46 protein-coding genes and 2 pseudogenes are annotated in these 57,671 nt (G+C 61.3%); 30 read left to right on the top strand and 18 right to left on the bottom strand.

All coding sequences use genetic code 11. The features are described from left to right. Positions 1-77 precede the first annotated feature (77 nt). The 6 genes from AB5Y93_RS14740 to AB5Y93_RS14715 all read right to left on the bottom strand — a co-directional run bounded on the left by AB5Y93_RS14740 (position 78) and on the right by AB5Y93_RS14715 (position 4,779). Positions 78-800, bottom strand: a complete 723-nt coding sequence (locus AB5Y93_RS14740; protein WP_214003785.1) for an ABC transporter substrate-binding protein — start codon at positions 798-800, stop codon at positions 78-80. A 191-nt stretch (positions 801-991) separates the two neighbouring features. Next, complete coding sequence (locus tag AB5Y93_RS14735) at positions 992-1,486, bottom strand: GDYXXLXY domain-containing protein (RefSeq protein ID WP_319873250.1); 495 nt, start codon at positions 1,484-1,486, stop codon at positions 992-994. After that, on the bottom strand, positions 1,483-2,490 hold the full coding sequence (locus tag AB5Y93_RS14730; protein ID WP_368229713.1) for a DUF4401 domain-containing protein: 1,008 nt from the start codon (positions 2,488-2,490) through the stop codon (positions 1,483-1,485). Before AB5Y93_RS14730 ends, AB5Y93_RS14735 begins: the two co-directional genes overlap by 4 nt. Next, a complete protein-coding gene (locus AB5Y93_RS14725; protein WP_039041207.1) occupies positions 2,483-3,421 on the bottom strand; it encodes a DUF2157 domain-containing protein in 939 nt (312 codons plus the stop codon). The genes AB5Y93_RS14730 and AB5Y93_RS14725 overlap by 8 nt, the downstream gene beginning before the upstream one ends. A gap of 217 nt (positions 3,422-3,638) precedes the next feature. Next, a complete protein-coding gene (locus AB5Y93_RS14720; protein WP_010675206.1) occupies positions 3,639-4,196 on the bottom strand; it encodes a TMEM165/GDT1 family protein in 558 nt (185 codons plus the stop codon). A 253-nt stretch (positions 4,197-4,449) separates the two neighbouring features. Continuing rightward, a complete protein-coding gene (locus tag AB5Y93_RS14715) occupies positions 4,450-4,779 on the bottom strand; it encodes a translation initiation factor (RefSeq protein WP_368229712.1) in 330 nt (109 codons plus the stop codon). A 119-nt stretch (positions 4,780-4,898) separates the two neighbouring features. Here AB5Y93_RS14715 and AB5Y93_RS14710 point away from each other — a divergent pair, with 119 nt between their 5' ends. From AB5Y93_RS14710 to AB5Y93_RS14700, 3 genes are read left to right on the top strand one after another with little or no spacing between them, the layout of a single operon-like run. Beyond that, positions 4,899-5,126: a FeoA family protein gene (locus tag AB5Y93_RS14710; RefSeq protein ID WP_010675204.1), complete on the top strand. Its 228-nt coding sequence runs from the start codon at positions 4,899-4,901 to the stop codon at positions 5,124-5,126. Beyond that, positions 5,123-7,393, top strand: a complete 2,271-nt coding sequence (gene feoB / locus AB5Y93_RS14705; protein WP_368229711.1) for a Fe(2+) transporter permease subunit FeoB — start codon at positions 5,123-5,125, stop codon at positions 7,391-7,393. The genes AB5Y93_RS14710 and feoB overlap by 4 nt, the downstream gene beginning before the upstream one ends. A 46-nt stretch (positions 7,394-7,439) precedes the next feature. Next, complete coding sequence (locus tag AB5Y93_RS14700) at positions 7,440-7,682, top strand: FeoC-like transcriptional regulator (RefSeq protein WP_010675202.1); 243 nt, start codon at positions 7,440-7,442, stop codon at positions 7,680-7,682. Between the two features lie 62 nt (positions 7,683-7,744). Here AB5Y93_RS14700 and tapW read toward each other — a convergent pair whose 3' ends face one another. Together tapW and AB5Y93_RS14690 are read right to left on the bottom strand one after the other, a co-directional pair. Next, positions 7,745-8,881 (bottom strand): type IVa pilus ATPase TapW, encoded by a 1,137-nt coding sequence (gene tapW / locus AB5Y93_RS14695; RefSeq protein ID WP_368229710.1) that lies wholly within the window; start codon positions 8,879-8,881, stop codon positions 7,745-7,747. A 56-nt stretch (positions 8,882-8,937) separates the two neighbouring features. Further along, positions 8,938-9,294, bottom strand: a complete 357-nt coding sequence (locus AB5Y93_RS14690; RefSeq protein ID WP_010675200.1) for a DMT family protein — start codon at positions 9,292-9,294, stop codon at positions 8,938-8,940. Between the two features lie 112 nt (positions 9,295-9,406). On the opposite strand from AB5Y93_RS14690, the gene AB5Y93_RS14685 reads away from it, so the two are divergent. From AB5Y93_RS14685 to AB5Y93_RS14675, 3 genes are all read left to right on the top strand, one after another. Next, entirely contained in the window at positions 9,407-10,138 is a 732-nt protein-coding gene (locus AB5Y93_RS14685; protein ID WP_039041212.1) for an ABC transporter substrate-binding protein, read from the top strand. A 75-nt stretch (positions 10,139-10,213) separates the two neighbouring features. After that, on the top strand, positions 10,214-11,221 hold the full coding sequence (gene btuC, locus AB5Y93_RS14680) for a vitamin B12 ABC transporter permease BtuC (protein WP_039041213.1): 1,008 nt from the start codon (positions 10,214-10,216) through the stop codon (positions 11,219-11,221). Continuing rightward, positions 11,208-11,981: an ATP-binding cassette domain-containing protein gene (locus AB5Y93_RS14675; protein WP_042014689.1), complete on the top strand. Its 774-nt coding sequence runs from the start codon at positions 11,208-11,210 to the stop codon at positions 11,979-11,981. Before btuC ends, AB5Y93_RS14675 begins: the two co-directional genes overlap by 14 nt. Positions 11,982-12,192: 211 nt before the next feature. Here AB5Y93_RS14675 and AB5Y93_RS14670 read toward each other — a convergent pair whose 3' ends face one another. Continuing rightward, on the bottom strand, positions 12,193-13,257 hold the full coding sequence (locus tag AB5Y93_RS14670; RefSeq protein WP_368229709.1) for a 3-deoxy-7-phosphoheptulonate synthase: 1,065 nt from the start codon (positions 13,255-13,257) through the stop codon (positions 12,193-12,195). Positions 13,258-13,398: 141 nt separating this feature from the next. Between AB5Y93_RS14670 and AB5Y93_RS14665 the strand changes: the two genes are divergently transcribed. Next, on the top strand, positions 13,399-13,779 hold the full coding sequence (locus AB5Y93_RS14665; protein WP_253585127.1) for a diacylglycerol kinase: 381 nt from the start codon (positions 13,399-13,401) through the stop codon (positions 13,777-13,779). Between the two features lie 78 nt (positions 13,780-13,857). Here the strand turns inward: AB5Y93_RS14665 and serA are convergent, their stop codons facing one another. The 4 genes from serA to AB5Y93_RS14645 form a co-directional block, all read right to left on the bottom strand. Next, positions 13,858-15,090, bottom strand: coding sequence for a phosphoglycerate dehydrogenase (gene serA, locus AB5Y93_RS14660; RefSeq protein ID WP_039040384.1), 1,233 nt, complete (start codon positions 15,088-15,090; stop codon positions 13,858-13,860). A gap of 264 nt (positions 15,091-15,354) precedes the next feature. After that, positions 15,355-16,008 (bottom strand): ribose-5-phosphate isomerase RpiA, encoded by a 654-nt coding sequence (rpiA, locus tag AB5Y93_RS14655; protein WP_039040383.1) that lies wholly within the window; start codon positions 16,006-16,008, stop codon positions 15,355-15,357. A 143-nt stretch (positions 16,009-16,151) separates the two neighbouring features. Then, entirely contained in the window at positions 16,152-16,748 is a 597-nt protein-coding gene (locus tag AB5Y93_RS14650; RefSeq protein ID WP_368229708.1) for a 5-formyltetrahydrofolate cyclo-ligase, read from the bottom strand. Positions 16,749-16,852: 104 nt separating this feature from the next. Continuing rightward, positions 16,853-18,199 carry a Na+/H+ antiporter NhaC family protein gene (locus AB5Y93_RS14645; protein WP_160837463.1) on the bottom strand — a complete coding sequence of 449 codons (1,347 nt, stop codon included), beginning with the start codon at positions 18,197-18,199 and terminating at the stop codon, positions 16,853-16,855. Between the two features lie 316 nt (positions 18,200-18,515). On the opposite strand from AB5Y93_RS14645, the gene dapB reads away from it, so the two are divergent. The 6 genes from dapB (at position 18,516) to AB5Y93_RS14615 (ending at position 28,990) form a co-directional block, all read left to right on the top strand. Further along, entirely contained in the window at positions 18,516-19,328 is an 813-nt protein-coding gene (gene dapB / locus AB5Y93_RS14640; RefSeq protein WP_010675190.1) for a 4-hydroxy-tetrahydrodipicolinate reductase, read from the top strand. A 661-nt stretch (positions 19,329-19,989) separates the two neighbouring features. Further along, complete coding sequence (carA, locus tag AB5Y93_RS14635) at positions 19,990-21,126, top strand: glutamine-hydrolyzing carbamoyl-phosphate synthase small subunit (RefSeq protein WP_045524279.1); 1,137 nt, start codon at positions 19,990-19,992, stop codon at positions 21,124-21,126. A gap of 16 nt (positions 21,127-21,142) precedes the next feature. Then, positions 21,143-24,367, top strand: coding sequence for a carbamoyl-phosphate synthase large subunit (gene carB, locus AB5Y93_RS14630; protein ID WP_368229707.1), 3,225 nt, complete (start codon positions 21,143-21,145; stop codon positions 24,365-24,367). Between the two features lie 506 nt (positions 24,368-24,873). After that, positions 24,874-26,532, top strand: a complete 1,659-nt coding sequence (gene leuA, locus AB5Y93_RS14625) for a 2-isopropylmalate synthase (protein ID WP_301481079.1) — start codon at positions 24,874-24,876, stop codon at positions 26,530-26,532. Between the two features lie 243 nt (positions 26,533-26,775). Next, positions 26,776-27,681 carry a GGDEF domain-containing protein gene (locus AB5Y93_RS14620; RefSeq protein WP_368229706.1) on the top strand — a complete coding sequence of 302 codons (906 nt, stop codon included), beginning with the start codon at positions 26,776-26,778 and terminating at the stop codon, positions 27,679-27,681. A 145-nt stretch (positions 27,682-27,826) separates the two neighbouring features. Next, positions 27,827-28,990, top strand: coding sequence for a DUF1615 domain-containing protein (locus AB5Y93_RS14615; protein ID WP_368229705.1), 1,164 nt, complete (start codon positions 27,827-27,829; stop codon positions 28,988-28,990). Between the two features lie 70 nt (positions 28,991-29,060). Here AB5Y93_RS14615 and AB5Y93_RS14610 read toward each other — a convergent pair whose 3' ends face one another. From AB5Y93_RS14610 to AB5Y93_RS14600, 3 genes are all read right to left on the bottom strand, one after another. Next, entirely contained in the window at positions 29,061-30,092 is a 1,032-nt protein-coding gene (locus AB5Y93_RS14610) for a DUF4917 family protein (protein ID WP_368229704.1), read from the bottom strand. Between the two features lie 316 nt (positions 30,093-30,408). Then, positions 30,409-31,029: a topoisomerase DNA-binding C4 zinc finger domain-containing protein gene (locus AB5Y93_RS14605; RefSeq protein ID WP_010675182.1), complete on the bottom strand. Its 621-nt coding sequence runs from the start codon at positions 31,027-31,029 to the stop codon at positions 30,409-30,411. A 217-nt stretch (positions 31,030-31,246) separates the two neighbouring features. Beyond that, complete coding sequence (locus AB5Y93_RS14600) at positions 31,247-32,215, bottom strand: autotransporter domain-containing protein (protein ID WP_368229703.1); 969 nt, start codon at positions 32,213-32,215, stop codon at positions 31,247-31,249. A gap of 333 nt (positions 32,216-32,548) precedes the next feature. Here AB5Y93_RS14600 and AB5Y93_RS14595 point away from each other — a divergent pair, with 333 nt between their 5' ends. From AB5Y93_RS14595 to AB5Y93_RS14550, 10 genes and pseudogenes are all read left to right on the top strand, one after another. Continuing rightward, positions 32,549-33,199, top strand: a complete 651-nt coding sequence (locus tag AB5Y93_RS14595) for a DedA family protein (protein ID WP_039040377.1) — start codon at positions 32,549-32,551, stop codon at positions 33,197-33,199. Positions 33,200-33,444: 245 nt separating this feature from the next. Continuing rightward, complete coding sequence (locus AB5Y93_RS14590; RefSeq protein WP_010675179.1) at positions 33,445-34,740, top strand: DEAD/DEAH box helicase; 1,296 nt, start codon at positions 33,445-33,447, stop codon at positions 34,738-34,740. Positions 34,741-34,854: 114 nt separating this feature from the next. Next, positions 34,855-35,490 (top strand): DUF2913 family protein, encoded by a 636-nt coding sequence (locus tag AB5Y93_RS14585; protein ID WP_128271676.1) that lies wholly within the window; start codon positions 34,855-34,857, stop codon positions 35,488-35,490. 254 nt (positions 35,491-35,744) lie between these two features. Beyond that, positions 35,745-36,785, top strand: a complete 1,041-nt coding sequence (locus tag AB5Y93_RS14580) for a M35 family metallo-endopeptidase (RefSeq protein WP_029314738.1) — start codon at positions 35,745-35,747, stop codon at positions 36,783-36,785. Between the two features lie 44 nt (positions 36,786-36,829). Next, positions 36,830-37,261, top strand: coding sequence for a hypothetical protein (locus AB5Y93_RS14575; protein WP_041213092.1), 432 nt, complete (start codon positions 36,830-36,832; stop codon positions 37,259-37,261). Positions 37,262-37,401: 140 nt separating this feature from the next. Next, positions 37,402-37,485, top strand: a pseudogene (locus AB5Y93_RS14570) (methyltransferase); the annotation flags it as partial. A gap of 9 nt (positions 37,486-37,494) precedes the next feature. Next, positions 37,495-37,846: pseudogene (locus tag AB5Y93_RS14565) on the top strand (nuclear transport factor 2 family protein). Between the two features lie 327 nt (positions 37,847-38,173). Beyond that, entirely contained in the window at positions 38,174-38,947 is a 774-nt protein-coding gene (locus AB5Y93_RS14560) for an amino acid ABC transporter substrate-binding protein (RefSeq protein ID WP_368229702.1), read from the top strand. A gap of 57 nt (positions 38,948-39,004) precedes the next feature. Continuing rightward, the gene (locus tag AB5Y93_RS14555) at positions 39,005-39,661 is read left to right on the top strand and encodes an amino acid ABC transporter permease (RefSeq protein WP_368229701.1); all 657 of its coding nucleotides are present in this window, start codon (positions 39,005-39,007) and stop codon (positions 39,659-39,661) included. After that, the gene (locus tag AB5Y93_RS14550; RefSeq protein WP_042864046.1) at positions 39,658-40,419 is read left to right on the top strand and encodes an amino acid ABC transporter ATP-binding protein; all 762 of its coding nucleotides are present in this window, start codon (positions 39,658-39,660) and stop codon (positions 40,417-40,419) included. Before AB5Y93_RS14555 ends, AB5Y93_RS14550 begins: the two co-directional genes overlap by 4 nt. 85 nt (positions 40,420-40,504) lie before the next feature. Here AB5Y93_RS14550 and AB5Y93_RS14545 read toward each other — a convergent pair whose 3' ends face one another. Next, complete coding sequence (locus AB5Y93_RS14545; protein ID WP_039040371.1) at positions 40,505-41,920, bottom strand: FAD-dependent oxidoreductase; 1,416 nt, start codon at positions 41,918-41,920, stop codon at positions 40,505-40,507. 12 nt (positions 41,921-41,932) lie between these two features. After that, on the bottom strand, positions 41,933-46,390 hold the full coding sequence (gene gltB / locus AB5Y93_RS14540) for a glutamate synthase large subunit (protein WP_010675168.1): 4,458 nt from the start codon (positions 46,388-46,390) through the stop codon (positions 41,933-41,935). Between the two features lie 613 nt (positions 46,391-47,003). Here gltB and AB5Y93_RS14535 point away from each other — a divergent pair. The 7 genes from AB5Y93_RS14535 to AB5Y93_RS14505 all read left to right on the top strand — a co-directional run. After that, positions 47,004-47,948 carry a TIGR01212 family radical SAM protein gene (locus AB5Y93_RS14535; RefSeq protein WP_109422169.1) on the top strand — a complete coding sequence of 315 codons (945 nt, stop codon included), beginning with the start codon at positions 47,004-47,006 and terminating at the stop codon, positions 47,946-47,948. Positions 47,949-48,318: 370 nt separating this feature from the next. Continuing rightward, positions 48,319-50,463, top strand: coding sequence for a type I secretion system permease/ATPase (locus tag AB5Y93_RS14530; RefSeq protein WP_039040368.1), 2,145 nt, complete (start codon positions 48,319-48,321; stop codon positions 50,461-50,463). After that, positions 50,456-51,871: an HlyD family type I secretion periplasmic adaptor subunit gene (locus AB5Y93_RS14525; protein ID WP_010675165.1), complete on the top strand. Its 1,416-nt coding sequence runs from the start codon at positions 50,456-50,458 to the stop codon at positions 51,869-51,871. The genes AB5Y93_RS14530 and AB5Y93_RS14525 overlap by 8 nt, the downstream gene beginning before the upstream one ends. Before the next feature lie 35 nt (positions 51,872-51,906). Further along, complete coding sequence (locus AB5Y93_RS14520; protein WP_010675164.1) at positions 51,907-53,238, top strand: TolC family outer membrane protein; 1,332 nt, start codon at positions 51,907-51,909, stop codon at positions 53,236-53,238. A 99-nt stretch (positions 53,239-53,337) separates the two neighbouring features. Beyond that, complete coding sequence (locus AB5Y93_RS14515) at positions 53,338-54,096, top strand: transglutaminase-like cysteine peptidase (protein ID WP_223917454.1); 759 nt, start codon at positions 53,338-53,340, stop codon at positions 54,094-54,096. Positions 54,097-54,099: 3 nt separating this feature from the next. Further along, complete coding sequence (locus AB5Y93_RS14510) at positions 54,100-56,025, top strand: EAL domain-containing protein (RefSeq protein ID WP_201888342.1); 1,926 nt, start codon at positions 54,100-54,102, stop codon at positions 56,023-56,025. A gap of 267 nt (positions 56,026-56,292) precedes the next feature. Further along, positions 56,293-57,671: retention module-containing protein (locus AB5Y93_RS14505; protein ID WP_368229700.1), on the top strand; the 1,379-nt coding region annotated here is incomplete at its 3' end.

Raw genomic sequence — 57,671 nt, 5'->3', positions numbered from 1 at the left:
GTGGCGAACATTAAACGGGTTTCGTGCGCTGGCTCAAAGGCGGGCCGGGGCCTTGGCGGCCCCGGCGGGGGAAGGGGTCAGGGGGAGGGGAAGTATTTGTGCTGGAGCTGCTGGAAGTCGCTGCTGGCCAGCACCTGGGTCAGGCCGAGCTGGAACTCCCTGACCAGGGCATCGTCCACCGGGTGGCTGAAGGCGAAACAGTACTGCTCGGAGCTCAACATCCAGCGCACCTCGAACTGGGCAGGATCCAGCTGCTGGGTCTTGATGAGATCCAGCAGGGTGGACTTGTTGCTGGAGACCAGATCGACCCGGCCCGAGGTGAGCATGCGCAGGGCCTGGGAGAGGCGGTTGGCGGTCATGATCTTCTGCTCGTCGAAGCCTGCGTTGAGCAGCAGTTGCTCCCCCACATCGGATCGCACGGCGCCTATGGTGTAGCGCTGGGCATCTTCCAGGCGGGTCAAGGTCAGGGGGCGACTGGCGAGCCCCATCAGCACTATCTCGGCATAGCCGATGGGGCAGGCCCACTTGAACAGGGGATTGCGCGCCTCGGTGCGGGCGGTGGAGAAGAGCACCACATTGGGTTTCTGGGTCAGCAGGTAGTAGCCCCTGGCCCAGGGGAGGATGCTGACGGGCTGGACAGGGGTGCCGGTCTTTTGCCACACCAGGTGCAGCAGGTCGATGGCAAAGCCGGTCGGGGCGCCATCCTCCCCGGTGAAGTTGTAGGGTTTGTACTCTTCGGTGAGGTAGTGCAGGCTGGCGAGCGCCGGGCTGGCCTGGGTCACGGGAGTGCCCCAGACCATGGCCGCGAGGGCGGCGCAGGCGACCAGTCTGCGAAGGGGGACTGCAATGTCTATGTTCATCCTGACCGTCCTGCTGCCGAGTGCCCAGTTTCAAGTGTTGCCAAGTCACGGCGTTTCGCCACCCGGCGCAGACGTTATCCGCCGGGGGCCGTCATCATCTTGCCACTCACAACCGGGTCGGCGCCCCCTTTTTACCAGGCCGGGCGGGTGTGACCCAGGGGGGTGAACGCCTCGTCCCTCAGCCCCACCAGCAGGGTGTTGCCATCCTCTTGCAGGCGAAACTCGCCGTAGCGGGCCGACTCATATTGATCTCCCGTGCCCTCTTCGAAGAAGAAGGCGTCAGGCCCGATAAACCACTGGCCGTCGCGCTGGCGCACCTTGAGCAGACGCTCCCCCGGGCCCGGGGCCTCGGGCTTGCCCCCTTCCACCCAGTGCACCACCTGATGTTCATCCAGGCGAACGACCAGGGTGTGGGGGCCGGCGGCGGCCTGGCGGCCCGCCAACTGGCGGGCGAGGGCGTAGTTCAGGCGCATGTAGTCCCCCTGCATCAGGGAGCGGGGGTCGACCGGTGCCAGCTCGATCAGCACCACCTCCCCCTGGCTCATGGCGTGCTCGAAGCGCCAGACGGTGGCGTTGATGCCGGCGAGCAGGGCAAGACCGGTCAGCAAAAAGGCGAGGCGTCTCATGAGGGGCTCCCGTTGTGAAGGTGCTTGAGCCACTGACGGGTACCGAGCAGCAGGGCCCCCGAGGCGAGCAGCAGCCAGGACTTGGTCATCAGGGTCAGCCCCAGATCGTAGTAATAGAGGGAGCCAAAGCCGAGCAGCAGGAGGCCTGCCAGGGTCATCAGGGCCAGGCTGCCGGCGTAGAAGCCGAGCACCAGCACCAGGGCGCCAGCCCCCATGCCGGGAATGATGGCGCTGATCACCACCAGCGGCAGCCCGTAGCGCAGCGGCAGCCTGAGGCGAACCATGACCGCGAGCAGCAGGGCGGCGCAGAGCAGGGGATTGAGCCAGAGGGGCAGGCGGGAGCTGCCGAGCTCATTGAGCACGCTGGTGCCTCCCTCCCACAGGGGGTGGTGCAGCCGTCCCAGCACCAGCAGGGAGAGTGCCAGCCCCAGGGTGAGGGATTCATAGAGCAGATGGCGGGCGGGATCGCGCTCCGCCTGCAGCCAGCACAGGGCGACGGCGCCCATCACCAGCGGCAGGGCCAGCAGGTGCAGGCCGAGGCAGGCGAGGGCGAGGGTGAGCAGGATGGCGGCGGTGAAGCTGTGGAACAGCCTGATCAGCCAGTGCTCGAACAGGGCGGCCACCCCGAGGGAGAAGGCGGTCAGACCGAACCAGAGCCACGCGACGTTCAGATCCAGCCTGTCCAGCAGGCCGTAGAGCAGCCAGGCATCTGCCGCCAGCGCCAGCGCCAGCACGAACTGATCCCAGAGATCGCTGCGGGTCGCCATGCGGTTGAGACCGAGGGCGGAGGCCATCAGCACCATCCCCATGGTGAGGGCGTTGTTGGGGTCGCGGGTCAGCTGCTCGAAGGCCATGAAGAGGAAGAAGAGCAGGAAGAGGGCGGCTATCCAGCCCACCATGCCGAGCAGAAAACGGCCCGACCAGTGGGGCTGTTCATCCCGGGGGGCATCCCCTTCCACAAGTTGGGCTGCACGCAGGCGCTCCCAGGGGGTGAGATCAGACATGCTGCCTCCGTTGTTGTTGCAGCCAGCGGCTGGCCATCACCGACAGGCCGATGGCGATGAGGGCCAGCAGCAAAAAGCCGTTCATGTCCGGCTCCATCCACTTGCCAAGGGCCGCGAGGATCACGGCGATGAGGCTCAGGCACCCCATGGCGAGCCCGGCGATGAACCTGTGGTGCCAGCGCAGGTAGGCGGCGCCGAGCCAGGCGAGCCAGGCAGGCCAGACCCAGGGAGAGGCGGCATCGAACAGGGCCAGCAGGGTGAGCAGGGTGATGCCGAGCCCCGCGGCCAGCCCCGCGAGCCAGGAGGGCATCAGGGCGTAGCGGGCGGGCACCAGGATGAGCAGACCCCAGAGGGCGGCGTTGAGCAGGGTCAGGCACCAGCCGAGGGCCTCCTCGTTGAAGGAGAAGAAGAGATCGAGAAGGCCGAGCCGCCAGTAGAGCACCAGGGCGAGCTGACCGAGCAGCCAGGCCAGGGTCCAGAGCAGCGGGCTTCTGCCAAGGGCCGCCAGCGGCAGCAGCATCAGGGCCCAGGTGGCGAAGAGCTGCCAGGGGTCGGCGCCGGTCTGGTAGGTCTGGCCCACCAGGGCGAGCAGGGCGCCGAGGTTGAGGGCCAGGGCCAGCAGCAGGGCCTGGCGCGGGGTATCACTCATGGGTTTGCGCCAGAGCACCAGGAGCATGGTGAGCAACGGCAGCTCCAGCAGGGCGAGACGTGAGAGGCGCCCCAGGGCCTGCCAGTTGAAGGCGACAAAGAAGACGAGGCCGGCGCCAAGGCAGAGGCAGCCGAGCCAGAGCAGCAGCCTGTCGAACAGCCACTGCCAGCGGGCAGGGCCGGGGGGCAGATCGCACAGGGCAAGGGCGGCAGGCAGCGAGGCCCGTGGCAGGCGGCCGCGCCTGACCCAGTCGAGCAGGGTCTGTCTTGAGGTGAGGTGCATGGGGGCTCCTGAAGCCGTGATGCCTGAAAGATAAGGCATTATGGCACGGCGACGCGTCTCGGGGCAGGGGCGCCGTCGGCGCTGCGACACAGGTCGCGGCACGGGGCCATGTCTTTGCACTAAAAAGGCCCCCGCCGTGAGGAGGGGGCCTGAAGGACGTCCGGGGCGGCGGTGGCGATCAGTGCTCACGCTGATCCCCCGCCGGCTTCTTTGGAGGTCAGGCGAAGATCAGGGTGGAGATGCCAAGCCCCGCAAAGAGGATGGCGCAGGCAATGCGGATCCCCTTGAGGGGGAGCTTGTCGGCCCCGAGCTTGCCGAGCAGCACCACGGGCACGTTGGCCAGCATCATGCCGAGGGTGGTACCGGTGATCACCTGGATCAGGGAGTCGTACTTGGCTGCCAGCAGCACGGTGGCTATCTGGGTCTTGTCACCGATCTCGGCGATGAAGAAGAGCACGAAGGTGGCCATGAAGGGGCCGTACTTGTCCAGGGAACTCTCTTCATCATCCATCTTGTCCGGCACCAGGATCCAGGCGGCCATGGCGATGAAGGCGCCAGCGACCAGCCAGGTCATCACCTTGGGATCCATCCAGCGACTGATGAATTCCCCTATCCAGGCGGCACCCGCGTGGTTGAGCAGGGTGGCAGCCAGCATGCCGGCGATGATGGGCCAGGGTTTGCGAAAACGACAGATGAGCAACAGGGCCAGCAGCTGTGTCTTGTCGCCGATCTCGGCGATGGCAACGCTGATGGTGGAGGTTAACAAGGCTTCCATAAAAATGACCGGGGGACGGAATTGTTATAAACCAAAGACAAGCCTGCGCCATCCGTCCCCGGTTTTGGCACTGGCCCGTCAAAGGTCTTGTCAAATCCGGCATTGCCCGGATCACCCTGACCATGGTGAGTTGGCACCAAGTATGTTGATCAGGATCGCGCACGAAACGGGTCCGTGGCGAGACTACTCCCCCTCGATGGGAGCGGGCATTCTAGGGAAAAACCCCCGGTGAGGCAAGGCGCGGGATGGGGAATTATCCCCCCACCAGCTTGACCTGAAAGCCGGCCTTCTCCAGTTCGGCCTTGATCAGGTCCCGTTTGTCCCCCTGGATCTCGATGATCCCCTCCTTGAGACCGCCGCCGGTACCGCACTTCTTCTTGAGCAGGGTGGTGAGGGCCTTCTGCTGTTCGGCGGGAACGCCGTGGATGCTGATGACCCCGGCCCCTTTGCGTCCCTTGGTCTCGCGGCGGATACGCACGACCCCGTCGGCGGGGAAGGGGGAAGCGTGCTGGGCAGGGGCGGATTCCTTGATCATGCCGCCGTCCGTGCTATAGACCAGGCGGCTGTTGTTGTCGTGACTCATGGCAATACTTTGTCGGTTAGCTAAGCGGAGTTTGATTTTACGCAAATAAATGTTGAGGGCACAGCTTATAATCCCCCCATTAAAAGCGAATTATTCTTGTTTAACTTCAGGAGCCCGTCATGGTACTCACAGAGCTGTCGCCGGGACAGAGCGCTCGCATCACGCACATGAACCACCTTGGCCGCGCCTTGCGGCGCAAGCTGATGGTGATGGGGCTGCTGCCCCAGACCGAGATCCTCTATCTGCGGGCCGCCCCCCTGGGGGACCCGCTCCAGATCCAGTGCCAGGGCATCTGCCTCTCCATGCAGCGGAGTCTGGCCCAGCAAATCGAGGTGGAGCCGGTATGAGCTACAACCTGGTCACAGTGGGCAATCCCAACAGCGGCAAGACCTCCCTGTTCAACGCCCTGACCGGCTCCCGCCAGCAGGTGGGGAACTGGAGCGGGGTCACCGTCGACAAGAAGATGGGGGCCTTTGCTGCCCGCGGGCAGGAATACACCCTGGTGGACCTGCCCGGCATCTATGCCCTGGCCAACCAGGAGGCGAGCCTGGACGAGCAGATCGCCAGCCGCTTCGTCCAGCGCCAGCAGCCGGATCTGCTGCTCAACGTCATCGATGCCGCCAACCTGGAGCGCTCCCTCTACCTCACCCTGCAACTGCGGGAGCTGGGGCTGCCCATGGTGGTGGTGCTCAACAAGATGGATCTGCTGCAAAAGCGACGCATCACCATCGACGAGGCCTTGCTCGCCAAGGCGCTGGGGTGCCCCGTGGTGTCGCTCTCGGCCCACAATCGCCAGCAGGTGGCGGCCTTCAAAGAGGGGATCCACCAGTTTATCGGCCAGTCCCAGCCCGCCCTGGTGCTCGACTACGGTCAGCCCCTCGAGGGGGACATCGCCGAGCTGGAGACCCTGCTCGCCCCCCATCATCTGCATCGCCGTGGCCGCGCCCTGCGCCTGCTGGAGGAAGACATCGCCATGCAGGAGACCCTGGCGGCGGGGCAGCAGGCGGCGGCCGACAACGTGGTGAGCCGCGCCCACCACGCCCAGGACATCGACCTGCAACTCGCTGATTTGCGCTACGGCCATATCCACCACTGGTGCCAGCAGGCGTGCCGTCATCAGGACAAGCTCACCGTCGCCCAAAGCGAACGGCTGGACAGGGTGCTGCTCAACCGCTGGGTGGGCATCCCCTTCTTCCTGCTGGTGATGTACCTGATGTTCATGTTCGCCATCAAGGTGGGCAGCGCCTTCATCGACTTCTTCGACATCCTCGGGGGGGCCCTGTTCGTGGACGGAGTGCACCATCTGCTAGGGCTGATGAGTGCCCCCGACTGGCTGGGGGCCGTGCTCGCGGACGGCGTGGGTGCCGGTTTGCAGACGGTGGCGACCTTCATCCCCGTGGTGGGCTGCCTCTTTCTCTTCCTCGCGGTGCTGGAGAGCTCCGGCTATCTGGCCCGCGCCGCCTTCGTGGTGGACGCCCTGATGCGTCGCCTCGGCTTGCCCGGCAAGGCCTTCGTCCCCATGCTGATGGGCTTTGGCTGCACCGTGCCCGCGGTGATGGCGACTCGCACCCTGGGGTCGGAGCGCGAGCGGCTGATGACCTCGGCCATGGCGCCCTTCATGTCCTGCGGTGCCCGTCTGCCGGTCTACGCCCTGTTCGCGGTGGCCTTCTTCCCCGAGTCGGGGCAGAACCTGGTGTTCGGTCTCTATCTGTTCGGCATCCTGGTGGCGGTGCTCACCGGCCTCTTCCTGCGCAGCACCCTGCTGCCGGGCAAGAGCGACTCCATGGTGATGGAGATGCCCGATTACGAGTGGCCCCGTCCGGTGGACGTGGGGCTGCGCACCTGGCAGAAACTCAAGGGCTTCATCTTCGGCGCGGGCAAGACCATCGTCCTGATGGTGGCGGTGCTGAGCGTGCTCAACTCCCTCGGCACCGACGGCAGCTTCGGCAACCAGGATCAGGAGAACTCGGTGTTGAGCAAGCTGAGCCAGTCCGTGACCCCGGTGCTGCATCCCATAGGTGTGCGGGACGACAACTGGCAGGCCACGGTGGGCATCCTCACCGGCATCTTTGCCAAGGAGGCGGTGGTCGCTACCCTCAACAGCCTCTACGCCGGCGGCGCCGGTGATGAGGAGGAGAGTGAATACTCCCTGCTGGGCAGCCTGAAAGCGGCGCTGACCACCATTCCCGCCAACCTGGCGGACATCGACCCCGCCGATCCCATGGGGCTCAAGGTGGGGGATCTGGAGGACAAGCAGGCGGCCGCCGAGGCCCAGGAGGTGGACACCTCCACCTACGGCAACATGCAGACCCACTTCGACGGCGTGGCCGGGGCCTTTGCCTACCTGCTGTTCGTGCTGCTCTACATGCCCTGCGCCGCCGCCATGGGGGCTCTGGTGCGAGAGACCGGTCGTCAGTGGGCCCTGTTCACCGCCGCCTGGTGCAACTACGTCGCCTTCCTGTGCGCCACCCTCTTCTATCAACTGGCGACCTTCGCCGCCCACCCGGCGCAGAGCCTGGTCTGGAGCCTGAGCTATCTGCTCTCCCTGGTGCTGCTCTGGTGGCTGGGGCGTCGTCACGGCGACATCGTCGCCCGCAAGGTGGTGACCCTGTGAAGGGGCTCATGGTCAGGGACGAGTGCGCCGAGAGGGAGGGTATTCTGTGATCCTGCGTGAACTGGGGGACTATCTGGCCCTGCACAAGAAGGTGAGCCGGCGGGCGCTGGCCCGCCACTTCCACACCTCCGAGGATGCGGTAGAGGCCATGCTCGGGGTCTGGATGCGCAAGGGGCGCGTCGCCAAGCGGGAGAGCCGCCTGTGTGGCGGCTCCTGCTGCGGCAAGCACGAAGAGGTGACGTTCGAGTGGTGCGAGCCCGGCCAGATAGGGCTGATCCAGAAGGGCTGACGCCTGCCCACATGCAAAAGGGAACCCGAGGGTTCCCTTTTTCGTGGCCGCCGTGCCCGGTCTCAGAAGAGGTCGCCCTCGTCCTTGGTGGGCTCCAGGCTCCAGCCGCTCGCCGCCGCACTGTTGCCTATCTGGCCCTTCTCCCGCCAGAGTTTGATCTTGAGGCGCAGGTTGTTCTGGGAGTCCGCGTTCTTCACCGCCTCCTCCTCGTCGATCACCCCCTCGACCACCAGATCGAACAGGGTACTGTCGAAGGTCACCATGCCAAGGGCCCTGGATTTTTCCATGATCTCCTTGAGGCCGCCAAACTCGCCGCGCTTGATGAGATCGCGCACCGTGTGGGTCCCGAGCATCACCTCCACCGCCGCCCGGCGCCCGCCGTCCGTGGTCTTCACCAGCCGCTGGGAGACAAAGGCCTTGAGGTTGTTGCCAAGGTCGTTGAGCAGCTGGGGTCTGCGCTCCTCCGGGAAGAAGTTGATGATGCGATCCAGCGCCTGGTTGGCGTTGTTGGCGTGCAGGGTGGAGATGGCCAGATGCCCGGTCTCCGAGAAGGCGAGGGCATGCTCCATGGTCTCCCGATCGCGGATTTCGCCGATGAGGATGACATCCGGCGCCTGGCGCAGGGTGTTCTTCAGGGCCGCGTGGAAGCTGCGGGTATCCACCCCCACCTCCCGCTGGTTGATGATGCTCTTCTGGTGGCGATGGACGAACTCCACCGGATCCTCGATGGTGATGATGTGGCCGCCGCTGTTGCGGTTGCGATGATCGATGAGGGCCGCGAGCGACGTGGACTTGCCGGACCCCGTGCCGCCGACGAAGAGCACCAGACCCCGCTTCTCCATGATGGTGTCGAGGAGTATCGGGGGGAGTTTGAGATCCTCGAAGCGGGGGATCTCGGTCTTGATGTTGCGCGCCACCAGGGAGACTTCATTGCGCTGCTTGAAGATGTTGACCCGAAAACGGCCTATCTGGGGCAGGGAGATGGCGAGGTTCATCTCCAGCTCTTTCTCGAACTGCTGTTTCTGCTCGAGATCCATGATGTCGTAGGCGATGCGGGCCACCTCGCCCGGCCCCAGGGGCTCCTGGGTGAGGGGGCGCAGGGCGCCGTTGAACTTGGCGCAGGGGGGGGCGCCGGTGGAGAGATAGAGATCGGAACCGTCCTGTTTGGCCAGGATCTGCAGCATGTCTCTCAATTCCATGAGGGGCCTCGTCGCTCAAAGGGCTGGGGGATGATGAATGGCTTGAGTGTACAGCCTCAGGCGCCGGTCAGTTTTTCGCGGAACACAAAAAAGACCGCGCCCAGGATGCACAGACCCGCCCAGAGGTAGTCCCACTTCAGGTCTTCTTTCAGATAGAAGATGGAGAAGGGAACGAACACGGTGAGGGTGATCACCTCCTGCAGGATCTTGAGCTGGCCGACGGAGAGCACGGTGTGGCCGATGCGGTTGGCGGGCACCTGCAACAGGTATTCGAACAGGGCTATCCCCCAGCTCACCAGGGCGGCGATGATCCAGGGTTTGTGATTCATGCTCTTGAGATGGGCGTACCAGGCAAACGTCATGAAGACGTTGCTGCAGATGAGCAGGCCGATACTGGTCATGATGGGGTTCATTAGGTTCTCCTTTTAAATCAATGCATTTTATCTCGACTCCATGGGTTTTCATAAGTGGTGCTTGAGGGTATTTTTAGCTCACAAGGATGTAACAAAAGAAGGCGAAAGCTGGATGGGCAAGACAAGCTGGGGTGCGCTTTGTCTGTTGTTTGCCTGCTGGGCGCAAGGTGCGCCGACCCTGACGGTGGCCACCGATGTCTGGCCGCCGTTTCGCATGCTGGCAGAGAACGACGACTTCCAGGGGCTGGATATCGACATTCTGCGCCAGTTGCAGGCACGCAGCGGCATTGTGCTCACCCTCAAACGGGTGCCCTGGGGACGGGCACTCAAACAGATGCAGACCGGTCAGGCGGATCTGATGATAGGGCTGGCTCACACCGAGGAGCGGGCCGCCTTCATCGACTACCTGCAGCCGTCCTATTACCAGTGCCGGCCTGCCTTCTATGGCAAGCCCGCCGCCGTGGCCGGCCTCAGGCGCTACGAGGATCTGCGAGGCCGCGAGATAGGCTATGTGCTCAACTCCGCCTACTTCCCCCCCTTCGATGGCGACACCCAGCTCGACAAGCACGGGGTCCCCACCGAAGACCAGTTGCAGCGCATGGTGGAGCGGGGTCACCTGCCCCTGATGATAGGGACCGACTGCCAGGTGGATTACGCCCTGAGCCAGCGCAACGACGCCGGCCTCGTCAAGGCACCCTTCCAGCCCCCCAACCCGGTGGTGCTCTACCTCGGGATGAGCAAGCACTCACCCCACCACGAGCTAGGCCCCAAGCTGGCGCAGGCGTTGCAAGCCATGGTGGAGAGCGGCGAGATAGCGGCGCTGGCCAAGCCCTACCAGCCTTGACCTTGGGTGGTAACGCGCTGTTATCATGCAGCTTTCCTGCCTGCCCCCCGGCGGGCCTCGCTTCTTGGGGATCCTGTGTATCTCGCTCTCATCCGTCGCCAGCAGCGCTGGCAGCGCCGCTGGCTGCTCCTGCTGTCGCTGCTGACCCTGGCCCTGTTCCTGCTTTCCCTCGCCCTCGGGGAGTTCGTGCTGCTGCCCTGGCAGCCGCTGGGGGATCTGGAGCTGCGTATCTTGCTGGAGCTGCGCCTGCCGCGCGCCCTGCTGGCTCTGCTGGCGGGGGCCTCCCTTGCCTGCGGCGGTGCCGTGCTCCAGGTGATGCTGCACAACCCGGTGGCGGAACCCGGCCTGCTTGGCGTCTCGAGCGGCGCTGGGCTGGCCGCCATGGTGGCGATGGCGGTGGCCAAGGGGCTCGGGCTCTATCTGCCGGGCTGGGGGCTGTCGCTGGCGGCCTTTGGCGGCGCCCTGGTGGTGACCATGCTGCTCATCCGTCTCGCACGCCGGGCACGGCTCGGCCATGGGCGGCTGCTGCTGTTCGGGGTCGCCATCGGCATCCTCACCAATGCGGCCATGACCTGGCTGATGTATTTCGCCGACGACGGCGCCTTGCGGGAATTCATGTTCTGGATGATGGGCAGCCTCGCCTACGGCAGCCAGCAGCTCGCCTGGTGGTGGCTGGTGCTGCCCCTCACCCTCGGCTGGCTCTGCTGGCAGGGGCGGGCACTGCAACAACTGCTGCTGGGAGAGACCCAGGCCCGCCTCATGGGGCTGAACGTGGACAGCATGCGGGTACGCCTGGTGCTGGCGGTCTGCCTGCTCACCGGGGTGGCGGTCTCCCTGTGCGGCGTCATCGGCTTCGTCGGCCTGGTGGTGCCTCACCTGCTGCGCCTGTGCGGCGGCAGCGATCAGCGCTTCCTGCTGCCCGCCTCGGCGCTGGGGGGCGGCGCCCTGCTGCTCGGGGCCGATCTGGTGGCCCGCTCGGCGCTGCACGCCGGTGAGTTGCCCATCGGGGTCATCACTGCCTCGGTGGGTGCCCCGCTCTTTATCTATCTGCTGCTGAGGCAAGATGCCGATGTGTCCCGCTGATCCCGCCCCCTGGCGGCTGGAGGCCCGCGCCCTGGCCATCCCCCATCGCCTCGCCCCCCTGGATCTCGCCTGGTCCGGTGGTCAGCTGGTGGCCCTGCTCGGCCCCAACGGCAGCGGCAAGTCCTCCCTGCTCGGGGCCCTGGCGGGCCTGCTGCCCGCCGATGGCGCCGTCTTGCTGGGAGGAGAGGTCATCACGACCCTGAGCTGGCCCGAGCTTGCAACGCGGCGCGCCATGCTGCCCCAGCGCCAGCCCCAGCTGTTCCACATCCCGGTGTTCCAGGTGCTGAGCCTGGGGCTGGAGGAGGGGGGCCCCGATGCCCAGGCGCAGGCGGTGGCGGATGTGTGCGACGCCCTGGAACTGGCGCCCCTGCTGGCACGGGACTTCAGCCGCTTGTCCGGGGGGGAGCAGCAGCGGGTGCTGATCGCCCGCACCCTGCTGCAACTGTGGCCAAGCCTCAACCCGACCGGGCGGGTGCTGCTGCTGGACGAACCCCTGGCGGGGCTGGATCTGCATCACCAGATGGCGCTGCTGCGGCTGCTCAAGCAGCTGGCCGCGCAGGGATTGCTGGTGGTGGTGGCCATCCACGACATCAATCTGGCCATCGACTGGGCGGATCGCGTGCTCTGCCTGCAACAGGGCCGCGTGGTGGGGGAAGGGGACGTCGGGATCATCGACGAGGCGCTGCTGGAGCGGGTGTTCCAGATCCGCACCGATCGCATCGAGGCGGCCGGCCGCACCTGGTTTATGCCGAGCCTGTGAGGCGGGCTTCCCCCTCATCCCCAGCCCGTCTCCCATTCTTTTGAAACAAGCGGGAGAAGGGAGCCGCTCCGTCGACTACGGATACAGCATTGAAAACCTGCAGAGGCTGAGTGAAGCCAAGGGGGCGAGTGAATCACTGTGGAAATGAAAAGAGCCAGGCATCCGTGATGCCTGGCTCTTTTCATTGGTAGATGGAGCGTTGAGCGGTTGCTCAGGCTTTCTGCTTGTCCAGCCGCACCTGGGCGGCTTCTGCCAGCATGGCCAGCAGGGTTTCGGTGTCACTCCACGACAGACAGGCATCGGTGATGCTCTGGCCGAAGGTGGCGGCACAGCCGTTCTCCACGTCCTGACGCCCTTCCACCAGGAAGCTCTCGGCCATGATGCCAGCGATGCCGGTGCGACCGCGGCGCAGCTGATCGCAGATATCCTGGGCCACCAGCAGTTGGCGGCGGTGATCCTTCATGCTGTTGCCGTGGCTGAAGTCCACCACCAGACGCTCCGGCAGTCCCACTTGGGCCAGAGCCTCGCACGCCTCGTCGATGCTGGCGGTGTCGTAGTTGGGACGGTGGCCGCCGCGCAGGATCACGTGGCCGTAGGGGTTGCCGGCGGTGCGGTAGATGGTCATCTTGCCGTCCTTGTCCGGGGAGTAGAAGATGTGGCTGTGACGGGCGGCGCGCACCGCATCGATGGCGATGCGGGTGTTGCCGTCGGTGCCGTTCTTGAACCCCACCGGGCAGGAGAGGGCGGAGGCCATCTCCCGGTGAACCTGGGACTCGGTGGTGCGCGCGCCGATGGCGCCCCAGGTGATGAGATCGCTGATGTACTGGCCGGTCACCATGTCGAGGAACTCGGTGGCGGTGGGCATGCCGGTCTCGTTGATGTCCACCAGCAGCTTGCGGGCCAGTTTCAGCCCTTCATTGACGTCGAAACTGCCATCCAGGCGCGGATCATTGATGAGCCCCTTCCAGCCGACGATGGTGCGCGGCTTTTCGAAGTAGGTGCGCATCACGATGCACAGGCTCTCTTTGTACTCTTTACGCAGGGTGTTCAGACGCAGGGCGTATTCGTGGGCGGCGGCGGGATCGTGGATGGAGCAGGGGCCGACGATGACCAGCAGGCGCTGATCCTCACCGGACAGAATGGCTTCCACTTGGCGGCGGGCATCCAGCAGGTTCTGGGCGATGGTGTCGGTTAACGGGAAGGCGTGCGCCAGCTCGCTGGGGGTGATCAGGGCCTCCAGGCGACGGGTGCGCAATTCATCGGTGTGAATGGACATACGACTCAATTCTCGAGTGGATAAGGTGGGCGGGATGCCAAAATGCAAGGGAATAAAATAAAGCAAAAGTCACCCGATGGAAACCTTGGGCGGCTCTGATAGGATGTGAACCCAAAAGCCATTTCAAATGAGGTAGTTATCGTGGCAAAGCCAGGCGCGACCGGGATCACCCGCATCATCAACGCAACCGGTTACAGCATGAAAGGTCTCAAATCGGCCTGGATCAACGAGGCCGCCTTCCGCCAGGAGCTGGTGCTCATCCTGCTGCTGATGCCGCTGGCATTCTGGATAGGTGACTCCCTCAACGAGATCCTGCTGCTCGTCTGCATCAGCTGGCTGGTGGTGATCGTCGAGGTACTCAACTCCGCCGTGGAGGCGGTGGTGGATCGCATCGGCTCCGAGCATCACGAACTCTCGGGCCGCGCCAAGGATCTGGGCTCCGCCGCCGTCTTCATCGCCCTGACCTTGAACGCCCTGGTGTGGGGCGCCCTGGTGGGCCGCAACCTGCTGGGCTGGTGGTAGGTTGCGAGAGCAACCTTTCTCCTGACATAAAAAAGCCCGTCATCACGACGGGCTTTTTACTGCGCAGATAAGGGCTTATCAGTGCAGGATCCGGGCACGGATGGTGCCATTGATCTCTTTGAGACGGGCCAGGGCCTTCTCGCTGTGCTCGGTTTCGACGTCGATGACCACGTAACCGATCTCGCTGCTGGTCTGCAGGTACTGACCGGCGATGTTGATCCCCTCGTCGGCGAAGATCTGGTTGATCTGGTTCATCACGCCGGGCTGGTTGCGGTGAATGTGCAGCAGGCGGCTGGAGCCCTTGTGACCGGGCAGGGAGACTTCCGGGAAGTTGACCGCGGAGAGGGTGGAGCCGTTGTCGGAGTATTTGACCAGCTTGTTGGCCACTTCCAGACCGATGTTCTCCTGGGCTTCCTGGGTGGAGCCGCCGATGTGGGGGGTCAGGATCACGTTGTCCAGGCCGCGCAGCGGGGTGAGGAACTCCTCGTCGTTGGACTTGGGCTCCACCGGGAAGACGTCGATGGCGGCGCCGGAGAGGTGGCCGCTCTTGATGACGTCGGCCAGGGCGTCGATGTCCACCACGGTGCCGCGGGAGGCGTTGATGAAGATGGCGCCCGGTTTCATCATGCGCAGTTGCTCTGCACCGATGAGATCCTTGGTGGAGGCGGTTTCCGGTACGTGCAGGCTGATGACGTCAGACATGTTGAGCAGCTCCACCAGGTTCGGCACCTGGATGGCGTTGCCAAGGGAGAGCTTGTTCTCGATGTCGTAGTAGTAGACCTTCATGCCGATCATCTCGGCGATGATGCCAAGCTGGGTGCCGATGTGGCCGTAGCCGATGATACCGAGCTTCTTGCCGCGGGCTTCGACGCTGCGGTTGGCCAGCTTCTCCCAGACGCCGCGATGGCACTTGGCATTCTTCTCGGGAATGCCGCGCAGCAGCAGCAGGATCTCCCCCAGTACCAGTTCGGCCACGGAGCGGGTGTTGGAGAAGGGGGCGTTGAAGACGGGAATGCCGCGCACGTGGGCGGCGTCGAGGGAGACCTGGTTGGTGCCGATGCAGAAGCAGCCGATGGCCACCAGCTTGGTGGCGGCATCCAGCACCTTCTCGGTGATCTGGGTGCGTGAACGCAGGCCCACGAAATGCACGTCACGAATGCGCTCGATCAACTCCTCTTCCGACAGGGACGTCTTCAGATATTCCACATTGGTGTAGCCGGCTGCCCGAAAGGTCTCCACCGTGTTGGGATGGACTCCCTCCAGCAGCAGTACCTTGATCTTATCCTTGTCCAGCGAAAACTTGGCTGTCATGACGTTCCCTCTATTGTTTTGAAAAATGCGTTCAGGCTTGCAGTGTGAAGAAAACCGTAAAGTAGCAAAAACGTTTGGGAGAGGGAATATTTGTGACGAAAGTCAAATTCTTTGAAGTTATCAACGATTGTTGCAGATGTGCTGCTACAACCCATTGAGGAATAACCAGAAACGGCGCCATGAGGCGCCGTTGTCCATTTGGGGCAGTCAGATTGACTGACCCGGGCGGTGCTTGCCCGGAGGGGGAGGTCCGGGGAGCAGGCCTTAGTTGGTGATCACACCCTCGGGGGTGCCGATCAGCACAACGTCGGCGCCACGGTGGGCGAACAGGCCGTTGGTGACCACGCCCACGATGCTGTTGAGGCGGGTTTCCAGAGCCTTGGCATCGGTGATGGCCATGCCTTTGACGTCCAGGATGATGTTGCCGTTGTCGGTCACCACCCCTTCACGCCACACCGGGTTGCCGCCAAGGGCGCGGATCTCGCGGGCCACGTATTCGCGGGCCATGGGGATCACTTCCACCGGCAGGGGGAAGGTGCCCAGCACGTCGACGGTCTTGGTGTTGTCGATGATGCAGATGAACTGGTCGGCCACGGCGGCGACGATCTTCTCGCGGGTCAGGGCGGCGCCGCCCCCCTTGATCATGTCGCGGCTGGCGTTGATCTCGTCGGCACCATCCACGTAGACGGAGAGGGCATCGATGTCGTTGAGGTCAAACACTGGGATGCCGAGACCCTTGAGGCGCTCGGTGGAGGCGATAGAGCTCGACACCGCGCCCTTGATCTGGTCTTTCATGGTCGCCAGTGCGTCGATGAAGTGATTGACGGTAGAGCCGGTGCCCACCCCGACGATGGTGCCGGGTACCACGTATTTGAGCGCAGCCCAACCGGCCGCCTTCTTCATTTCATCTTGAGTCATGATGGATCCTTATGGAAAAAGCGGGCGCATTATATCCAAGCATCCCCCCCAGAGCGACCATGGTGCTCACGTTCCGGCGCAAAAACCCCCAAGATGTAAATCGTTTGCCTGTTTATTGAACCGAAGGGGGCGCCCCCGCCTGATCAGGCAAAGTGCCAGCTGCGGCTGGGGGTGATGATCTGGGGGAGCGGCACGTCCCACTGCTCCCGGGGGACGGCATCCACCTGCTGGCAATCGTGGGCGAGCCCCAGGGGTCTTGGGCCGAGCTGGTGCTCGTGCCAGCAGGCGAGGGTGCGATCGTAGTAGCCGCCCCCCATGCCGAGGCGGTTGCCTGCCTCATCGAAGGCCACCAGCGGGGTGCAGATGATGTCCAGCATGCTGTGGGGCAGCACCTGCTGCACGTCGAGCTCGGGCTCGGCGATGCCGTAGCGGTTGCGGGTCATGGGGGTGGTGGCGGTGTAGCGCAAGAAGAGCAGGTGACCCGGGGTGAAGGGGTGCAGCACCGGCAGGTAGACCTCCTTTTGCCGGGCCCACAGCCAGTGGATGGCGGGCATGGGATCGAGCTCCCCGTCGTTGGCCAGATAGAGGGCGATGCGCCTGGCCGCGAGGATGCCGGGGTGTTCCTGGAAGCGCTCGACCAGCTGTTGGGCCGCCGTCTGCTGCTCGGCCTGGCTCAGGCTTTTTCTGCGCTGGCGAATGAGCTGGCGCAGGTTCTGGCGTTCGGGTTGGGTATCCGGCATGGGGACTCCTGGGCAAAGGTGGGCTGGCGCTACCTTAACAAGGGGCCGACGGGATGAAAAGCCGATGGCGGGGCCGCCAGCCGGGCGGCCCCTGAGGTCGGGTGTCAGGAACGGTGGGGGGCGGGAGCCACTGCGCCCATCTGGTGCTTGAGGAAGACGGCCACGATGGCGGCCAGTGCCAGCGCCATGGGGTAGAAGCTCATGCTCACGACCAGGATCGGCGAGAGGGCGAAGATGGAACCCAGCAGCAGCGCCTGGGCGCCCCAGGGAATCAGCCCCTGTACCACGCAGGAGAAGATGTCCAGCATGGAGGCGGCGCGGCGCGGGGTGACCCCGTGATGGTCCGCCAGATCCCTGGCCACCTTGCTCGCGACTATGATGGCCACGGTGTTGTTGGCGGTGCACAGGTTGGTGAGGCTCACCACGCCGGCGATGCCGAGCTCGGCCGCCTTTTCGTTCTGCTCGCCATCGTGGTGGCGGGTGAAGCGGGCAATCAGGGCGGCGATGCGCTCACTTATCCATGCGAGCCCACCCTGGCGTTCCATCAGGGCACCCAGACCGCCGATGAGCATGGAGAGCAGGAAGATCTCCTGCATGCTGGTAAAGCCCTGATAGATGTCCTTGCTGAACTGGCCGAGGGAGTAGCTGCCAAGCAGCCCCACGCCACCGGCCGCCAGGATGCCGAGCCCCAGTACCATGAAGACGTTCATGCCAGAGAGGGCCAGCACCAGGATCAGCAGATAGGGGGCGACCTTGAGCAAGTCCGCCTCGGCGGTGGGGGCCGGCGCTTCACCGGTGGAGCCCAGCACCAGATAGAGCAGGATCACCAGCACGGCGGCGGGGGCGGCAATCTTGATGTTCTCGCGAAACTTGTCCTTCATCTCGCAGCCCTGGCTGCGGGTGGCGGCGATGGTGGTGTCGGAGATGATGGAGAGGTTGTCCCCGAACATGGCGCCGGAGAGGATGGTCCCCGCCATCAGCATCGGATCGATGCCGGCGGCATGGGCGACGCCGAGCGCCACCGGTGCCACGGCGCCGATGGTGCCCATGGAAGTACCCATGGCGGTGGCAATGAAGGCAGAGATGAGGAAGAGCCCCGGCAGCAGGCACCAGCCCGGAATGAGGGAGAGGCCGAGGGCGACCGTGGCATCCACCCCGCCGGTGGCCTTGGCCACGGTGGCGAAGGCGCCCGCCAGCAAATAGATGAGGCACATGGCCATGATGTTGCTCTCGCCCACCCCCTTGAAGAAGGTCTCGAGGTTCTTGTTGAACCCCTCGCGTCCCATCAGCAGGGCCAGCATGACGGCGGGCAGGGCGGCAACGGGGGCGGGGAGCTGGTAGAAGGCGAACTCGACCCCCTGCAGGGTCAGCCAGGTACCGGTACCGATGAAGAGGGCAAGAAAGACCAGAAGGGGCAGCAGGGCTCTGGCACGGGGTTGGGTCTGGATCATGTGTTCCTCGAAACTTGAACAATGACCTCCTGTCGTTGCCTGTGGCGCCTCCAGGGCGGGCACAGGGCGGGCATCCTGCCACCATGGGGGGCCAACAGTAGTGAGTCGGCCCGCCCGGGTCAAGATAGCCGTCCAGATGGATAGGGCTTTTTGCTTCGTGATTCTGACTTGTCTGGTTATTCCGTTATTTATTCTGTTTTTAATGAATTTATCGTTTAAATGTCGGGGTGGTTTGGCGGGCCAGATCGGGCTTTTCAAAGGGGACGCGGGCTGGTAAAACGGTCTCTTTCCATAATAAAGAGATGAGAGGGTGGAGATGGACAATCCGATCCGTGTGGCCGTGATGGGCTGTAATGGTCGTATGGGCAAGGTGCTGCTGGAGGCTATCGCCAACGCCGAGGGCGTGGTGGTGGGAGCTGCGCTGGAACGACCGGGCTCTGCCGTGATCGGTCTGGATGCGGGTGAACTCAACGGCCTGGGGCGCCTTGGCGTCATCATCAGCGACAGTCTGGAGAAGGTGAAGGACGAATTCGATCTCATCATCGACTTCACCCGCCCCGAGGTGACCCTGGCGAACCTCGCCTTTGCACTGGCGCATGGCAAGCAGATGGTGATCGGCACCACCGGCTTTGACGAGGCGGGCAAGGCGGCCCTGCACGAGGCGGGCAAGCAGATCGGCATCGTCTTCGCCTCCAACTACTCGGTCGGGGTCAACCTGGTGTTCAAGCTGCTGGAGCAGGCGGCCAGGGTGATGGGGGAGTACACCGACATCGAGATCATCGAGGGGCACCACAGACACAAGGTGGATGCTCCGTCCGGCACTGCGCTCTCCATGGGGGAAGTGGTGGCGAAAACCCTGGGCCGGGATCTCAAAGAGTGCGCCGTCTATGGCCGTGAGGGGATCACCGGTGAACGGGATCGCAACACCATCGGCTTTGCCACCATCCGCGCCGGCGATCTGGTGGGGGAGCACACCGTCATGTTCGCCGACATCGGCGAGCGGGTCGAGATCAGCCACAAGGCTTCCAGCCGTCTGACCTTCGCCAACGGTGCAGTGCGGGCGGGCAAGTGGCTCGGCCAGCAAGGGGCCGGTCTCTATGACATGCAGGATGTGCTCGGTCTGAAATAAACCGTCTTCAGGGGGGGGGGGCAGACTCCCGTACTGGTTGCCAAACCCCGGTCCGCCGGGGTTTTTTGTCACTTTTTTGTAGAAATGAGCCTTAATCATCACTTTTTGAGTGAACCTCGCTAAATCCTGCCATTCTTACAAGCCTGCCACCCTCTTGCGACAAAAATGTCATCAAGGGGTAACGGGTTTGGGTCTCAATATTCCCCTGCGGGGGGCATTTCGCCTTGATGTGAAATAGACTAAAAATGCAATCCAAGAAAAACGTTTTCTATTCTTGGCGTTCACTTTTCTGGCTTCAAATGGTGTTTTTGCTGTTGTGTTGTTTATTTTTTAATTTTCTATCTTGCTGTTTATTAAGTGGTAAATTTGGTTTTTTGTACGTTGCATGGCATCGGGCGCCGCTTTGTTGTCTGTGTTTGGCTTTTCTTTTTGAAGAGGGGGTTGCAAAGCGAGTGAGTGCATAGATAATGGGTAATGTTGCTTGTTTATTGAATTTAGATGCATTTCAAACGAGAAAAGACGTTGAAATGAGATCGTTTTTAAGTAGAATGCGCCCAATTTGCCAGAAATCTGCCGGGTTCGAGTCCTGTCAAAGACCGGAACCGAGCCCGCAACACCCAGGTAAATTGCTGAATTTAAAGCTAAATAACTGGAGGTTGTCTTGAATCACACTGCATTGCTAGTGCTGGAAGATGGAACTGTGTTCAAAGGCGTGTCGATAGGCGCCGAGGGATGTTCCGTTGGTGAAGTGGTTTTCAACACGTCGATGACGGGTTATCAGGAAATCCTCACAGATCCCTCCTATTCCCGTCAGATCGTTACCCTCACTTACCCCCATATAGGCAACACCGGCACCAACAGCGAAGATGAAGAGTCCAGTCAGGTCCATGCTCAGGGCCTCATCATCCGGGACCTTCCGATACTGGCCTCCAACTTCCGCAATCAGCAATCCCTCTCCGATTACCTCAAGTCCCACAACATCGTTGGCATCGCCGACATCGACACCCGCAAGCTGACCCGCATCCTGCGTGAAAAAGGCGCCCAGGCTGGTTGCATCCTGGCCGGCAAGCAGCTCGATGAAGCCCATGCCCTCGAACAGGCCCGCGCCTTCCCCGGTTTGAAGGGGATGGACCTGGCCAAGGAAGTGACCGTGAGCGAATCCTACAGCTGGACTGAAGGCAGCTGGCAGCTCGGCAAGGGTCACGTCATCCCGGCGGCCGATGAGCTGAAATACCACGTGGTGGCCTACGACTTCGGCGTGAAGCGCAACATCCTGCGCATGCTGGTGGACCGTGGCTGCCGCCTGACCGTGGTGCCGGCCAAGACCCCGGCCGCCGAGGTACTGGCGATGAACCCGGATGGCATCTTCCTCTCCAACGGCCCCGGCGACCCCGAGCCGTGCGACTACGCCATCGAAGCTATCAAGGCTTTCCTTGATACCAGCACCCCGGTGTTCGGTATCTGCCTGGGCCACCAGTTGCTGGGCCTGGCCTCCGGCGCCAAGACCATCAAGATGAAGTTCGGCCACCACGGTGCCAACCACCCGGTGAAGAGTCTGGACGACAACACCGTGATGATCACCGCCCAGAACCACGGCTTTGCGGTGGACGAGCAGACCCTGCCCGAGTGCCTGCGTGCCACCCACGTCTCCTTGTTCGATGGGTCGCTCCAGGGCATCCATCGCACCGACCGTCCGGCCTTCAGCTTCCAGGGTCACCCCGAAGCGAGCCCGGGCCCGCACGATTGTGCCGGTCTGTTCGACCACTTTATTGAATTGATTAAGCAGTATCGCGCCTAAGAGGATAAAGAGAGCCATGCCAAAACGTAACGACCTACAGAGCATCCTGATCCTCGGCGCCGGCCCCATCGTCATCGGTCAGGCCTGCGAATTCGACTACTCCGGCGCCCAGGCGTGCAAGGCCCTGAAAGAAGAGGGCTACCGCGTCATCCTGGTGAACTCCAACCCGGCCACCATCATGACCGACCCGGAGATGGCCGACGCCACCTACATCGAGCCCATCACCTGGGAAGTGGTGCGCGAGATCATCAAGAAAGAGCGCCCGGACGCCATCCTGCCCACCATGGGTGGTCAGACTGCGCTGAACTGCGCCCTGGCGCTGGAGCAGCATGGCGTGCTCAAGGAGTTCGGTGTCGAGATGATCGGCGCCACCGCCGACGCCATCGACAAGGCCGAGGATCGCTCCCGCTTTGACAAGGCGATGCGCAGCATTGGCCTGGAGTGCCCCCGTGCCGGCATCGCCCACAACATGGAAGAGGCCTGGGGCGTGCAGCAGATGGTCGGCTTCCCCTGCATCATCCGTCCTTCCTTTACCATGGGTGGCTCGGGCGGCGGCATCGCCTACAACACCGAAGAGTTCGTGGAGATCTGCGAGCGCGGTCTGGATCTCTCCCCGACCAAGGAGCTGCTCATCGACGAGTCGCTCATCGGCTGGAAAGAGTACGAGATGGAAGTGGTGCGGGATCGCAACGACAACTGCATCATCGTCTGCGCCATCGAGAACTTCGACCCCATGGGCATCCACACCGGTGACTCCATCACGGTCGCGCCAGCCCAGACGCTGACCGACAAGGAGTACCAGATCATGCGCAACGCCTCCATGGCGGTGCTGCGCGAGATCGGTGTCGAGACCGGTGGCTCCAACGTCCAGTTCGGCATCAACCCCAAAGACGGCCGCATGGTCATCATCGAGATGAACCCGCGGGTGTCGCGCTCCTCTGCGCTGGCCTCCAAGGCGACCGGCTTCCCCATCGCCAAGATCGCCGCCAAGCTCGCCATCGGTTACACCCTGGACGAGCTGATGAACGACATCACCGGCGGTCGTACCCCGGCCTCCTTCGAGCCGGCCATCGACTACGTGGTGACCAAGGTGCCGCGCTTCAACTTCGAGAAGTTCGCCGGCGCCAACGACCGTCTGACCACCCAGATGAAATCCGTGGGTGAAGTGATGGCCATTGGCCGCAACTTCCAGGAGTCCCTGCACAAGGCCCTGCGTGGCCTCGAGACCGGCAAGACCGGCTTCGACCCCATGGTTGACCTGAACACCCCCGATTCCCTGACCCGCATCCGTCACGAGCTGCAGGATGCCGGTGCCGAGCGCATCTTCTACATCGCCGACGCCTTCCGCGCCGGTCTCTCCATGGACGGCGTGTTCAAGCTGACCAAGATTGACCCCTGGTTCCTGGTGCAGATTGAAGAGCTGGTGAAACTGGAAGAGCAGGTGAAAGAGCGCGGCATGGCCGGTCTTGACGCCGACTTCCTGCGCGCCCTCAAGCGAAAGGGCTTTGCCGACGCCCGTCTGGCCAAGATCCTCGGCGTGGCCGAAGGGGAAGTGCGTAAATTGCGTGCCCGTCACAACATCTTCCCGGTCTACAAGCGGGTCGATACCTGCGCGGCCGAGTTCGCCACCAACACCGCCTACATGTACTCCAGCTACGACGAAGAGTGCGAGGCCAACCCCACCAACCGCGACAAGATCATGGTCATCGGTGGCGGCCCGAACCGTATCGGTCAGGGCATCGAGTTCGACTACTGCTGCGTACACGCGGCGCTGGCCCTGCGCGAAGACGGTTACGAGACCATCATGGTCAACTGCAACCCGGAAACCGTCTCCACCGACTACGACACCTCCGACCGTCTCTACTTCGAGCCGGTCACCCTGGAAGACGTGCTGGAAATCGTGCGAGTCGAGCAGCCCAAGGGCGTCATCGTCCAGTACGGCGGCCAGACTCCGCTGAAACTGGCGCGGGCATTGGAAGCCAACGGCGTGCCGGTCATCGGGACCAGCCCGGATGCCATCGACCGCGCGGAAGATCGCGAGCGCTTCCAGTCCGCCGTCGAGCGCCTGGGGCTCAAGCAGCCGGAAAACGGCACCGTCACCGCCCTGGAGCAGGCCGTGCAACTGGCCACGCGCATCACCTACCCGCTGGTGGTTCGCCCCTCCTACGTGCTGGGTGGCCGCGCCATGGAAATCGTCTATGACGAGCAGGACCTGCGCCGCTACTTCGCCGAGGCAGTGAGCGTCTCCAACGAGTCGCCTGTGCTGCTGGACCGCTTCCTGGACGACGCCACCGAGGTGGACGTGGATGCCATCTGCGACGGCGTTGACGTGGTCATCGGCGGCATCATGGAGCACATCGAACAGGCCGGCATTCACTCCGGTGACTCCGCCTGCTCCCTGCCGCCCTACACCCTGTCCAAGGCGATTCAGGACGAGATGCGCGAGCAGGTGCGCAAACTGGCGCTGGAACTTGGCGTAGTCGGTCTGATGAACGTGCAGTTCGCGGTGAAAGACAACGAGATTTACCTCATCGAGGTGAACCCCCGTGCCGCCCGTACCGTGCCCTTCGTCTCCAAGGCCACGGGCGCACCGCTGGCGAAGATCGCCGCCCGCGTCATGGCCGGTCAGAGCCTGAAAGAACAGGGCTTCACCACCGAGATCATCCCGCCCTACTACTCGGTGAAGGAAGTGGTACTGCCGTTCGCCAAGTTCCCGGGTGTGGACCCGCTGCTGGGGCCGGAAATGCGCTCCACTGGCGAAGTCATGGGGGTGGGCAGCAGCTTCGCCGAGGCCTATGCCAAGGCGCAGCTGGGTGCCGGTCACCAGGTACCGAGCGAAGGTCGCGCCCTCTTGTCCGTGCGTCACGGCGACAAGGAGCGGGTGGTGAACCTGGCCGCCAAGCTGCTGGAGCTGGGCTATGACCTCGACGCCACCCACGGCACCGCCGTGACCTTGGGCGAGGCGAGCATCAACCCGCGTCTGGTCAACAAGGTGCACGAGGGGCGTCCGCACATTCTGGATCGCATCAAGAATGGCGAGTACACCTACATCGTCAACACCGCCGAGGGTCGTCAGGCCATCCAGGATTCCAAGCAGCTGCGCCGCGGCGCCCTGCAGCACAAGGTGGCCTACACCACCACGCTGCACGCGGCCTTCGCCACCTGCATGGCCATCAGCGTGGATGCCACCGCCAACGTCAACTCGGTGCAGGAGCTGCACGAGAGGGTGAACAACCGCTAAGAGCACCGGCAGCACGCTGCCCGCTCGATGCACGCAAACCCCGCCAGCGATGGCGGGGTTTTTTTTATTGTCCGCGCCCGGCCACTCCCGGTGGGGGCGCCAGCAAGGAAGATGGGTGAGATGGCGGATAATGCATCATGGGTGGTGATACTCACCCCTTTATTGGAGATTCACTGCATCAATATTGCTGAATTGGCATGATGGGGTGCAATCTTCGCAATCTCTCGCCCCCACGACCTCCCTATACTGGGTGCTCATACAAACAAGGTCGTCTGCGCCGACACACCGAAAGGTGGCGTGCGAGAGGATCAGCGCCCGCAGCCCGATCCGGCTGCCGTGGCCGGCCCCGGTGACCGACGGGGGCCGCAGGAAAACCGGTCGCGGGGTTACCGCCGCGCGACTCGTCAGGGTCGGTGTTACCGCATCAACCCGTTTCCCCTCCTTGCCCCATCCGCCTGTCGGTCCGGTCGTCCGGTGCCTCGCCCATCCGTCAAGGGAATCTGAATATGAGCTTCGATCATCGCAAATACCGCCGTGCCCCCGTGATCAACCTGGCGGATCGCCAGTGGCCCAACCGGGTACTGGAGCGGGCACCGCTGTGGTGCGCCGTGGACCTGCGCGACGGCAACCAGGCGCTGGTCGAGCCCATGACGGTGGCCCAGAAGCTGCAAATGTGGGCGCTGATGACCCACATCGGTTTCAAGCACATCGAGGTGGGCTTCCCGGCGGCCTCCCAGCCCGACTTCGATTTTGTGCGCGAACTCATCGAGCGCAACCTCATCCCCGATGACGTCACCATCCAGGTGCTGGTGCAGGCGCGCGAAGATCTGATCGCCCGCACCTTCGAGGCCCTCAAGGGGGCGAAGCGGGCCATCGTTCACGTCTACAACTCGGTCAACCCGACCCAGCGCAACTACGTGTTCAACTCGGGGCGTGAAGGGGTCAAGGCCATCGCCGTGCAGGGGGCGCGCTGGGTGAGGGAGTATGCGGCCCGCAATCCGGGCACCGAGTGGAGTTTCCAGTATTCCCCGGAGAGTTTCAGCAGTACCGAGGTGGAGTTCGCCGTCGAGGTGTGTGACGCCGTCATCGACGAGTGGCGTGCCGCTGCCCGTCCCATGATCCTGAACCTCCCCGCCACGGTGGAGGTGAGCACCCCCAACGTGTTTGCGGATCAGGTGGAGTGGTTCTGCCGACACCTCAAGGCGCGACCCGAGGTGAGCATCTCCATCCACACCCACAACGACAGAGGCTGCGGGGTGGCCGCCGCCGAGCTGGCGGTGCTGGCGGGGGCGGATCGCATCGAGGGCACCCTGCTCGGCAACGGGGAGCGCACCGGCAACATGGACATCGTCACCATGGCCATGAACCTCTACAGTCAGGGGATTGACCCCGAGCTGGACCTGTCCGACATGGATGCCATCGTCGCCACCGTGGGGGCCTGCACCCAGATTGCCCTGCACCCGCGCCACCCCTATGCCGGCGAGCTGGTCTACACGGCGTTTTCCGGCAGCCACCAGGACGCCATCCGCAAGTCTCTCGCGGCAGAAAAACCGGATCACTACTGGGACGTGGCTTACCTGCCCATCGATCCTGCCGATCTCGGTCGCAGCTACGAGGCGGTGATCCGCATCAACAGCCAGTCCGGCAAGGGAGGGGTGACCTATCTGCTGGAACGTGACCTCGGTCTGCAACTGCCGCGCTGGCTGCAAATCGACTTCAGCCGCCGGGTGCAGGCCGAGGCTGAGGCGAGCAGTAGCGAAATCAGCCCGGAGCAGATCCGCACCCTGTTCGAGCAGCACTATCTTGAGCCGGCCCACGGCTATCGCATCGGGCGCTTCCAGCTCGGTCATGACAGTCAGGAGAGCCTGCGCCTGGAGTTGCAGACCCCCCACGGCACCCTGCAACTGTGCGGTGAAGGGGAGGGAGCCATCACGGCCCTGGTCAACGGCTGGCAGCGTCAGACCGGCATGCACATCGATGTGCTGGATTACTCCGAGCATGCGCTCACCGCCGGCACCGAATCCCGCGCCGCCGCCTATGTGCTGCTGAGCGTCGAGGGCACCCGGATGTGTGGCGTTGCCGTCGGTCGCGACGTGGTCAACGCCTCCCTGCAGGCGGTGATCAACGGCGCCGCCCAGCATCAGGCCCTGCGCCAGAGCGCCTGAGGCGGCACTGCCCGCTTGCCGTGAGGGCGAGCAGGGAAGGGCCGCCCGCCCCGATTCACGGCAGATCGCGCCGTCCCCGTTGCAACAATCCCCTGACCCATATGGTGAGGGGATTGTTTTTTATGGAAAAATCGGCCCACAATATCAGTGATTTGCCACCAGGAATGCCGTCGGGGTTCGCTGGCGATGGCAGCCAACGGCTGCCATTCGGGATAGAAGACATGCGCGCTTGGAGCCCAAAACATGATGAAGACTCCCCTCAGGTTATCCGTTCACCCCGCCCGGTTCTTCTCGCTTCCTCCCTGCCGTCGTTTCGTGCTGGTGAGCCTGCCCTGTCTGCTGCTGCTGACGGGGATCCTGGCCGGGGTCAGCTTTGATCCCCTGGCAGAGCACAACCTCTATACCGTCGGGGCTCTGGCCGAAGCGCTCAACGTGCTGACCTTGCTGTTCATGTTCTGGGTGGTGCAGTGTGCCCAGATCACCTTGAGAACCTATCTCTCCCTCACCGGCGGGCTGACCCTCTGGCTCGTTTCCGGCGTCATCGATCTGATGGATGAGGTCTATTTCCAGCCCTGGTGGCTCTCCACGGTGGAAGACAGCCTGCGCACGATCGGCATGCTGGCCTCGGCCTGGGGTGTGCTGCTGATGGTGCAGCAGATGTATGGCACCCAGATGCGGCTCTCCTCTCTCGCCATGTCAGACGAGCTGACCGGGCTCTCCAATCGCCGGGCGTTTCGCGCCGTGCTGGAGGCGCACGGAGAGGAGGGGACGCCGCTCCTGCTGCTGGATCTCGATCACTTCAAGCTGATCAACGATCGCTATGGCCACGCCATCGGCGACAATGTGCTGCGTGAATTCAGCACCCTGCTGCGCCAGCTCTGCCCATTGGATGGGGTGGTGGCACGCCTTGGGGGAGAGGAGTTTGCCATCTGGCTGCCCGGCATGACGGGCGACAAGGCCCGTGCGCTGGCGGAGCAGATAAGGTGCGCGACCGAAGAGCTGGTCTCAGGTGACGGGGTAAGATTCACCGTGAGCCTTGCCCTGGGTATCAGCCAGAGCGGGGAGGGGGTGGATGCTCTGCTCCAGCGCATCGATCTCGCCCTCTATCAGGCCAAGTACCTGGGACGCAACCGGGTGGAGCTGGCGTGATGACGCCAGGGAATGCCGCAGCCAGCGGGCCAGCAGGTTCATCCGCCTTCATCTTGTCAGACTTGTTCCCTACAATGTCCGCCTCCATGCATTCGAGCCCTCTCATTCGCGATGAGGGGCAGGTCCCGCTCTTCAGGAAGCCTTCATGATCCCCTCTCACTCCTTGTTTGATGCCCATTGGCGCTGGCTGTCACTGCTTTCCCTTGCCCTGCTGTCGGGTTGTGCCAGCGAGCCTCCCGCCCCGACCAGCCCGGCGACGCCGGCGGGGCGCCCCATTCCCAAGGCGATGCAGCCGCAAAAACCGGCCGACATGAAGAGCCGCATCGTGCGCTTCCTGCCGCGCAACGTGGTGGACAAGCCGGGCTGGGCCAATGACGTGGTGACGGCGCTCACCACCCAGGGGCTGACGGTGAGCGATCACAACGTCTGCAGCGTGCTGGCGGTGGCGGAGCAGGAGGCGACCTATCAGGCGGACCCCGTGGTGCCCAACCTCAACAAGATTGCCTGGAAGGAGATCAATGCCCGGGCCGGCAAGCTGCTGATCCCCGAGTTCATGGTGCGCACGGCCCTCTCCATCCAATCCCCCACTGGCAAGAGCTATGCCGAGCGCATCGACAAGCTTCGCACCGAGCGGGAGATGAGCGAGATCTTCGAAGACATGATAGGCAGCGTCCCCATGGGCAAGCAGCTCTTTGGCAACCTCAACCCGGTGCGCACCGGCGGCCCCATGCAGGTGAGCGTCGCCTTTGCCGAAGCCAACGCCCGTGGCTACCCCTATCCCGTGAAGGAGTCCATTCGCCACGAGGTGTTCACTCGTCGGGGCGGCATCTGGTTTGGCACCAAACACATCTTCGGCTATCCCGCCGACTACCCGGATACCCTCTATCGCTTCGCCGACTTCAATGCGGGCTGGTACGCGAGCCGCAATGCGGCCTTCCAGGCGGCGGTAAGCCGGGTGAGTGGCAAGCCCCTGGCCCTGGACGGGGATCTCATCCGCTACGACTCGGATTTGCCCGGCAAGACCGAACTCGCGGTCCACAGCGTCGCCAGCCGCGTCAACATGAGCAAGCAGGCCATTCACCAGAGCCTGAAGCTGGGGGACAGCAGCGACTTTGCCAAAAGCGATCTCTACCACAGGGTCTTCGCCCTGGCCGACAAACAGGCCGGGACACGGCAACCTCGCGCCATCCTGCCCGGCATCCAGCTAAAGAGCCCCAAGATCACCCGCAACCTCACCACCGCCTGGTTTGCCAAGCGGGTGGATGACAGGGAGCAGGCCTGCGTCAGGAAGATGGCGAGCATTCGCTGACAGCCAGAGACAACCAGGGCGGCCAATGGGCCGCCATATATTTCATCATTTATCTAAAACACTAAGGATATTAACGCCAAACAGGGACAGTCTTTGCATCAAACAAGTTCACTTTACACTTAAACTTCCCTTTTATACGCTCAATATGTTTTCTATCGTCCTCAGAGTAGACGCCGATGTAAATACTTAATAATCTGTCAGGCATTTTTCTACCTGGCTTTGCTGCGATATTTATTGCATTTATGATATGTTCATCATATTCGCCAAAGTTAAATCCAAAGGTTATCAATGAACCTTCAATAGCACACAATGCATCATAGCAATAAGTTAGATATCGATTGTGAAGGATGTGACTTAACTTTTCGTCGCCATTTCCTGATGCAACAAAGATGGGGTATTGTGAATTGTGAATTCGTTCTTTTATATTTTCAAGAATGTATTTTTTAGGTGTATATTGTTCTTTGGTTATGTGAATCCCCTGGTCAAATATTAGAAGAGAACCATGAAGGTAATGGATATTTTGTTTATCTCTATGCAATCCCCATCGCAGTTCAGAAAACTCAGGCTCATCAGCTGAGCTATCTTCGATATCTCTACCGAAACCATCTATATGGTGAATCGTACCTTTTCGCAATAATACCCAATATAACAATATATCATAGTTCGTGCTGAATATATTGCCATTGCTAGATATGAATGGAGATAGAAATCTAGCACACTTATTGATTTCATCGTCAGAAAGTTTAAATACATGCTCAGGATGTAATGCTTCAACAGCATCAATTAGGCTCTCTTTTAGTTGTTGACTGGTCTGTAATATGTCACTTTCTAAGTTTTTGTCACAACCAAAAACACGGGCTAGATCAATGAAATTATCTAGTTGTTGCATGACAAGTTCGAAGTTCTTGGTTTTGACTATGTCAAACAGAGACTTGATCTTTAAGTTATCTTGAGAACTTATAAAATTATGTAGTGCATTATATGAAAAAATATCCGGGTTGTAGGCCATACTAAATCCATTACCCAGAAGTAAGTGGATTTGCCGTTGCTTGGCTTTCAGCTCGCTTGTTATTTGCTGATACGTTTTTAGGTTCTGGCTCATACAATTCTCCACCTGTGCTCTATAGTATTTAAAAATTATTTGGTATCAGGGTTGAATTTTTTGATACAACGCAATTAGGGTGTGTAATACGCATAAAATAATTTTCCCCATTTGACAATTACATGTGTTCGACTTGAGTGTTGGGGGCTGTGAGAGCTGCTTGTTGCCCCATGCATTCTTAACTTAATCAGGTTACTACTACGGCGTTTTGAACAGGATTGTGAGCAACAATAGTGGCAGTAGAAATCAACGCTGAGCTAGCAGCGGGTCTATAAGCATAGTGATATGCCTTTACAGACCCTGGTCAGGGATGCGTCTAGATGGGAATGATGCTGCGACACTTGGGATAGCTTGTGCACCCCCAGAAGCTATTGCCCTTGGTGTCCCCCCGCTTGCTGATACGCAATACCATGGTGGTACCGCATTTGGGGCAAGCTGGGGCTGGCCCAGCATTTACCACCGCAGCTTCGCTCTCGTCACTGCTGCTGGCGACCCTTTCCAGCGTGATGCGTACCTCTTCACTGACTCTGATGATCCGCTGCGCTTCGGCATAGGCATCGCGGTAGAGCTCTCCGTCGTCCGAGCGCAGAATCAAGACGCCCATCTCGTTGTTGTTCACCTGGCTGAATTCGTAGAGGTTCAGGCTGGTGACAATGCACATCTCCTCATTGAGGTAGCACTTGGCATGGAGATTTTTGCAAAAGCTGGTGCGGATATAGGTGAGCTCCTTGAGCCAGCTGATCTCTTCCGGTTGGAGTTCGCTCTTGCCATAGACGATCCGCACATCGATCTTGAGCCGGTTCTTGTCGGTCAGCAGCTCCTTGATCCTGTCATTGAGTTTGAGAAAGGGGCTGATCAGGATTAACCGCTCCTTGGCATCCTTTATCAGCTCTTCGAGGAAATAGTTGGTTGCGCTGGTATTCAGAAATTTGGCCATAACAAGCTCCCTGTCCCTGGAAATGTCATGTGTTCTCTGCTCAACAGTAGGTAGTCAGCCTGACCACAATCCCCGGCGTGGTTCTGCTTCACGTCTTCACCCACCGTCCGTATCCCCATGCTAGGAGATACAGGTGGGACCTCATAGCGGCAATGGAGTCAAATGTGCGTTCAGTCAGAGATTTGGTGATGGGGACGGTTCATGTCGCCTTGCTGCGCTAGAAACTCATCGCCAGTCCGATGGAGTAGCCGCTGGTACTGTTGCTGAACATATAGCGGGCCACCAGCCGGGTGCGGGTGATGAAGATGTCGTACTTGCTGCTGTCGAGTTCGAGGCCAAGTCCCAGGGAGTTGAGGCTGTTGAAACCGAGCAGCCCCCGTTGCTGCCCCAGGTATTCGGTTCTGGCTCCTTCCAGCACGTAGCGAAGGGGCCTGTCCAGCAGGGTCCAGTCCCAGAGGGGAGCGCGGCGGCGCAGGTAAAGCCCGAGGTTTTCCGCATCGGCCTGACCGGTGACGCTCTCGGCGGTGCCGGTGAAGCTTTGCAGATGCTGGTAGGAGTAGCGCAGCTCGGCATCGATGTCCTGGGCGGCGGAGAAGAGTTCATAGTCCAGCATCAATGAGCCGCCGAGGCCATAGACATTGAGGTTGCCGCCATCGAGGAAGTCGAGGCTTCTGCCTGTCCTGTATTCGATCAGGGCGGCACCGATACGCAGATCGCTCGCCACCGTGCCCAGGGTGACATTGGCGATGGGGCGCAGCACCAGGTTGCCGCCAAAGCGGTCACGGTGCAGGCTGAAGTCCCAGCCAATGCCGCCGGTGGCGCTAAGGCTGTTCCATTTGGTGGGGATGGTGCGGGTCTCGTTGCCATCGGTGAACACGAACTGGGGATCGTAGCGGCTGTAGCCCAGGGTGCCCTCCAGATAGAGGGGAACATCCTCGCTCAGGGTGGCGCCACCCCCGAGCTGGGTGATGGTGAGGGCAGAGGTGTCGTTGGTGCCGCTGCCGATATCCAGGTTGCTGGCGGTGATATCCGGCACCACAGCGTAGCTCATCAGGGAGACGACGGCGTTGGCGCGCTGTTGAACCAGGCTTTCGTCGCTGGCACGGGCCTTTGTCACAAGACCGGCAGAGACGCCGGCAATAACCGCCAGCAAGGAAAGTGTGTGAGAAGAGAGCGGTCTTGCCATACCTGGCTCCATGAGTACCCCGTCCATTGGGGCATGTTCACACTGTAACGGGTTTCATCTGGCTTGGCAGCCTGGCAAGGGCAGGCCCGTCCTGTTTTGGGGGCGTGCGCATTGGCCTGATGGGCCAAGCTGCCCTCGCTTTGGCGGGGGCAGGGGGGGGCGAGAAGGGTGAGCCGCTGGGCAGAAATCACAGACATTAATTTATTGTTCAGTTCCCCGGGTGTATAAGAGGCCTCCCATACGAACATTGGGGTGGTAGCAGGGATGGATTACCAGACGGGGCCTTCGGGTCATCATGACGAATGCGCATTACGTTGATGGGAGTCACACCAGATGCAGGACATGCTGCTTGCCATATGGCATCAGGATTTTGATCAGCTTATACAAATGCAGGCAATCGGTCTGCTCGTCACCTGTCTGGTGGTGATCCTCTTCCTTGAATCGAGCTTCGTCTTTCTGCCCCTGCCCGGTGACAGCCTGGTGCTGCTGGCGGGCGGTCTGGTGGGCATGGGGGTGCTGGGACCCGAGGTGACCTTGCTCTATCTGCCGCTCGCGGCCGGGATAGGGAGCGTGCTCGCCTACTGGCAGGGGCAGGCACTGCATGGCACCCGTTTCATGGGCCATGTGGAGCGAATGATCCCGGAAGGGAGCCTGCCCAGGGCCTCCCGACTGCTGGATCGTTACGGCTTCTGGGCCATGTTCGTGTCCCGTTTCATCCCCTTCGTGAGAGTGTTGACCCCCATGTTAATGGGAGTCTCCCGCCTGCACCTGCTGCGGGTGGCCGTGGCGAGTTTTGCCAGCGCCTTCCTCTGGTCCCTGGTGCTGAGCATGGCCGGCAAGATGGTGATGGCGACCCCGGTCTTTGCCCATCATCAGGAGCTGCTGACCAAGTGCCTGCTTGTCACCTCTTTCGGGTTGTTCGTCATCGCGGTGGCGGCCATCGGCATGCGGCTGCTCAAGCGTCCGAGCAAGCGGGTGCGCTGATCTCACTGCCCGGGCTGCGCCTGCTGCCGCGTCTGGAGAGCGCAGCCCCCGGAAAAATACAGGCCATTTGAGGCGGCATTCCTGTCGCCTATCTGTTACACTTCGCGCCCGCCATTTTCCGGCTCATCTTCTGATCTGATGTCAGACCCAGCCGTCCTTGGCTCCACGCCTCGCCGATGCCAGGCCACACGCCGGCCCAGGCCACCCACGCCAACTACAGCTCCGCTGGAACACAGGAACCCAACATGAGATTTGAATCGTTCGATTTTGCCCCCGAGATTTTGCGCGCCATCTCAGATTGCGGTTATCAGGAGATGACCCCTGTGCAGAGCCAGGCCATCCCGGCCATTCGCCGTGGCCGCGATGTGCTGGCCAGTGCCCAGACCGGTACCGGCAAGACCGCCGCCTTTGCGTTGCCCATCCTGCAACGCCTGGTAGACAACCCGGCGCCGGTGCAGCCTTCCAATGCCCGCGTGCTGATCCTGACCCCGACCCGCGAGCTGGCGGCCCAGGTGGCGAGCAATATCAACGATTTCGCCAAGTATCTTGATATCACTACCCTCACCATCGTGGGTGGCGGCAAACAGGATGTGCAGGCCAAGAAGCTCAAAGCGGGCGCACACATCATAGTGGCCACCCCTGGCCGTCTGCTCGAGCACCTCACCGCCTGCAACCTGAGCCTCTCCGGGGTCGAGACTCTGGTGCTGGACGAGGCGGATCGCATCCTCGACATGGGCTTTAGCGCCGATGTGCAGCAGATCCTGCAGGCGGTCAACAAGACCCGCCAGAACCTGCTCTTCTCCGCCACCTTCTCCGAGGCGGTGAAAAAGCTGGCCAACCTCATGCTGGACAAACCCCAGGTGGTGGCCGTCGACAAGCAGAACTCCACCGCCGACACCGTGAGCCACACCGTTTATCCGGTGGAACAGAAGCGCAAGCGCGAGCTGCTCTCCGAGCTTATCGGCAAGCAGAACTGGCAGCAGGTGCTGGTGTTTGCCAGCACCCGCGAGAGCTGCGATGAACTGGTGGAGGAGCTCAACCTCGACGGCATCAAGTCTGCCGTGGTGCACGGTGACAAGGCCCAGGGGAGCCGTCGCCGCGCCTTGCGTGAATTCACCGAAGGCAAGCTGCGGGTGCTGGTGGCCACCGAGGTGGCCGCCCGCGGCCTGGACATTCCGAGCCTGGAATACGTGGTCAACTATGATCTGCCGTTCCTCGCGGAAGATTACGTGCACCGTATCGGCCGAACCGGTCGCGCTGGCAAGAGCGGCATGGCCATCTCCTTCGTCAGTCGCGAGGAGGAGCGCACCCTGCTGGAGATCGAGGCCCTCATCGGCCAGAAGATCCGCCGCATCATGGTGCCGGGTTACGAGGTGAGCAGCCGTGACGACCTCATCAAGCAGTTGCAGGAGCGCCGCCGCTTCGGCAAGCGCCCGCAGCGTGAAGACAATGCCGCCGCCCAGGCCATGGCCGAGGCGAAACTGCAAGGTCAGCGCCTCAAGCGTCTGGCAGCGGCCAAGAAGCCCCGTCAGCCGAAATAAGGCAACGTCGCCCCCTCCCGGTCGGGGAGGGGCGTTTACTCTCCAAAGGCGCCACTGGCGCCTTTGTGCTGTCGATGACGCGGCCCCTGGCCGCCCCGTTTCAGAGGATCCGAGATGACCCTTCCTGCTTACAATCAGGCCCTGCTCGAGATGGCCCGCCAGAGCCTGGCGGAGCTGGAGCGCACCGCCGCCCAGAAGACGGGCAAACGCACCCCCGCCCAGGAGAGCCACTTTCTCTGTACCTGGATGGCGGATTCTCTCAAGGAGAAACGCTTCTCCCGGTTGGTGATGGAGGATCTCAAGACCTGGGTGCAACTGGGGCGGACGCTGGGGGCGGGGGCCGATCTCAAGGGGCTGCTTGAGCGGGTGCAGCGCCAGTATGAGCGTGCCATGCATGAGCCGGTACAGCTGGGGGCGCGCCTGGCCGATCTGCTCTTGGCGCTGGAGGGGGCGGGCTGGCTGGTGTTCACCGACAGCGAACTGCACACCCGGCAGCGGCTGCTGAGCCAGGGGCAATCCAGCCTGGTCATCTCGGCCAGCGAGTATCAGGGCCATATCGAGGGGGGTGAGCTGGTCAAGCCCCTCACCCTCTATGTGCGCGGGGACGAGCAGGTACTGGCCGAGGCGGCATTTGCCCGGGGCCTGCTGCTGAGCCAGGGCAACAAGAAAACCACCCTGGTCAAGCACCACAAGGCCTATCGGCTGATGCCGGGCAACGCGCAGCCGGCCCTGGCGCTGCTGGCCTCCTGACCCCGCCTTCTCATCCCGTCACCCGGCCCTGCGCCGGGTTTTTTTATGGCAAATACGCCACACGGGGTTGCCTGCACGCCCGGGGCCGGGCGGGCAATCTTTGTCGCAGCCAAGAGGCTCCCCCTCTGATGGGGGGCGTCCCCCATATGGAGGGATGGTGGGGTGGTGCTTCTGCTCTAGGGTGGATGGGCCCCAAAGAGGGCCTTACAGGAAGCAGACCGCCTGACAAGGCGACACTCAATGAATGAGGAAACATGATGAAAGCGACTCCAATTGCCCTGTTGCTGGCCGGCGTGCTGGCGTCCCCGCTCTGCGCCGCCGGACTCGATGCCCGGCTCACCCTGGTGGAGGGCAGCACAGACGATGTGCGCGTCAACCTGACCTTGACCAACACCGGGGAGAAGCCGGTTCGTCTGCTCAAATGGCAACTGCCGGGCAGCGAGGATGCTCCCCTGTTCCAGGTGGAGCGTGACGGCCAGCCGGTGGATTACGAAGGGGCCCTGATCAAGCGGGCCGCCCCGAGTGACAAGGACTACCAACTGCTCAAGGCGGGCCAGAGCCTGACAGTGCAGGCGGAGGTCTCCGGTCTCTACGACATGAGCGCCCAGGGCCAGTACAGCATCCGTTACCTGCTGCCGACCGTGGCGCAGGAGGGGAAAGCGGCCAAGGCCAAACAGGCCCAGGCGAGCGAGTCCAATGCCGTGACCCTCTGGGTGGACGGGGTGAGCGACGATCGGGTGCTGGCCAAGGCTGCGGTGGCCGAGCCCCAGGCGGTGAGCGCCTCGGTCAGCTTCAGCGGCCGTTGCACCAACACCCAGAAGAGCGACATCCTGGCGGCGCTCGATGCCGCGAGTGGCATCGCCAACAACTCCAGCAGCTACCTCGCGGTGGACAAGCCGAATGGGCAGCGCTACCGCAGCTGGTTTGGCGCCTATGACGCCACCCGCTGGAACCAGGCCGAGACCAACTTCAGCAAGATCAAGGATGCCATCGACAACAAGCCGCTCACCTTCGACTGCGGTTGCAAGCAGAGTTACTTTGCCTATGTCTATCCGGACCAGCCCTACAAGGTCTATCTGTGCAAGAGCTTCTGGACAGCGCCGGTCACCGGGACCGATTCCCGCGCCGGCACCATTGTCCACGAGCTGAGCCACTTCAACGTGGTGGCGGGCACCGACGATCTGGGATACGGTCAGGCCAATGCGCGCAATCTGGCGAGCACGGATCCCCAGAAGGCCCTGAACAATGCCGACAACCATGAATATTTCGCCGAGAATACCCCGAGCGAAAATTGAGTTGCAAACAGGGGCCGGATGGCCCCTTTTTTGACGGAGGCACCATGATGACACTCTTGCTCACCACCCTGGCACTGGCGCCCTTGCAGTGCGAGCTGTCGGTCAGCGCAGAGAGCGGGGTGAACGAACCCCTGCCCCTGGTGATGACCCTGACCAACCGGGGGGAGACGCCCCTCGAGGTATTGACCTGGTTCACCCCCTTCGAGGGGTGGTTTGCCGATGCCATCGACCTGACCCGCGATGGGCAGCCGCTGGACTATCGAGGGCCGCTTGCCAAGCGAGGTACCCCCGGGGACGGCGACTTCCTGCACCTGGGGGCGGGGGAGCAGAGCCAGGCCGATGCGGACCTGGCGCAGGCCTACGATCTGTCCCAACCGGGCCGCTACCGGCTCAGCTATCGTGCCCAGCCCCTGACGCTGACCAAGGGCGTGGCGCCCAGCTGCCCCGCCATCGACTTTACCCGGGTGGCCCCCTAGGCGATCTGCAGCTTGCCCTTGGTATCCAGCAGCCCGACGGCGCGGGGGCCACCGCCAGAGCGGGTGACGATTGGCTTTCCCGCCAGCAGCTGTGCACCAGCGTGATCACATGGTCATCCATGGGTATCGTCTTTATCCGGATGGCACAGGCAGAGCAGGATCCGGCGTTTGCGACCTCGCTGGTGTCGGTGGGCAAGGGGGAGTGGCTGGTGGTGCGGTTGTAGGGGAAAGGCATGGAAAACAAGACCATGGAACCAAAAGCAGTTGTGGAGGCCTACTGGCAGGCCATGCAAAGCAACGATTTCGTCAAGACCCCCAGGTGGCTGAGCGATGACTTCCTCTGTGACTGGCCAACGTCGGGGGAGCGGCGCGCGGGGCGGGTCAACTTCGTCGAGATCCATCGGCGCTACCCGGCGGCCGGGCCCTGGAATATCGACATCGTCCGCCTGCCGGAGCAGGGCGGGAGGTGGTGACCGAAGTGGTGATCACTGACGGTGACGTCAAGGCGCGCGCCATCGCGCCTTTACCTTCCACGTGGTGCGTGGCAATCCCATTTGCCATCAGACCGAATTTTGGCCCGATTGATACGTTGTGTCGTGATTGGGCCACTGCCATCCCGCGGGAGCTGCAACCCGCCTGATATGGTTTCCGCTGACGGAGCGCCGCCAGCGGGGCAACTCCTCGGCCAGCCCGGCCATTATTTATTCGTTATCCATTATTTCGCTAAATATCCCCGTATTTCATGGTTGGGTCATGCCATGAGCCACGTTATGTTTCATCCATACCGCCAGCAAGCACTATGAAGGTTATCTCTGCCGATAATTAATTTAAATTAAACATGATAACCGGCTGGTTTTATTTTGTGGTGGTTGGCAAGCGCTCTGGATGTTCATAAATATAACGAGGTGAATAATGAAAAAACGGCACTCCCTGTTTTTAATGGCGGCACTTCCGCTGGCACTGATGACATCGGTACAGGCACAGTCAAGCCTGGCCGAGATCCAGCGGGCCGGAGTGATCAAGATCGGCACCGAAGGGACCTATCCTCCCTTCACCTACCACGACAAGAGCGGCAAGCTGGTGGGCTTTGACGTGGAGATAGGCGAGCTGATTGCAAGCGGTCTGGGCGTGAAGCCGCAGTTCGTCGAGGGCAAGTGGGACGGGCTCATCGCCGGGGTGGGCGCCAAGCGCTACGACCTGGTGCTCAACGAAGTGGCCATCACCCCTGAGCGGCTGAAAAAATATGATTTTTCAGACCCCTACATCACCTCCAAGGCGGTGATCGTGGTGCACAGCGACAACCAAAGCATCAAGAGTTTTGCCGATCTGAAGGGCAAGAAATCCTCCCAGTCCCTGACCAGCAACTTCGCCCAGCTGGCGAAATCATCGGGCGCCGAGGTGGTAGCCACCGAGGGATTCAACCAGTCACTCGAACTGGTGCTGACCGGGCGGGTGGATGCCACCATCAACGACAGCCTCTCCTTCCTCGACTTCAAGAAACAGAAGCCGGACGCCAAATTGAAGGTGGCGGCCAGCGAGGCCAAGGGGGATCAATCAGCCGCCCTGCTCGCCAAGGGGCAACCCGAGTTGCTGGCTGCCATCAATCAGGCGCTGCGCAATGCCAAGCAGGATGGCGAATATCAGAAAATATCGCAGAAATATTTCGGCACCGACGTCTCGCAATAATATCGTGGCAACATAATAACAACTGAGGATATTAACGTGCCCGCCTGGTTGCAGTTAATGATCGACTCTTTTTGGCCCCTGCTCAGTGCGGGGCTTATTTTTACCGTGCCACTCACTCTGATTACCTTCGTGCTGGGAATCGTGCTCGGCTTGTCGGTGGCGCTGGCCAGATTATATGGTCCGGCTCCGCTGGTGATACTGGTCCGCTTCTATGTCTGGCTTATTCGGGGCACGCCCCTGCTGGTGCAGCTGTTTCTGATCTTTTACGGTCTGCCGAGCGCCGGCATCGTGCTGGACGCCTTCACCGCCGCCGTCATCGGTTTCACCCTCAACATCGGTGCCTACAGCTCGGAGATCATTCGTGCCACCCTGGCGGCCATCCCCAAGGGGCAGTGGGAGGCAGCCTACTCCATCGGCATGAACTGGCCCCAGGTCATGTGGCGGGTGATCCTGCCGCAGGCGGCGCGCATCGCGGTGCCACCGCTCTCTAACACCTTCATCTCCCTGGTCAAAGACACGTCGCTGGCGGCGGCGGTGACCGTGCCCGAGCTGTTTCAGGCGGCCCAGCGCCTCGCCTCCGTCACCTATGAGCCGCTCATTCTCTATATCGAGACGGCCCTCATCTACCTGATGTTCAGCTCGGTGCTCTCCACCCTGCAAGACAGGCTGGAGCTGCGACTGGCTCACAAAGAGACCCGGGAGGTCGCCCTATGATCCGCTTGAGTGGCATCGAGAAACAGTTTGCGGGGCAGCGCGTGTTGAAAGGGGTGGGGCTGGCGATGGCCGCGGGCAGCGTCACCGCCCTGATCGGTCCCTCCGGCAGCGGCAAGAGTACCTTGCTGCGCTGCGTGAACCTGCTGGAGCGACCCGATGCAGGCCAGCTGGTGCTGGGGGGCAGCGAGCTCGACTTTACCCGGCATCTGTCACGGCAAAGCGTGCTGGCCCTGCGCCAGCAGACCGGCATGGTGTTCCAGAATTTCCAGCTGTTCCCGCACATGACGGTACTGGAGAACGTGATGGAAGGGTTGGTGACCGTGTTGAAGTGGCCCAGGGAGAGGGCAGTGGCGCGCGCCCTGCAACTGCTCGACAAGGTGGGGCTCAGGCACAAGGCCGAGGCGGTGCCTGCCACCCTCTCCGGCGGTCAGCAGCAGCGGGTCGCCATTGCCCGGGCGCTGGCGCCATCTCCCAAGGTGCTGCTCTGTGACGAGCCTACCTCGGCGCTGGATCCCGAGCTTGCCCAGGAGGTGGTGACCGTGCTGCGCCAGCTGGCCAGTGAGGGGACCACCATGCTGATCGCCACCCATGACTTGCGCCTTGCAGCCCAGATTGCGCAGCAGGTGATCTTCCTGGAGGCCGGGGAGGTGGTGGAGGCGGGCAGTGCGCGCCAGATGTTCACCACCCCCAAGCGGGCACGTACCTTCGAATACATCTCCACCCTTACCGAACGGCTGCCGGAGAGCTGGAGTATCTAGCCGGTTCTGGCGGATTGAGAGCGAGATAAAAAACAGCCCCGCACGAGCGGGGCTGTTTGCATGACAGCGTGGTTGCGACGGCAGATCACACGGCTAGGTAGTCCATGATCCCTTCGGCCGCCTTGCGACCCTCATAGATGGCGGTCACCACCAGATCCGAGCCGCGCACCGCGTCACCACCGGCGAACACCTTGGGGTTGCTGGTCTGGAAGGCGTACTCGGCCTTCTCGGGCGCCTTGATGCGATCCCGGCCGTCGAGCTCGACGCCGTGCTCTGCCATCCAGGGTTGGGGGTTGGGCTGGAAGCCGAACGCCATGACCACCGCATCGGCGGGCAGCACCTGCTCGGAGCCTTCAATGACTACCGGATTGCGGCGGCCATTGGCATCGGGGGCGCCGAGCTCTGTGCTCACCACCTTGATGCCGCAGGTGCGGCCGTGAGCGTCCAGTTCGACCCCGACAGGTTGCAGGTTGAACATGAATTCCACCCCTTCCTCCTGGGCGTTTTTCACCTCCCGCTTGGAGCCCGGCATGTTCTCGGCATCCCGGCGGTAGGCGCAGATCACCCGATCGGCCCCCTGGCGGATGGCGGTGCGCACGCAGTCCATGGCGGTGTCGCCGCCCCCCAGCACCACTACCTGCTTGCCGGCGAAGTCGATGTAATCGGCTTGCGCCTTCTCAAAGCCCAGCAAGCGATTGGCGTTGGAGATGAGGTAGGGCAGGGCGTCATAGACCCCCGGCGCCTCTTCGTTGGCAAAGCCGCCCTTCATGTACTTGTAGGTGCCGACCCCGAGGAAGACCGCATCGAACTCGCCGAGCAGGTCGGCGAAGGTGACGTCACGGCCCACTTCGGTCTCGAGGCGAAACTCCACCCCCATCCCCTCGAAGATCTCGCGGCGGCGCTGCATCACCTCTTTCTCCAGCTTGAAGGAGGGGATACCGAAGGTGAGCAGGCCGCCGATCTCCGGGTACTTGTCGAACACCACAGGGGTGACGCCATTGCGTGCCAGCACGTCGGCACAGGCAAGGCCAGCTGGGCCCGCGCCAATGACGGCGACCCGCTTGCCTGTCTTGACCACCTTGGAGAGATCCGGGCGCCAGCCCATCTCGAACGCCTTGTCGGTGATGTATTTTTCTATGTTGCCGATGGTCACGGCGCCGAATCTGTCGTTGAGGGTGCAAGCACCCTCACACAGTCTGTCTTGCGGGCAAACGCGGCCACATACCTCCGGCAGGCTGTTGGTCTGGTGGGAGAGCTCCACCGCCTCCAGAATGCGTCCCTCGTTGGCCAGCTTCAGCCAGTTGGGGATGTAGTTGTGTACCGGGCACTTCCACTCGCAATAGGGGTTGCCGCAGTCGAGGCAGCGATCCGCCTGCATGCCGACCTGGGCCTGGTTGAAGGGCTCGTAGATCTCCACGAACTGGATCTTGCGGATCTTGAGCGGTTTCTTGGGCGGGTCGACCCGCTGGACATCGATAAACTGGAATACGTTCTGGCTCATAGGGTTCCCTCCTTATTGCGCCTGGATTCTGAGTTCTGCACTGGAACGGCTGGTGTGGCCAAGCAGCGATTTGACGTCACTGGACTTGGGTTTGATCAGCCTGAACTTGGGCACATAGGAGTCGAAGTTGGCCAGGATCTCCTCGGCACGCGAGCTGCCTGTCTCGTTGAGGTGCGCCGTGATGATACCGCGCAGGTGCTCCTGGTGGATGGCCAGATCCGCCACCTCCAGCAGTTCGACCAGCTCGGGGTTGGTGCGCTTGGCAAAGTTGCCGCACTCGTCGAGCACGTAGGCGAAACCGCCTGTCATGCCCGCCGCGAAGTTGACACCGGTCTTGCCGAGCACGGTGACGATGCCGCCTGTCATGTATTCACAGCCGTTGTCGCCAATCCCCTCGACCACCGCCAGCGCCCCTGAGTTGCGCACCGCGAACCGCTCGCCCGCGGTCCCTGCGGCATAGAGCTTGCCGCCGGTGGCGCCATAGAGGCAGGTGTTGCCGATGATGGCCGCCTCGTGAGATTTGAACGCCACGCCGACGTGGGGTTTGATCACCAGCTTGCCGCCGGTCATCCCCTTGCCCACGTAGTCGTTGGCATCCCCGGTGAGGATCATCTCAAGGCCACCGGCGTTCCAGACGCCGAAGCTCTGGCCGGCGGTGCCGTTGAAGTGCACCTTGACCGGATCGGCCGCCATGCCCTGGTTGCCGTGGCGCTTGACGATCTCGCCGGACAGACGCGCACCCACGGAGCGGTCGGTGTTGCGGATGTCGTAGCGGAACTCGCCGCCACTCATGTTTTCCACCGCGTCCAGCAGGTCTTCCACCATCTTGAGGTTCAAGGGCCCCTTGTCGAAGGTGGGGTTGTGCTGCTGGCTGAACAGACTGGAGCCTGCCGGTGCCACCGGGGCCGCCAGGATGCCGGACAAGTCCAGCTTGGCCTGACGGGCGGTGAGGCCGGGCAGGGCTTCCAGCAGGTCGGTACGACCGATGAGGTCGGTGAGCTGGGTGACGCCAAGCTCGGCCATCAGCTCGCGCGTCTCCTCGGCGATGAACTTGAAGTAGTTCATCACCATTTCCGGCAAGCCGGTGAAGTGTTCGCGGCGCAGCTTCTCATCCTGGGTGGCGACGCCGGTGGCGCAGTTGTTCAGGTGGCAGATACGCAGGTATTTGCAACCGAGTGCCACCATGGGGCCGGTACCGAAGCCAAAGCTCTCGGCACCGAGGATGGCCGCCTTGATGATGTCCAGACCGGTCTTGAGACCGCCATCCACCTGCAGACGCACCTTGTGGCGCAGGCCGTTGGCCACCAGCGCCTGCTGGGTTTCGGCCAGGCCCAGCTCCCAGGGGGAGCCGGCGTATTTGACCGAGGTGAGCGGGCTTGCGCCGGTGCCGCCGTCGTAGCCGGAGACGGTGATGAAGTCCGCATAGGCCTTGGCCACGCCACAGGCGATGGTGCCGACGCCAGGTTCGGACACCAGTTTCACCGACACCAGGCAGTTCGGGTTGATCTGCTTGATGTCGAAGATGAGCTGGGCCAGATCCTCGATGGAGTAGATGTCGTGGTGCGGCGGCGGGGAGATCAGGGTCACGCCGGGCACGGAGTAGCGCAGCTGGGCGATTTGCGCGGTGACCTTGTCACCGGGCAGCTGGCCCCCTTCGCCGGGCTTGGCACCCTGGGCGACCTTGATCTGCACCACGTCCGCGTTCATCAGGTAGTGCGGGGTGACGCCAAAGCGACCGGACGCCACCTGTTTGATGCGAGAGTTCTTCTCGGTACCAAAACGCTTGGGATCTTCACCGCCTTCGCCGGAGTTGCTCTGACCGCCGAGGCGGTTCATGGCGATGGCCAGGGCCTCGTGGGCTTCAGGGCCGAGGGCGCCGATGGACATGGCCGCGGAGTCGAAGCGGGGGAACAGCCTGGCGGCTGGCTCCACCTGATCCAGCGCAACCGGGGTGGTGCCCTGTTTGAGCGACAGCAGATCCCGCAGGGTGGCGACCGGGCGCTCGTTCACCAGACGGGCATACTCCTTGTAATCGGCGTAGTTGCCGGAGCGCACCGCCACTTGCAGGGTCTGCACCACGTCCGGGTTGTAGGTGTGGTACTCGCCACCGTGGACGAATTTCAAGAGGCCGCCCTGGGTCAGCGGCTTGCGGCCGAGCCAGGCCAGACGGGACAGATTGATCTGATCCTGCTGGATGTCGGCAAAGTCGGCACCCTGGATGCGGCTCGATACGCCGCGGAAGCAGAGTTCGACCACGGCCCTGGAGAGGCCGACGGCTTCGAACAGCTGGGAGCAGCGGTAGCTTGCCACCGTGCTGATGCCCATCTTGGACATCACCTTGTAGAGGCCCTTGTTGATGCCGTTGCGGTAGTTGAGCATGGCCTGGCGCAGGCTCATCTTGAGCACGCCCTCTTCTACCTGCTTGGCGAGGGTCTCGTAGGCGAGATAGGGGTAGATGGCGGTGGCGCCAAAGCCCAGCAGCACGGCGAAGTGGTGCGGGTCGCGCACGCTCGCGGTCTCCACCAGGATATTGGCGTCGCAGCGCAGGTTGTTGTCCACCAGGGTACGCTGCACCGCCCCCACCGCCATGGCGGCCGGGATGGGCAGGGTATCCGGGCTGATGTCCCGGTCTGACAGTACCAGCAGTACGGCGCCGCTGCGGGCCGCTTCAGCTGCCTCGTGGCAGAGGCGCTCGAGGGCGGCTTGCAGTCCCTCTTCGGGGAGGTAGTTGAGGCTCAGCACCGCGTGGCGGTAGTGCTCCCCTTCCAGGGCCAGCAACTGATGGAAGTCGGAGTAGAGCAGGATCGGCGACTGGAACAGCACCCGGTGGGCGTGACCGAAGGTCTCGTTGAACACGTTCTGTTCGCGGCCGATACAGGTGGCCAGGGACATGACGTGATTTTCCCGCAGGGGATCGATGGGTGGGTTGGTCACCTGGGCGAACATCTGGCGGAAGTAGTCGTACAGGGTACGCTGGCTGGAGGAGAGCACCGCCATCGGGGTGTCATCCCCCATGGAGCCCACCGCCTCCTGGCCATTCTCGCCGAGCACGCGGATCACCTGATCCAGCTCTTCAAAGGAGTAGCCGAACAGCTTCTGGTAAGTCTTGAGCCGGTCATCCGGGAATTCGCGCGACCCCGTGCTGGCATCGTCCATCTGCTCGAAGGGCACCAGGCGCTTGCAGTGCTTGTCCATCCACTGCTTGTAGGTGTGACGGCTCTTGAGATCGTCATCAATTTCGAAGCTGGTCCAGATCTTGCCGTTGCTGGTATCGACCACGAACAGCTCCCCCGGGCCGACACGGCCCTTCTCCAGCACTTCGTCCGGGGTGTAGTCCCAGGTGCCCACTTCGGAGGCCAGCGTGATGAACTTGTCCTTGGTGATGACGTAACGTGCCGGACGCAGACCGTTTCTGTCGAGTGCGCAGGTGGCGTAGCGACCGTCGGTCATGACGATGCCGGCCGGGCCGTCCCAAGGCTCCATGTGCATGGAGTTGAAGTCGTAGAAGGCGCGCAGGTCGTCATCCATGTTCGGGTGCTTCTGCCACGCAGGCGGGATCAGCAGGCGCATGGCACGGAACAGGTCCATGCCGCCGGCCAGGAAGAGATCCAGCATGTTGTCGAGGCTGGAGGAGTCCGACCCCGTGGTGTTGACGAAGGGGGCGGCCTCTTGCAGATCCGGGATCAGCGGGGTGGCGAACTTGTAGCTGCGCGCCTTGGCCCACTGGCGGTTGCCGGCAATGGTGTTGATCTCGCCGTTGTGGGCGAGGTAGCGGAACGGCTGCGCCAGCGGCCAGCGCGGGCTGGTGTTGGTGGAGAAACGCTGGTGGAACACGCAGATGGCGGCCTGCATGCGGATGTCAGCCAGATCCAGATAGAAGCGCGGCAAATCCACCGGCATGCACAGTCCCTTGTAGACGGTGACTAGGTTGGAGAGGCTGACCACATAGAAGTAGTCGTCGCTGATGCGCTTCTCGATGCGGCGGCGCACGATATAGAGGCGCCGCTCGAGATCCTTGTCGACCCAGCCCGGGGGCGCGTTGACAAAGACCTGTTCAATACTGGGCAGGGACGCCTTGGCGATGGAACCGAGTACGTTGGTATCGATGGGCACCTTGCGCCAGCCGACCAGACTCAGGGTCTCTCTTTCCAGCTCCTCGTCGATGATGTCGCGCGTGGCCTGGGCCAGGATGGGATCGGGGTTGAGGAACAGCATGCCGACCGCGTAGTTGCGGCCCAGGTGCCATCCCTTCTCTTCGGCGACCGCTCTAAAGAAGCTGTCGGGTTTTTGCAGCAACAGGCCGCAGCCGTCGCCGGTCTTGCCATCGGCGGAGATACCGCCGCGGTGCTGCATGCGAGCCAAGGCTGACATCGCGAGACGGACAAGCTTGTGGCTGGCTTCCCCTTCCATGTGGGCCAACAGGCCGAAGCCACAGTTATCCCTCTCCAGCTTTGGATCATATAGTGACATTGCATTTCTCCCTTGCTCGGCCTTCCATCGCACTGTCATCAACAGACTGCATAAATTGCGATTGGCTCTTGTGGTTCCGTCCGCCTGAGGTGGCGAATCTCCAAACTAATGGGATTTTCGGGCAAGGTCAATTGGACATCCCGCTTGTTTGCAATGTTACATCGCCATAACAAAATGTGGGTTTTTGAGACTCAATCAGCATTTTTGTGTATTTATGACTGCCTTTTATTTATTTGTTGGCTTTATATTCTGGTTATGGACGGTTTGGTGGTTGACTGCATGGTGGCGGGAAACTGTAGTAATTTTACAAAGTCATCTCTGGTGTGCTTGGCGGGGATCACATTTCAGGATCCTGCGTCTTGCATTTGTCCATAAGCAGACTAAACAGGATTTTTTCAGTAGTTACAGCCGGTTATGGGCGAGAGGTTATGACACTTTTCTCCAGGTTGCAGGAGTGACAGGTTGTCAAAAGTGACCGTGAATGCCGACTGTTGGGTATTTATCGCATCTAACGTGAATATTTATATGATTTTTGGGTAGGGAGCGGGATTGATCCAGCGCAGCCTGCCCGCCGGGCTGCGTCGCTAGAATGGCACCTCATTTCGGAGGTGTCATGCAGTTACACGAACTCATCAATACATTTGGCCAGGATCTCAAGCAACGCCACGGCCAGAAGATCCACAAACTCTCCATCCACGGGGCCTTTACCTGCCCCAACCGGGACGGCACCCTGGGGCGGGGTGGCTGCACTTTCTGCAATGTCTCCTCCTTTGCCGACGAGTCGGCCCAGCAACTCTCCGTGGTGCAGCAACTGCTGGCACGCCGGGACGAGGTGACCCGGGCCAGGCGCTATCTGGCCTACTTTCAGGCCTATACCAGTACTTATGCCGAAGTGGAGTACCTTCAGCGCATGTATGAAGAAGCCTTGTCGGTGAGCGACATGGTGGGGCTCTGCGTCGGAACTCGCCCTGATTGTGTACCCGATGCGGTGCTGGATCTGCTGGCAGGTTATCAGGCCAGAGGTTACGAGGTGTGGCTGGAGCTCGGGCTGCAAAGTGCCAACGACAAGACGTTGCAACGCATCAATCGGGGCCACGGCTATGCCGCCTATGTTGACGCTGTAACCAGAGCCCATCTGCGAGGCATCAAGGTGTGTGCCCACCTCATCGTCGGCCTGCCCGGCGAGGCGCCGATGGACAGCCTGGAAACCCTGCACCGTGTCGTGGAGACCGGCGTCGAGGGCATCAAGCTTCACCCACTGCATGTGGTGGAGGGGAGCACTCTTGGCAAGGCGTGGCAGGCGGGGCGGCTGGATGTGTTGACGATGGAGCAGTATGTGGCGGCGGCGGTCGCCATGATCCAGTACACGCCTCCCGAGGTGGTCTATCACAGGGTCTCGGCGTCGGCGCGCCGCCCGACCCTGCTGGCCCCCGCCTGGTGCGAGAATCGCTGGAGCGCCATGACCGCCATTGCCGCGGCGCTGGCACGCTCGGGCCCTCAGGGACACTGCCTGGGACGCCCTTTTTCTCTCCCTTCCACGGGCGAGTGCCAACTCTAATTTCGTCAAAAAAACAGTGGGTTATTAGATGAAATTCAGTCTTTGGAGTATAGTTTCGTTCAAGTCACCTTGATAAGATGGTCGGCTTGAAAAAAGATATAGTTATCAATAACTCTTTGCAGTTTGTATACCGGGCGGGCTTTATTCATACCGGGTGGCATATTTCTTGGCAACATCAGGTGCCCGGCATGTCCCCTCCGTTTCCGGCATGAAAATCTGTGAGGGAGGCGAGACATGCAGTGTCCCGGCTCTGTGCGCTAATCGGGTTGTGGGTCTGGGTGGCGAGGTCTGTTCTGTTTTTCCGGATCGCCGCCGGGCTTTGTATATTCGGCCCCGAGACAACCTTCTGAATCATGTTTGATGGGATGCTATGCAAGCAGAAACCAGCCATATAGATGAACTGTTGGAGTGCCTGGTCTTTTTGACCCGCTTTTACGGGGTGCCCAACAGTCAGGATGCTCTCACCACCGGCTTGCCACTGGTCTCCGGGCGTCTCAGCACGGCGCTCTTCAGTCGTGCCGCCGAGCGGGGCGGTCTCTCTGCCCGCGAAGTGATCCAGCCCCTTGAACAGATCTCCTCCCTGCTGCTGCCCTGCGTCTTGCAGACGCGCAATGGCGGCGCCTGCATCTTGCTTGAATGGAATGAAGAACGGACCCAGGCGAGGGTCATCTTTCCCCAGGCCGGAGACGCGGCCCAATGGGTCAGTCTTGCCCAGCTGGGTGACGAGTACAATGGTCGTCTGTTCTACGTCAAGCGGCAGTTCAAGTTTGATGAGCGCTCGCCCAAAGTGCTGGAGACCCGTGATGGTCACTGGTTCTGGAGCACCTTGTTCGAGTCCCGCGGTATCTATCGGGATGTGCTGGTGGCCTCGATCCTCATCAACCTGTTTGCCATCGCCAGCCCCCTGTTCACCATGAACGTCTATGACAAGATTGTGCCCAACCTGGCATTCGACTCCCTCTGGGTGCTGGCGGTTGGAGCCATGGTGGTGTTCACCTTCGACTTCGTGATGCGCCAGCTGCGCAGCTACTTCATCGATATTGCAGGCAAGAAATCCGACGTGCTGTTGTCGGCCAAAATCTTTGCCAAGGTGATGGGCATGAAGATGGAGTCCAGGCCTGCGTCGACCGGTGCCTTTGCCAAGCACTTGCAGGAGTTTGAATCGGTGCGCGAGTTTTTCACGTCGGCCACCGTCTCCACCCTGATCGATCTGCCGTTTGCCATCTTCTTCCTCTTCATCATCTGGATTTTCGCCGGTGTCATGGTGGTGGTGCCCATCATCGCCATCCTGATCCTGGTGGCCTACAGCTTCTACATTCAGGCACCGCTGAAGCAATCCATCGAGGAGGGCTCCCGGCTCGCCTCCCAGAAGAACGCCAATCTGATCGAAAGCATCTCGGGCCTTGAGACCGTGAAGATTTTCGGGGCCGAGAGCATGTTCCAGCACCGCTGGGAGCAGGCGGTGTCCCACATCTCGACCTGGGGCGTGCAAACCCGGCGCATCACCAACTCCATGTCTTCTCTGGCGAGCTACATCCAGCAGGTGGTGACAGTGGGACTGGTGATCGTCGGTGTTTACCAGATCTCGGAAGGGTTGGTGACCATGGGGGGCATGATAGCGGCCGTGATGCTGTCGAGCCGGGCCATCGCCCCCATGGTGCAGCTCTCGGTACTCTCCACCCGCTACAACCAGGCCAAGTCGGCGCTCGAGATCCTGGAGAAGATCATGATGACGCCGGGTGAGCAGGAGGAGGGCAGGCAGTACATCCACCATCCGGTAATCCAGGGGCGCATCGAGTTTGAAAATGTCTCCTTCAAGTATCCGGGCATGGAGAGCAGCACCCTGCACAACATCAACCTGCGCATCGAGCCGGGTGAGAAGGTGGCCATCATCGGGCGGATCGGTGCGGGTAAAACCACGCTGGAGAAATTGCTGATGGGTCTCTATCGCCCGACTGACGGCCTGGTGCGTCTGGATGGCTTTGAGCTGGACCAACTGCCGCCGACCATCATTCGCCGCAACATCGGCTGTGTGCCGCAAGATGTGACCCTCTTCTTTGGTTCCGTACGGGACAACATCATGCTGGGCAATCCCCTGGTGGACGATGCCCGTGTCTTGCGCGCCGCCAAGCGGGCCGGGGTCACCAACTTTACCAACCGGGATCCCAACGGTCTCGACAGACAGATAGGCGAAGGGGGACGTCAGCTCTCCGGTGGCCAGCGTCAGTCCATCCTGCTGGCTCGCGCCCTGCTCAACGATCCCCCCATTCTGGTGATGGACGAGCCGACCTCCAACATGGACAACCAGTCAGAGATGCACGTGAAGCAGGAGCTGGCGCGGCTCGGCCCCGAAACCACCCTTATCCTCATCACCCACAAGACGTCCATGCTGGATGTCGCTTCCCGGGTCATCGTCGTGGAGCAGGGGAAGATAGTGGCGGACGGTCCCAAAGAGGTGGTGTTGCAGCAATTGAAGGAAGGCAAGGTGCGGGTGCAGGAGACGGCGAATGGCTAACCACTGGTTCAAGAAAACGCCCTCAGATACGGTCTTGCCTGCACCCGAGCATCTCGAGTACGTGGATGACGGCGCCGCCGCCGTGCTGCTGACGACACCCACCCGTGCCAGAGTCCTGCTGTGGGCCTGCTTCCTGTTTTTTGTCAGCGCCATCGTCTGGGCAGCCTGGGCAGAGCTGGATGAAGTGACCGTCGGCCAGGGCAAGGTGATACCGTCGCGCCAGTTGCAGGTGATCCAGAACCTGGAAGGGGGGATCGTCAAGGAGATCTTCGTCAAGGAGGGGGACATCGTCGAGAAGGGACAGCCACTGCTGCGCATCGACGATACCCGCTTCAAGTCGGATTTTCGCGAACGGGAGCAGGAGCTGGTCACCCTCAAGGGGGATATCGCCCGCCTGCGCGCCGAAATTCGCAGCGTGGTGGTCAAGAACGAGCCCAATCTGGGGTGGCGTGAACAGGTAGCCATCGACAAACAGGCCATCGAGTTCCCCGAAGGGTACGAGAATGTGTTTGCCGAATATGCCGCCCGTGAAAGATCGGTGCAGGAGGCGCGGTTAAACAACCTCAAGAACCAGCTCTACATTCTGGGACAGCAGATCGAGCAGAAAGAACAGGAGACCATAGAGCTCAATGCCAAGATCCGGACCGTGGGCCGCAGCGTTGATCTGGCTCGTCAGGAGCTGAACATCAGCCGTCCTCTCGCAAAAGAGGGTATAGTTCCTCAAGTGGAGCTAATTAAACTGGAGCGGCAGGTCAACGAAATGCAAGGGGAGCTGGAGGCGAACCGCCTGCTGGTACCCAAGCTCAACTCGGTACTGCGGGAGACCATCTCGAAGCGAAATGATATCGCCCTGAAATTCCGGGCGGACTCCCAGACCGAGTTGAACGAACGTCAAGGCAAGTTGAGCCAGTTGTCAGAGGGCCAGGTCGGCCTCAGGGACAGAGTCGATCGTACCAGTGTGATCGCGCCTCTCAAGGGGACCATCAAGAAGCTCAAGATTAATACGCTGGGTGGGGTCGTTCAGCCGGGCATGGACCTGATGGAGATAGTGCCGCTGGAAGACACCCTGCTGGTTGAAGCCAAGGTGTCGCCCAAGGACATCGCGTTCCTCAGACCCGGACTGGAGGCCGTGGTCAAGATAACTGCCTATGATTTCACTATTTATGGAGGTTTACATGGCAAGGTTGAACAGATAAGTGCCGACTCAATCCAGGATGAGGAGGGCAATTCCTTCTATCTGGTGCGAGTACGAACCGAGAAGAGTTATCTGGGCGATGAGCTTAATGCACTTCCCATCATCCCCGGTATGTTAGCCAGTGCAGATATTATTACTGGTAAAAAAAGTGTCCTAGACTACTTGCTGAAACCCATCTTGAGGGCTAAGCAGTCGGCACTGAGAGAACGATAAGCCAACAATCTAAAAACAACATGACTGGAGATACCATGAAGAAGACGATTGTTGCCATGCTGGTTAGTGGCACCATACTGTTCCCGGGCCTGAGCCAGGCACAGACGCTGGAACAGTCAGTGGCGCAGTCACTGGCTACCCATCCGAAAATCAAGGAAGCTTTTGATCTCTATCAGGCACGACTGTATCAGCATGATGGAGCCAAGGGCGGCTATTACCCCACCATTGATCTGCGTGGTGGCGTCGGTTACGAGAAGACTGACAGTCCCTCGACCCGTGCCGCAGGTCCCAATTCACAGACGATCGATGACTCCATGACGCGCAAGGAGGCCGGGATCAGCCTTCGCCAGATGCTGTTTGACGGCTTTGATGTCAGCAGCAACGTGGCACGGACCGATGCCGCCGCCCAGGCTCAGCGCCTGGCGATGATCTCCGAGGCGGAGAACACGGCCCTGCGCGTGGCCGAGGTCTATCTCAACATGCTGCGTCAGCAGGAGATCCTGGAGCTGTCCAAGCAGAACCTTGAAACCCACGAGCAGATCCGCAGTGACATCCAGAAACGGACCGACTCCGGTCTTGGGTCGACCGCTGACCAGACCCAGATCGACGGTCGTGTGGCTCGGGCTTACTCCAATCAGGCGGCGGCGGAGAACAACTATCGGGATGCCGAGAGCGAGTTTATCCGTGTCGTCAATGAAGTGCCCAAGGATCTCGTTCAGCCAGTACCGAACACCCAGCTCCTGCCCGCAACACTGGAAGATGCGCTGAAGACGGCAACAGAGGTTCACCCGACCCTGCTGTCATCCCTGCAGGACATCGAAGAGGCGAAGTACCAGCATGAAGGCTCCAAGTCAGGGTTCTACCCGAACGTAGCCTTTGAAGTGGATCAGAACTGGAACGAGGACATCGATGCGGTCAAAGGCCGTAACGACGATCTCACCGCCATGGTCCGGATGCGTTACAACCTGTTCCGCGGTGGGTCCGATCTGGCAGAAAGTAAGGCAACCTCAGCGCTCTATTCCCAGGCCAAAGACATTCACATGAATGCCTTCCGTCAGGTGGAAGAGGGGACCCGCCTCGCCTGGAACGCCAAAGAGTCGCTGGCCAAGCAAAAAGTCTTCCTCAAAGAGCACGTGGACGCCAGCTATGACACCGTACAGGCGTACAAGAAGCAATTCGGCCTGGGCCAACGGACCTTGCTGGACGTGCTGAACACGGAGAACGAACTGTTCGAGGCTCGCCGCAGCTACATCACGGCCGAGTACGACTCCCTGTTGGCGGATTATCGTATCCTCAATGCCACCGGTGGTCTGCTCAATGCCCTGAATGTGCAGCAACCGGCTGAATGGCAGGCCAACAACAACTGATGGCCCTGCCACTGATGTCATATCAGGCAAGGGGAATGGCTGCAGCGTGCTGCAGTCATTCTTTTATGCGTCCGGCGGTCAGGGGATGATGGCGGCGTCATGACACAGAAAGAAGTGGCATCGACAGGCTGGAGCCGACGTGATGGGTATCGAGCTGTCGCAGGTGCACGTGCGCCCTGGCGGGTTCGCCTGCTATGGCTGGCCCTGCTGGCGATCCCCCTGCTGCTCAGCGCCAGCCAGCCTCTCTCACCGGAGGATATGAAACTGGTCAAGCGCGCGGAGGAGACCTATGGCCCTAGGGCCGGCAAACGGGTCACCAGCTGGCGCACTTTGGCAATGCAGAACAAGGCAGCGGGGCTGACGGATCGGCAGAAGCTGGAGAAGGTGAACCAGTTCTTCAACCAGATGCGTTTCATCGATGACATCAAGTTGTGGCACAAGAAGGATTATTGGGCGACACCGCTGGAATTTCTGGGCGCAGCGGGGGGAGATTGTGAAGACTTCAGCATTTCCAAGTATTTTACCTTGCTGGAACTTGGCATCCCTGATGAAAAAATGCGAATGGTATATGTCAAGGCATTGGATTATAACCAGTTTCATATGGTCGTTGCCTACTATGAGACGCCTGCGGCAGTACCCCTGATTCTGGACAATCTTGTCGGATCAATTCGCCCGGCGACCCAACGGGCGGATTTGTTGCCAATTTACAGTTTTAACGGTAGTCACTTGTGGCTGATGAAGGCGCGTGGTCAAGGGGAACTGGCCGGGCAATCATCCCGCTTGGGATTATGGACAGACTTACGCAATCGCATGACATCGGGGCGATTGGCTCGGCCTGCGGTCAATTTGGATGATTAACCTATGACGCTCTACAGACAACTATTGGCAACCATGCTGCTGCTGTTCGGATTGCTGTTTGCCGCCACCTATTGGGTGCAATTCAATTCGACCCGCAACTACCTGGCGCAGCAGCAGGAGACCACCGTCATCAATACGTCCACCGCACTGGGTCTGGCGCTGACCCCCTATCTGGAGAACGGCGACAAGGTCAGTGCCGAATCCGTGATCAAGGCTGTGTTCGACGGGGGTTACTACAAGCTGGTCCGTCTCGATCTGCTGGCCTCCAAGGATGTCATCGAGCTGGAGAACAGCAGCCATATCGAAGGGGTCCCACAGTGGTTCATTGGGCTGGATCTGTTCCCTGAAGTGGCCAATGAATCGATTTTGACGTCGGGTTGGCTGCAACTGGGCAAGCTGAAGGTCGTCGGCCACCCTGGACAAGCCTACTACGAGCTTTGGAAAGGAATGAGCGAACTGGCCACCTGGTTCCTAGTCGGTTTTCTCGTCACCACTCTCTTGCTGATGCGGGCGCTCAATTATCTGCTCAAACCGCTCAAGCTGATTTGCGATCAGGCGGTTGAAATCGAGCTGCACCATTTCGGCCACGCCATTCCCGAGCCCAAGACCCGCGAGCTGCGGCAAGTGGTACAGGCCATCAATACCCTTTCCAGCAAGCTTGCTGTGCAGTTCAAAGAGCAGGCCGACGAGGCCGAGAATCTGCGAGCCCGCGTCTATGTGGATGCCGTCTCCGGGCTTGGCAACCGCTCTTACTTCGTCGGGCAGGTCAATGCCTGGATTGCGGAGGCCGGGCAGGGCGGGGTCATGCTGGTGGCCGTCGACATGCTGGACGATCTCTATCGGGAAGAGGGCTTTGCTGCAAGGGACAACATGGTCAAATCCATTGCACAGGTGCTCAGGGAACTGCTGGATGGCTGGGATGGCGCGGCGCTGGCCCGGATCTCGGCGACGGAGTATGCCTTGCTCTGCCCCACCGATGATCTGTCTCAGCTCAAGGAGCTGGCGGAGCTCATCAACAGCCGTATCGCCGATCTGGTTGTCAATCCCATGGGAGAAAGCGGAGCGCTGTCCGTCGTCGGCATCGCTGGCCGTGATGGCAATGACGATCTCTCGGCCCTGCTGACGAAGGCGGATAACGCCCTTGGCAAAGCGCGCAATGAGCGGCGCGGTGCCGTCGTGATGGAAGGCGGCAATGAGCAGGGACTGATGGGACGCCTTGCCTGGCGAGACTTGGTGCAGGATGCCATTGCCAGACATCTCTGGCGCTTCAAGGCACAGCCTGCATGCCGCTTCGATGATGGTACCCGCCTGCATGCCGAGTTGTTCGCGGCCATCTCGCGAGATGGAACGGATTACTTCGCAGGGCAGTTCTTGCCTGCGATCGAGCAGTTCAAGATGGGGGCCGAGTTTGACAAGGCGGTGCTGGAAGCCTGCGTCCCCTTGTTCAAGCAGCAACCGGAATTGGTGTTGGCAGTCAATATCACGGCGGGTTCTCTCTGTTCGGATGAGTTCCTGACATGGCTCAGAGGCTATCTGTCGCTGAACGTGGAGCTGAAGGAGCGACTGCTGTTCGAGATCCCGGAAGTGGCCATCATGAAACACAAAGAGTATGTGACTCATCTGGTTGAGCTGTTGCGAGAGCACGGCTTCTTGTGGGGGGTCGATCACTATGGCCGGCACTTCCAGTCCCTCGGCTATCTGGAAGAGCTGACCCCCGCCTATGTCAAGGTAGACCACGGGTATACCAGCCAGGTCATGGAACCAGGCGCCGATACCTCCTTCCTGGCGGCTGTCTGTCGGGCTGCCCACAATGCGGGTGTCACGACCATCGCCACCCGGGTGGAAGATCAACGGCAGGTTGAATTGTTGTCCAGTTTGCATATCGATGGTTATCAGGGGTTCGTTCACCCTGCATTTCCACTGGCATAAGTGGTACAACTCGATAGAAAGGGGCCCATTAAGGGCCCTTTTTTATATCTGTTTAGAATATGTACATCATTTTTACGCGACAAACAGGTAATATCACTAAAACTCATGATGTTACTTAATTGATTTTTATATGTAAAAAATATTCGTTCGATTCGCTGCATCGGATGAAGCCAAAGAGACTCAACCCTGTACATTTTTGCAACGGAAGCAGGACGGGGGCGTATCTAGAGTGTAGGCATCAAGATCTGTCACCCTGGAGCAATGGATATGCGCACCCAAATCATCGACAAAACCGTGGTCGTCTCTTCCGTAGAAGGCAACGTTCAGATCCTGCTTGCCGATGGCAGCAGTCGCCCTCTCCAGCCTGGCGAGATCCTGCAGCCTGGCGCCAGACTCAATATCGCTGATGATGCCAAATTGATGCTGGCTCCCTACGATGACAAACCTGCAGCGGACAATGGTGTCCCGGCAGGGGCAGAGATGCCTCCAGAGGGGCAACCTTCCTCATCGGTTGCCAATCATCAGCAAGGCTCGCCTGAAGTGTCGCCAGAAATTGCGGCGTTGCAACAATCCATCCTGCAAGGGGTTGACCCGACCAAGAACTTCGAAGCCTCTGCTGCCGGTGGGGCACCTGCCGCCGGTGGTGGTGGCGGTATCGGCGGGGTCGCTGGGGCCAGTGGCAATGGTGGTTTTGTTGTCATAGATCGCATCGGAGATGCGACCATAGCCGAGGCCGGATTCGATACCGGCTATGACACGTTGATCGATCAGAATGTGCTGCAGGAAGACGATCTTCTGCCCGAGAATCAGCTCGATGATCAGGATGAGTCTGTTGTCACCCAGGAAGATCAGGCCATCAGTGGCAATGTGCTCGACAACAGCAACAATCCGGATGGTCCCCTTGATTCGTCTGTCATTTCCTATAGCTGGGGCAGCAATCAGGGAATTGCTGCTGGCGTTGAGAGCACGCTGGATGGGATTGGTACGCTGATCATCAATGCCGACGGCTCCTATACCTTTACCCCCGCGCTGAACTATACAGGGCCTGTACCTGCGGTCAATTACACCGTAACGGATGGGGATGATACCAACGACTCCACTCTGACCATCACCATCACCCCTGTAGATGAGCCTGTCTCGCTGAATGGATTGCAGGTCGAGGGTGGTGAGCTTGTCCTTGATGAAGCCGCATTGCCGGATGGCTCAGCCCCCGATGGCGCTGCCTTGACCAAGAGCAGTACCTTTACATTCAATGCGGCAGATGGAGTACAAAGCCTGACGCTGGGAGGTGTGACGCTGATCAGCAATGGCCAGGTCTTGACCACCTTCCCCCAGGGGATCCCCAGTCCTTTGGGAAATCAACTGCTGGTGACCGGCGTCAGCTACAACCCGGTGACAGGGGTTGGCAGCGTGACCTACAGCTACACCCTGAACGATAACGAAACACATAACAAATCTGCAAATGATGGGGCTCTGACGGAGAGCTTCAACGTCGTGTTGACGGACCTCGATGGCGATACGACCAGTGCAGGGCTGGATGTTGTGGTGCTGGATGACGTGCCGACGGCGGTGAGCGACGTCAACCTGACGGTGGCGAGCGAGAACAACCTGGTCCTCAATGGCAACGTCATCACCAACGACGTGCA

This window comes from Aeromonas sp. R10-1 (assembly GCF_040908465.1).
Classification (GTDB): domain Bacteria; phylum Pseudomonadota; class Gammaproteobacteria; order Enterobacterales; family Aeromonadaceae; genus Aeromonas; species Aeromonas caviae.
This window is presented reverse-complemented; position numbering and strand designations above follow the sequence as displayed.

Bases quoted from the DNA above. Each gene is read 5' to 3' on its own strand.
- AB5Y93_RS14550 (WP_042864046.1), top strand. From the start codon at position 39,658: ATGATCCGCTTGAGTGGCATCGAGAAACAGTTTGCGGGGCAGCGCGTG.
- AB5Y93_RS14670 (WP_368229709.1), bottom strand. From the start codon at position 13,257: ATGTCCATTCACACCGATGAATTGCGCACCCGTCGCCTGGAGGCCCTG.
- serA (WP_039040384.1), bottom strand. From the start codon at position 15,090: ATGACAGCCAAGTTTTCGCTGGACAAGGATAAGATCAAGGTACTGCTG.
- AB5Y93_RS14690 (WP_010675200.1), bottom strand. From the start codon at position 9,294: ATGAACCCCATCATGACCAGTATCGGCCTGCTCATCTGCAGCAACGTC.
- carB (WP_368229707.1), top strand. From the start codon at position 21,143: ATGCCAAAACGTAACGACCTACAGAGCATCCTGATCCTCGGCGCCGGC.
- dapB (WP_010675190.1), top strand. From the start codon at position 18,516: ATGGACAATCCGATCCGTGTGGCCGTGATGGGCTGTAATGGTCGTATG.
- AB5Y93_RS14510 (WP_201888342.1), top strand. From the start codon at position 54,100: ATGACGCTCTACAGACAACTATTGGCAACCATGCTGCTGCTGTTCGGA.
- AB5Y93_RS14720 (WP_010675206.1), bottom strand. From the start codon at position 4,196: ATGGAAGCCTTGTTAACCTCCACCATCAGCGTTGCCATCGCCGAGATC.
- AB5Y93_RS14590 (WP_010675179.1), top strand. From the start codon at position 33,445: ATGAGATTTGAATCGTTCGATTTTGCCCCCGAGATTTTGCGCGCCATC.
- AB5Y93_RS14685 (WP_039041212.1), top strand. From the start codon at position 9,407: ATGGGCAAGACAAGCTGGGGTGCGCTTTGTCTGTTGTTTGCCTGCTGG.
- AB5Y93_RS14735 (WP_319873250.1), bottom strand. From the start codon at position 1,486: ATGAGACGCCTCGCCTTTTTGCTGACCGGTCTTGCCCTGCTCGCCGGC.
- AB5Y93_RS14615 (WP_368229705.1), top strand. From the start codon at position 27,827: ATGATCCCCTCTCACTCCTTGTTTGATGCCCATTGGCGCTGGCTGTCA.
- AB5Y93_RS14605 (WP_010675182.1), bottom strand. From the start codon at position 31,029: ATGGCCAAATTTCTGAATACCAGCGCAACCAACTATTTCCTCGAAGAG.
- AB5Y93_RS14730 (WP_368229713.1), bottom strand. From the start codon at position 2,490: ATGTCTGATCTCACCCCCTGGGAGCGCCTGCGTGCAGCCCAACTTGTG.
- AB5Y93_RS14535 (WP_109422169.1), top strand. From the start codon at position 47,004: ATGCAGTTACACGAACTCATCAATACATTTGGCCAGGATCTCAAGCAA.
- AB5Y93_RS14545 (WP_039040371.1), bottom strand. From the start codon at position 41,920: ATGAGCCAGAACGTATTCCAGTTTATCGATGTCCAGCGGGTCGACCCG.
- gltB (WP_010675168.1), bottom strand. From the start codon at position 46,390: ATGTCACTATATGATCCAAAGCTGGAGAGGGATAACTGTGGCTTCGGC.
- AB5Y93_RS14600 (WP_368229703.1), bottom strand. From the start codon at position 32,215: ATGGCAAGACCGCTCTCTTCTCACACACTTTCCTTGCTGGCGGTTATT.
- AB5Y93_RS14650 (WP_368229708.1), bottom strand. From the start codon at position 16,748: ATGCCGGATACCCAACCCGAACGCCAGAACCTGCGCCAGCTCATTCGC.
- AB5Y93_RS14515 (WP_223917454.1), top strand. From the start codon at position 53,338: ATGACACAGAAAGAAGTGGCATCGACAGGCTGGAGCCGACGTGATGGG.
- AB5Y93_RS14555 (WP_368229701.1), top strand. From the start codon at position 39,005: ATGATCGACTCTTTTTGGCCCCTGCTCAGTGCGGGGCTTATTTTTACC.
- AB5Y93_RS14620 (WP_368229706.1), top strand. From the start codon at position 26,776: ATGATGAAGACTCCCCTCAGGTTATCCGTTCACCCCGCCCGGTTCTTC.
- AB5Y93_RS14610 (WP_368229704.1), bottom strand. From the start codon at position 30,092: ATGAGCCAGAACCTAAAAACGTATCAGCAAATAACAAGCGAGCTGAAA.
- feoB (WP_368229711.1), top strand. From the start codon at position 5,123: ATGAGCTACAACCTGGTCACAGTGGGCAATCCCAACAGCGGCAAGACC.
- AB5Y93_RS14575 (WP_041213092.1), top strand. From the start codon at position 36,830: ATGATGACACTCTTGCTCACCACCCTGGCACTGGCGCCCTTGCAGTGC.
- AB5Y93_RS14530 (WP_039040368.1), top strand. From the start codon at position 48,319: ATGCAAGCAGAAACCAGCCATATAGATGAACTGTTGGAGTGCCTGGTC.
- AB5Y93_RS14645 (WP_160837463.1), bottom strand. From the start codon at position 18,199: ATGATCCAGACCCAACCCCGTGCCAGAGCCCTGCTGCCCCTTCTGGTC.
- AB5Y93_RS14520 (WP_010675164.1), top strand. From the start codon at position 51,907: ATGAAGAAGACGATTGTTGCCATGCTGGTTAGTGGCACCATACTGTTC.
- AB5Y93_RS14740 (WP_214003785.1), bottom strand. From the start codon at position 800: ATGGTCTGGGGCACTCCCGTGACCCAGGCCAGCCCGGCGCTCGCCAGC.
- leuA (WP_301481079.1), top strand. From the start codon at position 24,874: ATGAGCTTCGATCATCGCAAATACCGCCGTGCCCCCGTGATCAACCTG.
- AB5Y93_RS14675 (WP_042014689.1), top strand. From the start codon at position 11,208: ATGTGTCCCGCTGATCCCGCCCCCTGGCGGCTGGAGGCCCGCGCCCTG.
- AB5Y93_RS14525 (WP_010675165.1), top strand. From the start codon at position 50,456: ATGGCTAACCACTGGTTCAAGAAAACGCCCTCAGATACGGTCTTGCCT.
- AB5Y93_RS14585 (WP_128271676.1), top strand. From the start codon at position 34,855: ATGACCCTTCCTGCTTACAATCAGGCCCTGCTCGAGATGGCCCGCCAG.
- AB5Y93_RS14725 (WP_039041207.1), bottom strand. From the start codon at position 3,421: ATGCACCTCACCTCAAGACAGACCCTGCTCGACTGGGTCAGGCGCGGC.
- AB5Y93_RS14580 (WP_029314738.1), top strand. From the start codon at position 35,745: ATGATGAAAGCGACTCCAATTGCCCTGTTGCTGGCCGGCGTGCTGGCG.
- tapW (WP_368229710.1), bottom strand. From the start codon at position 8,881: ATGGAATTGAGAGACATGCTGCAGATCCTGGCCAAACAGGACGGTTCC.
- AB5Y93_RS14560 (WP_368229702.1), top strand. From the start codon at position 38,174: ATGAAAAAACGGCACTCCCTGTTTTTAATGGCGGCACTTCCGCTGGCA.
- rpiA (WP_039040383.1), bottom strand. From the start codon at position 16,008: ATGACTCAAGATGAAATGAAGAAGGCGGCCGGTTGGGCTGCGCTCAAA.
- AB5Y93_RS14595 (WP_039040377.1), top strand. From the start codon at position 32,549: ATGCAGGACATGCTGCTTGCCATATGGCATCAGGATTTTGATCAGCTT.
- AB5Y93_RS14715 (WP_368229712.1), bottom strand. From the start codon at position 4,779: ATGAGTCACGACAACAACAGCCGCCTGGTCTATAGCACGGACGGCGGC.
- AB5Y93_RS14710 (WP_010675204.1), top strand. From the start codon at position 4,899: ATGGTACTCACAGAGCTGTCGCCGGGACAGAGCGCTCGCATCACGCAC.